The organism is Streptomyces sp. NBC_01445, assembly GCF_035918235.1.
Lineage (GTDB): Bacteria > Actinomycetota > Actinomycetes > Streptomycetales > Streptomycetaceae > Streptomyces.
On the sequence record NZ_CP109485.1, the window covers coordinates 5679179 to 5734042 of the forward strand.

The following is a 54864-nucleotide window of genomic DNA, read 5'->3' on the forward strand; positions in this document are numbered from 1 at the left end:
GCATGAATAATGCCGCGGTGCCCGCTGACCCTGATGGTGTCGCCGGGCGCTGCGGCATGTTCGTACCCGCACTCTGTGCCTACTCGTGGTGCCTACCCGCTTGACTCAGCTGGTGTGCCGGGCCCGGGCAGCCGGCTCGACCGGATGTCACGGAAGGGGTCCGGTCAAGGCGTCGCGCCCGGCACTGGTGTTGGCCATACCCACCTCGGTCGAGCACACAAACCTGAACGGAAGCGATGTCTGACGAAACGCGGCCCTCGCGCACCGCGGCCGTGATTCCGGCCGCCGGCCGGGGCGTACGCCTCGGCCCGGGCGCCCCCAAAGCACTCCGCGCGCTCAACGGCACCCCGATGCTCATCCACGCCGTCCGGGCGATGGCCGCCTCGCGGTCCGTCTCCCTCGTCGTCGTGGTCGCCCCGCCCGACGAGGCGTCCGCCGCCGAGGTGAAGACCCTCCTCGCCGACCACGCGCTGCCCGAGCGGACCGACTTCGTCGTCGTACCCGGCGGTGAGACCCGCCAGGAGTCCGTGAAGCTCGGCCTCGACGCCCTGCCGCCCGGCATCGACGTCGTCCTCGTTCACGACGCGGCCCGCCCCCTGGTGCCCGTCGACACGGTCGACGGCGTCATCGAAGCCGTACGCGAAGGCGCCCCCGCCGTCGTCCCCGCGCTGCCCCTCGCCGACACCGTCAAGCAGGTCGAGGCCCGCGCCGACGGCGGACCCGAGCTCGTCGTCGCGACGCCCGAGCGGGCCCGGCTGCGCGCCGTGCAGACCCCGCAGGGGTTCGACCGCGCCACGCTCGTGCGCGCCCACGAGACCGTCACGGACAACGTCACGGACGACGCCGGCATGGTCGAGCAGCTCGGCGAACCGGTCGTCGTCGTGCCCGGGCACGAGGAGGCCTTCAAGGTCACCCGCCCCCTCGACCTCGTGCTCGCCGAGGCCGTACTCGCCCGCAGGAGGGCCAACGATGGCTTCTGAGATGCCGGTCATCCCCCTCGTCGGCATCGGCACCGACATCCACGCCTTCGAAGAGGGCCGTGAACTGTGGTGCGCCGGACTGAAGTGGGAGGGCGAGGGCCCCGGCCTTGCCGGGCACTCCGACGCCGATGTCGTCGCGCACGCCGCGTGCAACGCGCTGTTCTCCGCCGCCGGGCTCGGTGACCTCGGCGCCCACTTCGGCACAGGCCGTCCCGAGTGGTCCGGTGCCTCCGGGCTCACCCTGCTCACCGAGGCCGCCCGCATCGTGCGCGAGGCGGGCTTCACCATCGGCAACGTCGCCGTACAGGTCATCGGCCCCAGGCCGAAGATCGGGAAGCGGCGTGAAGAGGCGCAGAAGGTGCTCTCCGACGCGGCAGGCGCGCCCGTCTCCGTCTCCGGCGCCACCACCGACGGCCTGGGCTTCCCCGGCCGGGGTGACGGCCTCGCGGCGATCGCCACGGCACTGGTCGTCAGGACGGGCTGAAATACCGCTCCGGGGGCGGATGTTGGCGCAGTATCGGGTACTCGTACAGGCATCCCCCCAAGGAGTGAGGCTCCATGTCTGCCCAGCTGTCCGACGAGCTCAAGGCGTTGCTCGACACCCCGGTCTTCATCACGGTCGCCACCATCCAGCCCGACGGGAGCCCGCAGGTGTCGCCTGTCTGGGTGAAGCGGGACGGGGACGACGTGCTGTTCTCCACGACGGTCGACCGGCGCAAGGAGAAGAACCTCCGCCGCGACCCCCGTGTCACCGTCGTCGTGCAGCCCACCGACAACCCCTATACCTACGCCGAGATCCGCGGCAGCGCCGACCTCACCACCGAGGGCGGCCAGGAACTCATCGACGAGCTGTCCCTCAAGTACACGGGCAAGAAGTACGCGGAGTTCAACCCCCGCTCCGGGGACGACGCCGAGCGCGTCGTCGTGCGGATCACCCCCCGCAAGGTCGTCGGCCGCGTCTGAACGGCGGCCTGACACACGTCACAACGTCACGGTTGTGCCCCGTGTCCCCAAAGGGGTCGCGGGGCACTGCCTTGGGCCCACTACCCTGGAGGAGTGACTATTCGCCTGCACGACACCAGCGCCCGGAAGATCCGTGACTTCGTCCCGCTGACACCGGGTTGTGTCTCGATCTACCTCTGTGGTGCGACCGTGCAGGCCGCTCCGCACATCGGGCACATCCGGTCCGGCCTCAACTTCGACATCATGCGCCGCTGGTTCACGTACCGCGGCTACGAAGTGACGTTCGTGCGGAACGTCACCGACATCGACGACAAGATCATCAAGAAGGCCGCCGAACAGGGCAGGCCCTGGTGGTCGATCGGGTACGAGAACGAGCGCGCGTTCAACGACGGCTACACCGCCCTCGGCTGCCTGCCGCCCACCTACGAGCCGCGCGCCACCGGTCATGTCACCGAGATGGTCGAGATGATGCGCGGCCTCATCGAGCGCGGCCACGCCTACGAGGCGGACGGGAACGTCTACTTCGACGTGCGCTCCTTCCCCGGCTACCTGGAGCTGTCGAACCAGGACCTCGACGAGCTGCGCCAGCCCTCCGGCGACGGCGAGACCGGCAAGCGCGACCCGCGCGACTTCGCCATGTGGAAGGCCGTCAAGCCCGGGGAGCCCAGCTGGGAGACCCCGTGGGGCCGCGGCCGGCCCGGCTGGCACCTGGAGTGCTCGGCGATGGCCCACAAGTACCTGGGCTCCGCCTTCGACATCCACGGCGGCGGCATCGACCTGATCTTCCCGCACCACGAGAACGAGATCGCCCAGGCCAAGGCCTTCGGTGACGAGTTCGCCAAGTACTGGGTGCACAACTCGTGGGTCACCATGAGCGGCGAGAAGATGTCGAAGTCCCTGGGCAACTCGGTCCTCGTGTCCGAGATGGTCAAGGACTGGCGCCCGATCGTGCTGCGCTACTACCTCGGCACCCCGCACTACCGCTCGACCATCGAGTACAGCGAGGAGGCCCTGCGCGACGCCGAGTCCGCGTTCGCGCGGATCGAGGGCTTCGTGCAGCGCGTCACCGAGCTGGCCGGGGGCGTCGTCGCCCCCGCCGACGAGGTGCCGCCCGCCTTCGCCGAGGCCATGGACGACGACCTGGGCGTGCCGCAGGCGCTCGCGATCATCCACACCACCGTCCGCCAGGGCAACAGCGCCCTCGCCGCCGACGACAAGGAAGCCGCCGTCGCCCGCCTCGCCGAGGTCCGCGCGATGCTCGGCGTCCTCGGCCTGGACCCGCTCGACCCGCACTGGGCCGGCGAGACCGAGCGCGGCGAGGACCTGCACGGGGCCGTCGACACCCTCGTACGGCTCGTCCTGGAGCAGCGCGAGTCCGCCCGTGCCCGCAAGGACTGGGCCACCGCCGACGCCATCCGCGACCAGCTCGGCCAGTCCGGGCTCGTCATCGAGGACAGCCCGACCGGGCCGCGCTGGACGCTCGGCCCGCGCTGACGACCTGCGCGAATGTGCCGCTCGGGCCTCCGGGCGGCACACTTCATATACGTACGCACATACGCATCACACAGACAGGTAGATCATGGCCGCGAACAACCGCCGCATGTCCGGCAAGAAGGGCGCGCAGGTCGGCAGTGGCGGCCAGCGACGCCGGGGACTCGAAGGCAAGGGTCCGACGCCGCCCGCCGAGGCGCGCAAGGGACACAAGAAGAACCGCATCGCGGGCGCCAAGGCCAAGCAGGCCACCCGCCGCCCCGCGACGCTGAAGAGCCGTGGCGGCAAGGGCACGTCCGAGATGGTCGTCGGACGCAACTCCGTCGTCGAGGCGCTGCGCGAGGGCGTGCCCGCCTCGATGCTCTACGTCCAGCAGTTCATCGACAACGACGAGCGGGTGCGCGAGGCGCTCCAGCTCGCCGGTGAGCGCGGCGGCATCCACCTGATGGAGGCCCCCCGCCCCGAGCTGGACCGCATGACGAACGGCCTCAACCACCAGGGCCTCGTCCTCCAGGTCCCGCCGTACGAGTACGCGCACTCGGAGGACCTCGCCGCCGCCGCGTACGACCAGGGTGAGGACCCGCTGATCGTCGCCCTGGACGGCGTCACCGACCCCAGGAACCTGGGCGCCGTCGTCCGCTCCGTCTCCGCGTTCGGCGGCCACGGCGTCGTCGTGCCCGAGCGGCGCGCGGCCGGCATGACCGCCGGTGCCTGGAAGACGTCCGCGGGCGCCGCAGCCCGCACGCCCGTCGCCCGCTGCACCAACCTGACGCGCGCCCTCGAGGCGTACAAGAAGGCGGGCATCGCCATCGTCGGTCTCGCGGCCGACGGCGAGCACACCGTCGGTGACCTCGAAGCCCTCGGCGGGCCCGTCGTCATCGTGGTCGGCAGCGAGGGCAAGGGCCTGTCCCGCCTCGTCGGCGAGACCTGCGACTACCGCGTGCGGATCCCGATGCCGGGCGGCACCGAATCCCTCAACGCCGGTGTCGCGGCGGGCGTCGTCCTGTACGAGGCGGCCCGCCGCCGTTCCTGACGGGGTGTCCGGGCCGCGATCTTGACGCGGTCCGGACATTTGCACGCGGTCAAGGCAGTGTCCTAAACACACATCACTCGGTTAGATGAGTGTGGACACCAGAACACCCCGCACACCTACGGGGGACCGCTCGCCCGGATTCGGCCCCGGATTCGATTCCGGATTCGACGACGGTCCCGCGCTGAGCATGGTGAAGGTGCCGTGCGATCCCGCGCAGGTCGTCGTCAATCACGCGAGTTTCCGCGTGCAGCTCCCCCGGGCGCAGGAGACGCAGTCTCCCCGTATCGCCCGGCACCTGGGCTCGCTGGACCAGACCGCTCGCACCCCCGTCGTCGGCGCCGCCGCCGCGCGCCGCCGCGCCCCCGTCGTCTGGAGCGGCCGGTCCGCGCCCGGCGACCCCGGCGCGACCGGTCTCCTCCAGGCGGCCCGCAGAGCAGGCGAGGGCGCGCTTCCCCAGCACGGCTACGGGGGAGGGGAGGGCGGCGCCACCCAGGTCATCCCGCGCATCGACTTCGACAGCGACCTCAGGGACGACGCCACCGGCGAACTGCCCACGGTCACCGCGCAGGGCACCCGCCTCCTCCCGCAGATGCGTCAGTCCGGCAGCGCCTTCGAAGAGCCGCCGCCGTACGAGGAACCCTCGTACGACGAAGGCGGGTTCGGCGACGACGAGTACGGCGACGGGGACGATCGGAACGCCTCCCGGCGGCACGGTGCCGACCCGGTGCGGCACGCGTACTACCCCGGCCGCCGGATGAACCTCGGCGTCGTCCTCCTCCCGCTGCGCGTCTTCCTCGGCTTCATCTCCATGTACGCCGGCATGGGCAAGCTCTGCGACCCCGTCTACTTCGACGGCGGCGATCGCGGCTCCATGGTCAAGTGGCTCAACTCGCTGCACCCGTGGGCCCTCGCCGAACCCCTGCGCGACTTCGCACTCCAGCACCCCGTCGGCGCCGGGCTGTGCATCGCCTTCCTCCAGGTCGTCGTCGGCGTGCTCACCGTGCTCGGCCTCTGGCAGCGCGTCGCGGCCGTCTTCGGCGTACTGCTCTCGGCCGCGCTCATCGTCACGGTCAGCTGGAAGACGGTGCCCGCCTACGACGCGCCCGACATCATCTACCTGGCCGCCTGGTCCCCGCTGATCATCGCGGGGGCGCCCGTCTACTCCATCGACGGACGCCTCGCGGGCGGCGCCTGGCGCCGGCTCGGCCCGCGCGCCGAACTGTGGGATCTGCGGCGGTACGTGCTGCGCCGCGGCACCGTCGTGACGACCGTGGTCGTCGGCCTGACCCTGCTCATCGGCTCGCTGCTCGGCGGCGCCGTGCGCGACGCGGGCCGCGTCACCGCCCCGGGACCCGGCGAGGCCCCGCGCAACGAACTGCCCGGCTCCCCGCTCCCGTCGGAGCCCGGCCGCAAGCAGCACCGCTCGCAGAGCCCGTCGGCGTCCAACACACCTACGCAGGGCGCCACTTCGGCGAACCCGTCCGGCGCGGCGAGCTCGCCGGGATCCGCCCCGGCCACGGGTACCGCCAGCGGCGCGGGCCAGCCCAGCCAGACGCAGGGCACCGGCCAGGCGCCCCCGCAGTCGGCCCCGCCGGCCCAGCAGCAGCCCCCGGCGTCCAGCAGCGGGCCCTCCTCCAGCGGCGGCACGGGCACGGGCGGCGGCACCGGTACCGGTGGCGGCACCGGCGGGTCGGGTGGTTCCGGCGGTGGCGGCGGCGGGGACAAACCGGGGGGTCTCCTCGGCGGAGTACTCGGCGGCTGACCACACCCCGTAGAAACCTGAAGGGGCCCGCACACGCTGTGTGTGCGGGCCCCTTCCCGTATCGGGAGATCGGGAGATCGGGAGATCGGGACATCCGGAGACCGGGAGACCGGGAACGGCGGGCTCAACGCCCCAGCGTGGCCAGCTCCTTGGCGGCCTCGGTGAGGTCCTTCGCCGTGTCGATGGCCCTCCAGTACGCGCCCTGCGGGATGGGGAAGCCGGCCAGGCGCTTCGCGCGGGCCAGGCGCGGGAACGTGGTGCGCTCGTGGTCACCGCGGTCCGGGAGCCGGTCCGTGAAGTCGGGGGAGAAGACGTAGACACCCGCGTTGATCAGATACGGGGACGGCGGGGCCTCGATGAAGTCCGTGATGTGGCCGAACGCGTCGGTCTCCACGGCGCCCCACGGGATACGGGGGCGGGCCAGGGCGAGGGTGGCGGTGGCGTCGCGCTCGGCGTGGAAGTCCGCCATCTCGCGCAGCGAGAACCGGGTCCAGATGTCGCCGTTCGTCGCGTACCAGGGGCGGTCGGGGTGCGGCAGGTGCGCGGCGGCGTACTTGAGGCCACCGCCACGGCCGAGGGGTTCCTTCTCGACCACCGTGGTGACACGCAGCGGGAGTTCGGCGCCGTCGAGCCACTCCTGGAGCACCTCGGCGAGGTGCCCGCAGGAGACGACCGCGTCCGTCACGCCCTCTTCGGCGAGCCAGGAAAGCTGATGGCCGATGATCGGGGTCCCGGTTCCGGGGATCTCGACCATCGGCTTGGGCCGGTCGTCGGTGTAGGGCCGCAGACGCGAGCCCTGGCCGCCGGCCAGGACGACGGCCTGTGTGGGGTGGTGCTGGCTGTGCGTGTGCGGGTCCTGGGCCTGGGCGCTCGTCATGCCCGCACTGTACGTCGGCCCCTTCCCGGCCGGCCGTGAGGGCGTCAGCCGCGCGCTGCCGTGGCGACGCCCGTCGCGAACGCGGTGTCGCAGACGGGGCGGGCGAAGGACTGGGCGCGGGAGGGACCGTAGGCCTGCACGGCGGCGCGGCCCAGGGCGCGGGCGATGGAGACGCAGTGCTTGGCGAGGGACGGCCGCTCGTGCATCTCCTGCTGGAGGTGGGTGAGGGCGATACCGGGGTCCTTGTCCTGGAGTTCGAGCAGCAGCTTGTCGCGCAGGACGTCCTGGGGGGCACGCGACTTGGCGCGCGCCGAGACGTTCTGCGAGGAAGCGGTGAGGATCGAGTCCGGTGAACTGCCGGACCAGTTCACTCGGGTGACCGCGAGTGTGCCGGAGAGCACCAGCATCACCGGCAGGACGAGAGCGAGGGTGCGGCCGATGCGGCGGGCGGGGCCCCGGCCTCGGCGCGGCTTCTGGGTGTAGTTGGCGGAGTGCGTCACGCGAGTGAGCGTAGCGGTCGGTGATGATTTGGCGACATTTAGTCACTCGGTCGAGGGATGGGTAATCCGGTTTTGATTCCTGCGTGTTGACGTACGGGGGCGAAATGGCCGGTGTGCCGGGGTATTTGTCGACAACGCGGCCTGCGTTTCGGGTGGGGAGCGGCCGGGAACGCAGGGAGCCCCGCACCGAAGTGCGGGGCTCCACAACGGAACGGGCGGGGTGTCAGTCGGTGAGGCGCTCACCGGTCGACGAGGAGAAGACGTGGGTCTCGCCCGGACGCGGCACGACGTGGAGCTGGGTGCCCTTTTCGGGGACCTGGCGGCCGTTGACCCGGACGACGAGGTCCTTGGCCTCGCCACCGACCTGTGCGGTGCCGTAGACGTAGCCGTCGGCGCCGAGTTCCTCGACGACGTTCACCGAGACGGCGAGACCGGCGGGGGCGTCCTCGGTGTCCTTGGAGAGGGACTTCGCGGCCTCGCCGCCGCCCGCCTCGACGATGTCGAAGTGCTCGGGGCGGACGCCGACCGTGACGGTGCGGTCACCGGCGTCGGAGGCGGCCTTCAGCGCCTCGCGGTTCACCGGCACGACCGAGTTGCCGAACTTCACGCCGCCGTCGGTGATCGGGACCTCGACCAGGTTCATGGCGGGGGAGCCGATGAAGCCGGCGACGAAGAGGTTGGCCGGGCGGTCGTACATGTTGCGCGGGGTGTCGACCTGCTGCAGCAGACCGTCCTTGAGGACCGCCACACGGTCACCCATCGTCATGGCCTCGACCTGGTCGTGGGTGACGTAGACGGTGGTGATGCCGAGGCGGCGCTGCAGCGAAGCGATCTGCGTACGCGTGGACACACGGAGCTTGGCGTCGAGGTTCGACAGCGGCTCGTCCATGAGGAACACCTGCGGCTCACGCACGATGGCGCGACCCATGGCGACACGCTGGCGCTGACCGCCGGAGAGGGCCTTCGGCTTGCGGTCCAGGTACTCGGACAGGTCGAGGATCTTCGCGGCCTCTTCGACCTTCTGGCGGATCTCGGCCTTGTTCACGCCGGCGATCTTGAGGGCGAAGCCCATGTTGTCGGCGACAGACATGTGCGGGTAGAGCGCGTAGTTCTGGAACACCATGGCGATGTCCCGGTCCTTGGGCGGCAGGTGGGTCACGTCGCGGTCGCCGATGCGGATCGCTCCGCCGTTCACGTCCTCGAGACCCGCGAGCATGCGCAGGGAGGTCGACTTGCCGCAGCCGGACGGGCCGACGAGGACGAGGAACTCGCCGTCCTCGATCTCGATCTCCAGGCCGTCGACGGCCGGCTTGGTGGAGCCCGGGTAGATCCGGGTCGCCTTGTCGAACGAAACAGTAGCCATGGCTGTTAAGCCCCCTTCACCGGCAGGAACGTGCCGGACGATCCGAGTAAAGGTGGTGATCCACCGCAGCCGTTGCCGCAGTGGTGTAGTCCACACGGGTGAACTGTTTCTGGACGGTACCTGTCCGGTGTGGGGTCTGTCAGTAGCCGGAGCGAAGTGACCTTCGACGAAATATTCGACGGGGTGCCGCCCGTCGTTGGTTACACTGCTCGGGCTGCTGCCTCCTTAGCTCAGTCCGGCCAGAGCAACGCACTTGTAATGCGTAGGTCGTCGGTTCGAATCCGACAGGGGGCTCCATCGAGGTGAAGGCCCAGGTCACGGGTGTGGCCTGGGCCTTCGTCGTTGGTTGGGCCCGGTGGGGGCCTGTCAGCTGCGGCCGGCCACCTTGTCCGCGGCTCGGGCCAGGCGGGAGGAGCCTGTCGTGTGGGTGGTGAGTTCGCGGTGGTCGGCCGCGTTGTAGGTGGCGTACATGCCGTGGACGCCCAGCCAGCGGAAGGGTTCCGGCTCCCACTTGCGGACCTTGTGGTTGACCCAGGGGAGGGTCGTGAGGTCGGTGGGGCCGGACTGGCCGGAGTCCTGCTGGACCAGGTCGCGCAGGGTGCGGGCGGCGAGGTTGGTGGTGGCGACGCCCGAGCCGACGTAGCCGCCCGCCCAGCCGAGGCCCGTCGCGCGGTCGAGGGTGACCGTGGCGCACCAGTCGCGGGGGACGCCGAGGACGCCGGACCAGGCGTGGGTCACGGCGACGCCCGCGAGCTGGGGGAAGAAGCGGGTCAGGAGCGCAGTGAGGGACTCGATGGTGGCGGGCTGGGTGCGGCCGTCGTTGTCGGTCCTCGAGCCGTAGCGGTACGGGACGCCCCGGCCGCCGAGCGCGATGCGGCCGTCGGCGGTGCGCTGGGCGTACATGTAGGCGTGCGCCATGTCGCCGAGGGTCTCGCGGCCCTCCCAGCCGATGGACTCCCACTGGGCGTCGGTCAGCGGCTCCGTGGCGATCATGGAGGAGTTCATGGGGAGCCAGGTGCGGCGCTGGCCCTTGAGGGACGCGGTGAAGCCCTCGGTGCAGCGCAGGATGTAGGGCGCGCGGACCGTGCCGTACGGGGTGACGGCGTGCTTCGGCTTGATCTCCGTGACGGGCGTCGACTCGTGGATCGTGACGCCGAGGGCCTCGACGGCCGCGGCCAGGCCCTTGAGGAGCTTGACGGGGTGCAGGCGGGCGCCGTGCGGGGTCCAGGTCGAGCCGACGGCCCCGAAGACGCGGACGCGCTCGGCGGTCTCGCGGGCGCCGTGCAGGGTGCGGTCCTTCTCGCCGTACGCGAGCTCCGCCGCGTGGAAGGCCTTGAGGCGGGCCAGCTGGGCCGGCGTGTAGGCGATTTCGAGTACGCCGCCCTGGTGGATGTCTGCGTCGATCTCCTCTTCGGCGGCCGCGCGGATCACCTCGGAGACCGTGTCGTTCATGGCCTCCTGGAGGCGGACGGCCGCGTCGTGGCCGTGCAGCTTCGCGTAGCGGTCGCGGCCGGCGATGCCGTTGTAGAGCCAGCCGCCGTTGCGCCCGGACGCGCCGTAGCCGCAGAACTTCTGCTCCAGGACGGTGATGCGGAGGAAGGGCGCGGCCTTCTTCAGGTAGTAGGCGGTCCACAGGCCCGTGTAGCCGCCGCCGACGATGACGACGTCGGCGGACGCGTCACCCGGCAGGGGTTCGCGGGCGGTGGGGATGCCGTCGTCCGCGTACCAGAACGATATGCCGCCATTGACGGTGGCCTGGGTGCCGTGGGTGCCGTTCTTGCTGCTCATGGCCCCGGACGTTAGCGCTCCGCAGGGGGGTTCGGGCAGGGGGGACGGCCGCCTTCCTGGGTTCGGGGGTGGTCGTTCCGCCTCGCTGGCCGGTCCCGCCGCAGGAGCGTCAGGGGGTTCAAGGGCTCGCTCCGGTCGCGTACCAGGGGGTGGCAGGCCAGGCCGATGAGGACCGAGACGAAGTGCCCCAGGTCGGTGAAGGTGCGGCCGGTGAGCAGCGGGCCGCCGTAGACGATCAGGACGACGACCAGGTAGACGTAGCGCCAGGGCGGGGCGAGCCGGTACGTGAGGACGCCGACGACGCCCGCCAGCGCGTAACTCACCCCCACATCAAGGGTGTCGACCGATGAGGCGGGCGCGTGGCCCTCACGGATCGCCCAGAGCAGCGCGCCCTCGCTGATCAGCGTCGCGAGGACGTGCGCCGCCCCCGCGACGGCCAGCCAGCGCCAGGTGTCGAGCCAGCGCTCGGCCTGGGCGTGGAACACCGTGTAGAGGACGGCGTACGGCCACCAGCTGCTGTCGTCGATCCAGAACAGGGAGGCGACGAACACGCGGACCGGGTTCGTCGACAGCTCGTGCAGGTTCGTGGAGCGCTGGAGCAGGAACTCGTGCTCGAAGTGCGGGTCCATGTGGTGCATGGCCACCGTGGTGAGGAACAGGGCGGCCAGCCAGAGATAGGTGCCGGGGGCGTGCCGTACGTACGACCACACGGCGAGGAGGAAACGACGCATGGACTGCATTCAGGCACGCACGTAGGGTCGTTCGGGTGATCGACATTCCGGACGGCCTGGTCGAGTCGCAGTACACCTACGCGGGTGACCCCGGTCGCGCCTTCATCGCCGGGCTCCCCGCGCGCGTGGAGGAGTTCGTCGAACGCTGGGATCTGCGCGTCGACGGGCCCGCGATGCACGGCATGGCCGCCCTCGTCCTGCCCGTGGTGCGGGGCGACGGGACGCCCGCCGCGGTCAAGTTCCAGATCCTCGACGAGGAGACCGAGGGCGAGCCGGTCGCGCTGCGCGTCTGGGACGGCGACGGCGCCGTCCGGCTGCTCGACCACGACGACGCCACCGGCACGATGCTCCTCGAACGGCTCGACTCCGGGCGGATGCTGGACTCCGTGGAGGACTCCCGCAAGGCCGTCCTCGTCATCGCCGAACTGCTCGCCCGGCTCACGTCCGGGCCCGCCCCGGAAGGGATGCGGCGGCTGGCCGACATCGCGGCGGACATGCTCGCCCAGGTGCCTTCGGCGCTCGCGGCCGTGGCCGACCCGGCCGACCGCGCGCTGCTCGCGGACTGCGCGGCGGCCGTGCGCGAGGTCGCCGGCGAGGCCGGGAACCGGCTGCTGCACTGGGATCTGCACTTCGAGAACGTGCTGGCCGCTGCGCGGGAGCCGTGGCTCGCCATCGACCCGAAGCCGCTCGCGGGCGATCCGGGCTTCGACCTGAAGCCCGCCATCGACAACCGCTTCGACGCGGACGAGGTGGTGTGGCGGTTCGACGCGATGAGCGGGGTGCTCGGGCTCGACCGGGAGCGGGCGCGCGCCTGGACGCTCGGGCGGGTGCTTCAGGACTCCCTGTGGGAGATCGAGGACGGGCGGCCCCTGGCGCCGGACCACATGGAGACGGCTCGGAGGCTGCTCGGGCGGTGAGCCGGCCCGTGCGGGGCGGGACGCGGTGACGGGTCGGCCCGCGTGCGGGGCGCGCCACGGTGACTGGTGAACCGGGCCGTCCGGCCGTCCCGCGGTGACTGGTGAACCGGGCCGTCCGGCCGTCCCGCGGTGACTGGTTAGCCTGCCGTCATGATTCGTACCGCCACGTCCGCCGATGTCCCCGTCATCCACGCCCTGGTCCGTGAACTCGCCGACTACGAGGAGGCGCTGCACGAGGCGCGGGCCACCGAGGAGCAGCTGCGCGAGGCGCTGTTCGGGGAGCGGCCCGCCGCGTTCGCCCACATCGCCGAGGACGACACGACGGGCGAGCCCGTCGGCTTCTGCCTCTGGTTCCTGAACTTCTCCACGTGGCGCGGCGTGCACGGGATCTACCTGGAGGACCTGTACGTACGGCCCGAGGCGCGCGGCGGCGGCCACGGCAAGGCGCTGCTGACCGAACTTGCGCGGATCTGCGTCGAGCGCGGGTACGCGCGCCTGGAGTGGTCGGTCCTCAACTGGAACGAGCCGTCGATCGACTTCTACAAGGCGCTCGGCGCGGCGCCGCAGGACGAGTGGACGGTGTACCGGCTGACGGACGGGGCGCTGGCGCGGCTCGGGTCGTAGCGCGCCCAGCCGGCCCGGCGCGCCCTTGGACCCGGGCTGCGGGTCACGGGATCAGGACCACCTTGCCGATCGTGCCGCGGTTCTCCAGGGCGCGGTGGGCCGCGGCCGCCTCGGCGAGCGGGAAGCGGGTCACCGCGGGACGCAGGCGGCCGGCCTCGGCCTCCTTCAGGGCGGCCAGTTCCAGCGTGCGGACGGGGTTGTCGCCGCCCGCACGCCGCATCATCGGCGGGCCGAGCACCTGTTCCTGGGTGATGCCGCGCCGGGTGAGTTCGTCCTCGGAGAAGGTGAGGGGCTCGCCGTCGTGCAGGCCCTTGCCGGACCAGCCGAAGACGACGTGGACGCCGCCGGGGCCGAGCAGGTCGACGGCGGCCAGGCCCGCGTCGCCGCCCACCCCGTCGAAGACGACGGTCGCGGTGCGGCCGCTGAGGAACCAGCGGACCTGTTCGGGCCAGTCGGGGGCGGTGTAGTCGACGGCCAGATCGGCGCCGTTCGCGCGGACGCGGGCCACCTTCTCGGGGCCGCCCGCGAGGCCGACGACGGTGGCGCCCGCGTGCTTCGCGTACTGGACGAGCAGGGTGCCGACGCCGCCGGCCGCGGCCGGGATCACGGCCACCGACGCGGGGCCGAGCGGCGCGAACTGGAGGATCCCCATCGTCGTACGGCCCGTGCCGATCAGGGCGACGGCCTCGGCGAAGTCCAGGCCCGGCGGGAGTTCGTGCAGGCGGGCCGCGTCGATGACGGCGAGCTCGGCGTAGCCGCCCGGGGCGAATCCGAGGTGGCCCACGACGTGCTTGCCGAGCCAGGACGCGTCGGTGCCCTCGCCGAGCGACTCGACGGTGCCGGCGACCTCGCGGCCGGGGACGGTGGGCAGTGCGGGCGGCTCGGGCGCGGGGCCCTTCATACCCTCGCGCAGGGCGGTGTCCAGGAGGTGCACGCCGGCCGCGGCCACGGCGATCCGGACCTGGCCGGGGCCGGGCAGGGGGTCGTCGGTCTTCTCGTAGGTGAGGTTCTCGGCGGGGCCGAAGGCGTGCAGTCGTACGGCGTGCATGGTGGGCTCCCTCGGGCGTACGGCCCCTTGCTGGGCCAGGTGTGCACCACCTTTCAGCCTCAAGCTCACTTGAGGTCAAGCGCAGGGGTCAGGCCGCGCGGAGACCCGGGCGGGAGGCGGTGAGCGCGAGCGTGGTCGCCTCGATGGCGCTGTTGAACGACACCTCGGAGAGCACGCCGGGCGCCGCGACCTGGTCACCCGCCAGATAGACGCCGTCCCCGCGGTCGATCGCGGGCCGGTCCCGCCAGGTCGTGCCGGGCAGGTCGACCGCCCCCGTACGCCCGTTCGCGAGCGCGTCCCTGCGCCACATCGCACGGTCGCGCCAGCCGGGGAATCCCAGGTCGAGCAGGCGTTCGGCGCGTGCCGTGCCGTCGGCCTTCGACTCGTGCGGCGCTACGGGGACCTGGCCCTGGACGAGCTGCTGCCCGTGCGGCGCCAGGCTCCGGTCCTGGGCCGTGAACCGCTCGAGCCAGGCCGGGAAGTCGAGCCCGGACACGGCGAAGGCGTCGCCGCGGCGGGTGCGCACGGCCAGGTCGATCAGCGTCGTACGGCCGCTGTCCCACGTCAGCGACGAGTCCCCGAGGAGGCGGCGCGCCGAGTCGAGGGACGTCGCCACGATCACCGGGCCACCGCCCGTCGGAAGGGTGTCGACGCGGGACAGCGTCTCCACGCGCACGCCCAGATTCCAGGCGCGGGCCGCCATCCGGTCGATCACACAGGCCCAGCCGCCGCGCGGATAGTGCGCCTCTGGCGGCACCTTCGCGGCGCGGCGCAGGCGCTCCTGGACGAAGGCGGCGGACAAGGAGCCCGGGTCGTGGTGGAAGAGCGCGACGGACGTGTAGTGGGCGGCCGCGCGGGCCCCCTCCTCGCCGACGTGCCGCGTCGCCCACGTCATGAAGTCCAGGTCCACGGGCGCGTGTTCGGACCGGTGGCGAAGGAGGCGCAGGAGGGCCAGAGGTGGGGTGCGGCGCAGGGCTCCGCGGTGGTGGAAGCGCAGACGGGAGCCCTCGACGGGCGGGATCGGGGCGAGCGGGCCGAGCAGGTCGCGCTGCTTGAGCCAGGTCCAGTGCGGGCCGCCGTTGTAGAGGGCGTGCGGTCCGTCGTGCGTGCGGTACGGGCCTTCGGCGGTGCGGGCGCGGCCGCCGAGGGTGTGGTGCGACTCGTGGACGGTGACGCGCGCTCCGGCCTCGGCGGCGGTGACGGCCGCGGTGAGGCCGGCGAATCCGCCGCCGATGACGGTGAGGTCGGGCTTGGTCGTTGCCATACCGCTCTTCCCTTCGGGCTGCCTTTGTCTGTACGACGGCTGCGAGTGGCGGAATGTGACATGGGCGGGGGAGAGGCGGCGGTCACCGATTGTCAGTGGGGGCGGGCAGCATGGGGGCATGGCGGAGAAACGAGTGGTGCGGTCGGCGAAGTCGTCGTCGGCGAAACCGGCGGCGGTGAAGAAGGCGCGGCGGCCCGAGGTGCGGCTGCCCCCGCTGGCGCCCTGGACCGGCGGCGAGCTCGAGCCGGACGGGGACTACGACGGGGTGGAGTTCACGGCGGCCGACTTCACCGGGCAGGACGGCGGAGGCGCCCGCTTCATGGACTGCGCGCTCGAAGGGTGCGCGCTCGACGAGACGCGGCTGACCCGCGCCCGGATCCTCGATTCCACGCTGACAGGGATACGGGGTGTGGGCACGGACCTCGCGGAGGCGACGCTGCGGGACGTCGAGGTGGTGGACGCGCGCCTCGGCGGGGTCCAGCTGCACGGGAGCGTGCTGGAGCGGGTCGTGGTGCGCGGCGGGAAGATCGAGTACCTGAATCTGCGCAAGGCGCGCCTGAAGGACGTCGTCTTCGACGGGTGCGTGCTGGTGGAGCCGGACTTCGGGGGCGCGCGGCTGGACCGGGTCGAGTTCCAGGGCTGTGTCGTGCGGGGTGCGGACTTCACGGGCGCTGTGATGGCTGACGTGGATCTGCGGGGCGTGGCGGAGCTGGGGATCGCCCGGGGGGTGGACCGGCTGGCGGGGGCGGTCATCAGCCCGGCCCAGCTCTTCGACCTGGCACCGGCGTTCGCGGCGCAGATCGGGGTGCGGGTGGAGTAGCCGGGGGGCTTGTGTGCGTTTTTTGGGGCTAGCGCTCGTCCGGGATGCGGGGGAAGCGGGCCTGCAGGTCCCAGATCGCCGGGTTGTCCGCCAGGTCCTCGTGCATGTCGGTGAGGTCGGCGATCAGGTCGTGCAGGAAGTCGCGGGCCTCGCGGCGCAGCGCGGTGTGGGAGAACGTCAGGGGCGGCTCGTCGGCCTCCATCCAGTCGGCCTCGATGTCGACCCACCCGAAGCGGCGCTCGAAGAGCATCCGGTCCGTCGACTCGGTGAAGTCGAGTTCGGCGTACTGCGGCCTCGACGCGCGGCTGCCGCGCGGGTCGCGGTCCAGCTGCTCGACGATGTCGCACAGCGCCCACGCGAAGTCCAGTACCGGCACCCATCCCCAGGCTGTGGACAGCTCCCGGTCGGCCTTGGTGTCGGCGAGGTAGACGTCGCCGCAGAAGAGGTCGTGGCGCAGCGTGCGGACGTCCGCGCGGCGGTAGTCCAGCTGGATCGGGTCCGGGAAGCGGCGGGAGAGGGCGTAGCCGATGTCGAGCACGTAGCTGATGGTGTCACGGGCGGGAGGTCGTGCCGTCCATGGGCGGGAGGGGTGCCCGCACGGCTGTCGCGGTCACCACGGTCGCCGTCGCAGCAGTCGCCGCAATCAGCCCAGCAGCCGCTGCTCCTTCGCCACCGCCACCGCGCCCGCCCTCGTGTCCACGCCGAGCTTGTCGTAGATCCGGCCGAGGTGGGTCTTCACCGTCGCCTCGCTGATGAACAGGGCGCGGGCGATGTCCCGGTTGCCCAGGCCCTGGGCGAGCTGGGCGAGGATGTCGCGCTCGCGGTCCGTGAGGGACGGGCGCGGGCTGCGCATGCGGGCCATGACGCGGCTCGCGACCGGCGGGGACAGCGTCGTACGGCCCTCGGCGGCGGCCTGGATCGCGGCGAACAGCTCCTCGGGACGCTCCGCCTTGAGGAGGTAGCCCGTCGCGCCCGCCTCGATGGCCCGGGTGATGTCCGCGTCCGTGTCGTACGTGGTCAGCACGAGGACGTGCGGGTGCGGGCCCGCCTCGGGCGGCGCGGTCGTGATGCGCCGCGTGGCCTCCACGCCGTCGATGCCCTCGCCCAGCTGGAGGTCCATCAGGACGACGTCCGGCGTCAGCTTCGCGGCGAGCGCCACCGCCTCGTCGCCCGTGCCCGCCTCGCCGACCACCTCGATGCCGGGCGTGCTGCCGAGCAGGGCGAGCAGTCCCGCGCGCACCACCACGTGGTCGTCGCAGACGAGCAGCCGTACGGGGTCACTCACGAGGCCTCCAGCGGAATCGCCACCGACAGCACCGTGCCCTCGCCCGGCGCCGACTCGATCGTCAGGGTGCCACCCAGCTGCCGCGTGCGCGCCCGGATCGCCGGGAGGCCGTGCCCGCGCACGCCGCCCTCCCGCGGGGGTTCGGGCGTGAAGCCGCGGCCGTTGTCCGCGATGTCGAGGACGACCTGGTCGCCGAGGTGCGTCAGCGTGATCGCGGAGGCCGTCGCGTCCGCGTGCTCCCGTACGTTCGCGAGGGCGCCCTGCGCGATTCTCAGCAGCGCGGACTCGACCCGGTCGGGCAGCGGCGCCGGGGTGCCCTCCGCGTGGAAGCGGACCGCGAGCCCCGCCTCCGACTCCCGCGCCGCCAGCGTCCGCAGCGCCTCGTCCAGGCCGCCGCCCGCAAGGTCCGCCGGCGCCAGGTCATGCACGAACCGGCGCGCTTCCACGAGGCCCCGCTCGGTCACCGATTCCGCTGTCCGCACATGGGCGCGGGCCCGCTCGGGGTCGGCGTCCCACAGCCGGTCCGCCGCCTGGAGCAGCATCTGCTGGCTGGAGAGGGACTGGGCGAGCGTGTCGTGGATCTCCATCGACAGGCGCTGCCGTTCGGCGAGCGTGCCCTCGCGGCGCTCCGTCGCGGCGAGTTCCCTGCGGGTGCGCCGGAGGTCGTCGATCAGGGCGCGCTGGCGTTCCGCCTGGCGCTCCATGTGGACGAAGACGGCGGTCGCCAGGGCCGCGACGGCCGGCGGTGCGAGCAGCAGGTTCGGGTCGAAGTTCCCCGCGAGGCGCAGCTGAGCCGCGACGACGAACACCGTGAGCACGCCGATCAGGACGAGCGCGGCGCGGGCGGGCAGGGTGCGCAGGCCCGTGTAGAACAGCGGGACCGCGCACCAGGCGAAGCTCGGCGCGAGGACGACGAGGACCACCCACACGGCGACGACCAGGGCCAGCCAGGTGATGCGGCGCGGGGTGGGGCGGGCGCCGCGGCCCGGGCCGAGCGCGGGGCCGAGCACGTACAGGGCGGCCAGGACCACGGACAGCGCGATGATCCACGGGGTGCGGGCCTCGCCGGGGTGGCGCAGCAGGAACCGGGCGAGGGCTCCGCCGAGCAGCAGGAAGAACGCGGCGTGCATGACCGCGGCCAGCCAGCGGGCGTCCGGATCCCGCGTCTCGTGTTCCACGCCCGTGCCCCTCTCCGCTTCCGCCGCTGCCCGGCCGTCGCGCCGCGGAAGCTTCCGCCGCTGTGCCGTCACCGCACCGCTCTCGCGCTGCTGAACTGGTCAAACACCCCCATTGTGGCCCCCTCGGGCGGTACGCGGGTCAACCGATCGGCTGACCCTGACGTCAGCCGAGCCGCGCTCCGGTCGCAGCCGGTACGTCGACGGTGCGGGCCGGTTTCCGGCCGGAGGATCGATGGCAGAGCGACTCACCGACCGCCTCTGACCGACCCGACCGCCTCCAAGGAGCACCCGTCATGAAGAAGATCTCGAAGCGCGCCCGTGTCCTGACCGGTGGCGCCGTCCTCGCCGGCGTCGTCGCCGGTACCTTCGGCGCGGTCTCGGCCAGCGCCGACGCCCCGGCCGCGGCCCCCGCCGCCGTGACCGCGGACGCCCCGGCCAAGAACCTCACCCAGTCCACGCACCTGACGACGGCCGCCGCCACGAAGGCCGCGCAGGCCGCCCTCGACGCCGCGAAGAAGGAGAACCAGCGCGTCTCCGTCGCCGTCGTCGACCGCAACGGCAACACGATCGTCACCCTCCGCGGCGACGGCGCCGGCCCTCAGTCGTACGAGTCCGCCGTGAAGAAGGCGTACACCGCGGTGTCCTGGAACGCGCCGACGTCCGAGCTCGCCAAGCGCCTCGAGCAGGCCCCGAACCTGAAGGACATCCCGGGCACCCTGTTCCTCGCGGGCGGCGCGCCCGTCGCGGCGAAGGGCGCCCCGGTCGCGGGCATCGGCGTCGCGGGTGCGCCGTCGGGCGACCTGGACGAGAAGTTCGCCCAGGCCGGCGTCGCCGCGCTGAACCGCTAGAGCCAGTCGTTCGGATCAGGCCGGGCTCGCGAGGTCGGGCACGCACGCCCCGAGCTCTCGACTGCGCTCGAGCAGGGGAGACCCCCGTGACCCCGCTCCCTGATCCAGCCCGATCCGAACGAAGGACCCCGGTGACGCCATGACCCCCGTGGAGGCGCCCGCCCGTTGGCAGGCGCCTCCACGGCGTTCGCCCCTACGATCGCTCTGTGCCCCGTAGCCCACGAAGTGTCCCCGCCCCCGCGCTCGCTCTCGTCCTGGCCCTCGGCGCCTGTTCCGCCGCCGGTGTGCACGGCACGCCCGGTGCCGCGGGCGTCCGGGACCCGTACTTTCCGAAGCTGGGCAACGGCGGCTACGACGCCACGCACTACGACCTCACCCTCGATGCCGACCGGCACCGGCTGACCGGCACCGCCGGCATCACCGCGAAGGCCACCCAGGACCTCAGCGCGTTCAATCTCGACCTCAAGGGCCTGACGGTCGACGGCGTCACCGTCGACGGTCAGAAGGCCCGGTTCGAGCGGGCCGGGCACGAGCTGACGATCCGTCCGGCCGAGACGCTGCGGAAGGGCTCCGCGTTCCGCACGGTCGTGCGGTACTCCGGGAAACCCGTGACCATCACCGACCCGGACGGCTCCGAGGAGGGCTGGCTCCCCACGCAGGACGGGGTCCTCGCGCTCGGCGAGCCGACGGGGTCCATGGCCTGGTTCCCCGGGAACAACCACCCCTCCGACAAGGCGTCGTACGACCTCCATATCACCGTCCCCAAGGGCCTGAAGGCCGTATCCAACGGGGAGTTGACGAAGGAGCGGACGGCCGGCGGGCGGACGACGTTCGACTGGCACGTCCCGCAGCCCATGGCCGGCTACCTGGCGATGCTGGCGATCGGGAAGTTCGAGACCAAGGCCTACAAGACGCCCGACGGGCTGCCCGTGTACACCGCCGTGGACCCGGTCGAGGCGGCCGCGAGCGCCAAGGTCCTGGCCAAGATCCCGGCCGTCATGGCGTGGGAGTCCAAGACCTTCGGTCCCTATCCCTTCTCCTCCACCGGCGCCGTCGTCGACCGGCACGGCGACGCCGGGTACGCGCTCGAGACCCAGAACCGGCCCGTCTTCCCCGGCGCCCCTCCGCTGTCCACGCTCGTCCACGAGATGGCCCACGAGTGGTACGGGGACTCCGTCACGCCGGAGTCGTGGCGCGACATGTGGCTCAACGAGGGCTTCGCGACCTACGCCGAATGGCTCTGGGCGGAGCAGCACGGCGGCGACAGCGCGCAGAAGACGTTCGACTCCTACTACGCGAAGGGCAGCGGCGACCCGATCTGGGCCTTCCCGCCCGCCAGGCCGTCGAGCGCCGCGCACATCTCGGATCCGCCCGTCTACGAGCGCGGCGCGATGGTGCTGCACAAGATCCGCGAGACGGTCGGGGACGCCAAGTTCTTCGAGCTGCTCAAGAGCTGGCCCGCCGCGCACCGTTACGGCAACGCGGACACGGCCGACTTCACCGGGTACGTGGAGAAGCAGAACCCGGGCAAGGATCTGCAGCCGGTGTGGGACGACTGGCTGTACGGAAAGGGAAAGCCGGACCACCCGTAGTCCCGGATGGCCCGGCCGGACTTCCCTGCGGTGAGGGCTACTTCACGTTCACCGCGGTCCAGGTCGCCGCGACGGCCTGCTGTTCGGCGCTGTTCGCGCCGTACAGGTCGCTCGCCGCCTGGAGCGTGGCGGTGCGGGCGGCCGCGTAGTTCGTCGTCGATGTCATGTACGTGGAGAGGGCCTTGTACCAGATCTGCTCGGCCTTGGCCCGGCCGATGCCGGTGAGCGTGGAGTTGTCGGAGGTCGGGGAGTTGTACGAGACCCCGTTGATGGTCTTCGCGCCGCTGCCCTCGCTCAGGAGGTAGAAGAAGTGGTTGGCGACGCCCGACGAGTAGTGCACGTCGAGGCGGCCGACCGTCTTGGACCAGTAGTCGGCGGAGCCGCCGTCCTTGCTGGGCTTGTCCATGTAACGCAGCGGGGTGCCGTTGCCGTTGATGTTGATCTTCTCGCCGATGAGGTAGTCGCCGACGTCGCTGCTGTTGTTCGCGAAGAACTCCACCGACGTGCCGAAGATGTCGGACGTCGCCTCGTTCAGGCCGCCCGACTCACGGCTGTAGTTGAGGCCCGCGGTGGACGCGGTCAGGCCATGGCTCATCTCGTGGCCGGCCACGTCGAGCGCCGTGAGCGGGTGCTGGTTGCTCTGCCCGTCGCCGTACGTCATGCAGAAGCAGGCGTCCGACCAGAAGGCGTTGACGTAGGCGTTGCCGTAGTGGACGCGGGAGTACGCGGCCTTGCCGTCGCCCGCGATGCCGTTCCGGTTGAACGCGCTCTTGTAGTAGTCCCACGTCTCCGCGGCGCCGTACGCGGCGTCGACCGCGGCGGTCTGCCGGTTCGTCACCGTCCCGTCGCCCCACTGGTCGTCGGCGTCGTGGAAGAGCGTGCCCGTGCCGGACGTCCCGCCGTTCAGGTCGTACGTCTTGTGGCCGCCGCGCCCGCCGTCGGTGAGGTCGAACCCGCCGCCGGCCGATGCGGTGCTGCCGACCGAGACGGTGCCGCTGTACTCGCTGGTGCCGGTGCCGTTCTCGATGCCCTCGTACGAGTACAGCTTCTTGCCGGTGGCGGCGTCGGTGACGACGTGCAGCTCGCTCGGCGTCCCGTCGGCCTGAGTGCCGGTCACGACCGTCTCGTAGGCGAGGACCGGCTTGCCGGAGGCGGCCCAGACGACCTTGCGGACGTTCTTGGCGGCGGCGCTCTTGGCGTCCGAGACAGCGAGGGCCGACTTCTTGGCGGCGGTGGGGGCGAGGGAGGCGTCCGTCGACGCCACGGATATCGCGCCCTTGTGCGCCTTGGAGACGCCCTTGAGGTCGCCGTTCTTCGCGGTGTGCGTGACGAGGTCGCCGCCGAGCACGGGCAGACCGTCGTAGGTGCGCTCGTAGCGGGTGTGTGTCGTGCCGTCGGCGTCCTTGACGACATCGCGGGCGACGAGCTTCTCCCCGCTGCCGAGCCCGAGTCGGCGGGCGGCCGCCGGGGCTTCGGTCTGTGCGTCCTTGAGGGCCGTGGCCCGCTGGGAGGCGCTGAGCGGAACGGCGGTGGCGCCGGCGGTGCGGTCGGCGGCGGTCGCCGCGGTGCCGCTCTGCAGAGCCAGGACGACCATCGCGGCCGACGCGGCGAGCGCGGTGGCTCGTGCGGCAGTCCTGCGGCCGGCGGTGCGGGGAGCGGGGGAGTGGCGTGTCACTCGGAACTCCTTCTGTGTCCAACGACCCGTGGGTGGTGACCCGTCGGGGGTGGGGGGCGCGGAGGAGAGAGTGACACCAGGTGCGCTGTGTTTGACAGGGCGCCGTCAAAGATTTAACAGTTCGTGTCCGAATGCAGGTGGCGGCTGTCCGTTATTTGCCGCTTGACAGGGAAGCGTCGGTCGGGAGAGTGCTCGCCGAGCGCACGCAGAAGGGCCCCGGCCGGATATGCCCGGCCGGGGCCCTTCAACTGCTGTGCTGCGGCGGTGACTCCGCTCAGGTCAGACGTTCACGCCGAAGTCCTGCGCGATGCCGACGAGGCCCGACGCGTAACCCTGGCCCACCGCGCGGAACTTCCACTCCGCGCCGTTGCGGTACAGCTCGCCGAAGACCATGGCGGTCTCGGTGGCGGCGTCCTCGGAGAGGTCGTAGCGGGCGATCTCGGTGCCGCCGGCCTGGTTGACGATGCGGATGAACGCGTTGCGCACCTGGCCGAAGTTCTGCGAGCGGTTCTCGGCGTCGTAGATCGAGACCGGGAAGACGATCTTGTCGATGTCGGCCGGGAGGCCCGCCAGGTTGACGTTGATCTGCTCGTCGTCGCCCTCGCCCTGGCCCGTGACGTTGTCACCGGTGTGGACGATGGTCTGGTCCGGCGTCGCCTTGTTGTTGAAGAAGACGAAGTGGCCGTCCGAGTAGACCTTGCCCTGCGGGTTCACCGCGATCGCGGAGGCGTCGAGGTCGAAGTCGGTGCCGGTGGTGGTGCGGACGTCCCAGCCGAGGCCCACGGTGACGGCGGTCAGGCCCGGAGCCTCCTTGGTGAGCGAGACGTTGCCACCCTTGGACAGGCTTACTGCCATTGTTGGGAGTCCTTCCCTCGTTAGCGATGCGTGCGCTTCGTAGACGAAGCTACTCGTACCCCTATGAACGCCAAGGGGGGATCCAGGGTTCCAGGTGTCTTTACTTTCTTTACCCGCTTTACCCGGGATGGGTGTGCCGCCGGGAAAAGGGGGTGACGCGGTGCGTGTCCAGGCGCGACCATGGAACCCATGTCCGGTCCTTACTTCATCCGCGGCTCGGTGGTCCTTCCGGAGGCCGAGCTCCTCTGGCGATTCTCGCGGTCGTCCGGGCCGGGCGGCCAGCATGTGAACACCAGCGACTCCCAGGTCGAGCTCCGCTTCGACCTCGCCAGGACCGAGGCGCTGCCCGAGGTGTGGAAGGCGCGGGCCCTGGAGCGGCTCGCCTCCCGACTCGTCGACGGCGTCATCTCCGTACGGTCCTCGGAGCACCGCTCCCAGTGGCGCAACCGCGAGACCGCCGCCGTGCGCCTCGCGTCCCTCCTCGCGGAGGCCACCGCCCCGCCGCCCAAGCCGCGCCGCGCGACCCGTATCCCCCGGGGGATCAACGAGCGCCGCCTGCGCAACAAGAAGGCACGGTCGGACACGAAACGGGGCCGGTCGGGGCGCGGCTGGGACTGAACAGCCTCAGGGGGGCCGGGCGTCGGGCCTCAGCCCAACTGCCGGTACTTCCCCTTGAAGTAGGCCAGGGGTCCGCCCTCGCCGCCGGGCAGCGACGCCGTGAGCACCCGGCCGATCACCAGCGTGTGGTCCCCGGCCGGCACCCGCTGCTCCGTACGGCACTCGAGCGTCGCGAGCGCGCCGCCCACCAGGGGCGCGCCGGACACCTCGCCGCGTACGTACGGGATGTCCTCGAAGAGCAGACGGTCGCTGATGCGGCCCTTCATCGCGAAGCGGCCCGCGATGTGGCGCTGGTTCTCGGAGAGCACGGACACCGCCCACAGGGGCTGTTCGTCGAGCAGGTCGTCCATGCGGGAGCCGTTGCGCAGGCTGACAAGGACGAGCGGCGGGTCGAGGGAGACCGACAGGAACGCCGTGGCCGTCATGCCGACGTCCTCGCCCAGGGGAGCCGACGGGTCGTCCGGGTCGAGCGGCACCTCGCGCGCGGTCACCAGGACCACGCCCGCGGCCAGTCGGGACATGGCGGCGCGGAACTCGTCGTTGCTCACTCCCTCAGCATGCCCGGCCAGGGCGGGTGCGGGGACGAAAGCGCCAGGGGGGTATGTGGGGGTCGTGCGGGCGGTGGGGGAGAGCGGGGGATTCTTCAGCGGCGGGGGAGTCTTCAGCACGTCTCGACGCTAGCTTCGGTGCCGTGCCCGCCACATCGGGCCTTGGGCCGAGGCCGGTCCTAGGACCTGTGGTGGATCTCGTCCGGATATGGAGGTGTTCGGGGGTGTTTTTCGTTCAGGAAGTGCAGGGGGCGTGCGCCGGAGCGCTCCTCAACCCTTCATCTCCTCCTGTGACTTGAGTCACAGGAGCCATATTTTGTTGACCCTGTGTACCGGGTGGACAGCTCGCTGTGATTCAGTGGCGGAGACACTGCAACAAGAGCGTGCATACGCGCGTGCGGAATCGGCGATCAGAATTCTGGAGTGCTGTCGAGGTCTCGGGGAGAGCTGAGCATGGAGACCGAGTCGGAGCCGTACGTCCGTCTTGCGACCCTGCGGCAGCTTCACCAGGTGATGGCGGACATGAACACCGCCCGCAGCCTGGCAGACACCCTGCAGACGGTCTCCGACGGAGTCGTGAACGGCCTCGGATTCGAGCTGGCCTGCGTCAATCTCGTGCGCCCCGACGGTGACCTCGTCGTCGCCGCCTTCTCCGGCGACTCCTCCGCCGAAGCCCTCATCACCGGCCGGGTCGGCTCCCGTGCCTCCTGGGACCGTCGCCTGTCCATGGGCGAGGCCTGGGGCGACCTGCGGTTCATCCCGCACACCGAGGGCTGGGTCCTCGACGAGGACGACGTACCGCAGTGGTTCACCGACGGGCCGCCGCCCCGCTTCGAGGACGAGTGGCACCCGTCGGACCGCCTCTTCGCCCCGATGTACGCCACCGGCGGCTCCGGCGGCGAACTCCTCGGCGTGATCTCCGCCGACCGCCCGCGCAACGGCAGGCGCCCCGGCGCCTGGGGCCGCGAGGCCCTGCAGATGTACGCCTTCCAGGCCGCCATCGCCATCAGCAACGCACGGCTGCGCGCCAACATGCAGCGCGCCCTGGTCCGGCTCGAACGCGAGCAGCAGGCCCTGCGCGCCAGCGAGGAGTCCTTCCGCCAGGCCTTCGAGTACGCGCCCAGCGGCATGGCCATCGCCGAGATGGGCGGCGACCAGCACGGGCGGCTCCTGCGCACGAACGACGCCCTGTGCCGGTTGCTCAGCCGCCCGGCGTCCGCCATGCGCCGCTACTCGTTCTCCGACCTCGTCCACCCCGAGGACATCGGCACGCTGCTGCGCACCTCCGCCGAGGGCGGCCGCGCCGAGCTGCGCCTCGGACGGCGCGACGGCACCTATGTGTGGGTGTCCCTGCGGAACTCGGTGGTGGCCGACGCCGCCGACGGGCCGCGCTTCCTGCTCACCCACGTCGAGGACATCGAGGAGCGCAAGCGCCGCGAACTGCATCTCGCGCACCGCGCGTCCCACGACTCCCTCACCGGCCTGCCGAACTCGGCGGAGCTGCGCTCCCGCCTCTCGGCCCGCTTGTGCCGCCGCCCCCAGCTGCCCGAGCCGAGCGCCGTGGACTCCCTGGACGCGGCGTACGGGGACCGCACCGGCGGCTCGTACGACACGAACGGGCACGGATTCGACTTCGCGGGGGCCGCTGCCGCCGTGGCCGGACAGCAGAACGGCGGGTCCGGGCCCTCCGGCGGGATCTACGACGACTATGGCTTCGATCACCACGTCCATATCGACGCGCCCGAGGGGGACACCGACGACGGCACGAAGGGCCTGGCGGTCCTCTTCTGCGACCTGGACGGCTTCAAGTCGATCAACGACCGGTTCGGGCACCACACCGGAGACGTCGTCCTGATCGAGGTCGCACGGCGGCTGACCAGCGGTGTCCGTGACGGGGACACCGTCGCGAGGCTCGGTGGCGACGAGTTCGTCGTGCTCGCCGACGGGCTCGGCCGGGCCGATGCAGAGGACCTCGCCGTCCGTCTGCGGAACGCGATCATTCCACCCATCCGGGTCGACGGAAGAGCGGTTCGTGTGGGCGCCAGTTTCGGCATCGGCTGGGCGCACTGCGGGATGACGGCCGACGAGGTGTTGAAATCCGCTGACCAGCGGATGTACATCGAGAAAAGGTCGCGTGCCAAGCAGCACCGACGGGCCGGATGATCTCCTTCCGCGGGTATCGGTGAGGTCAACGCCACCCCTTCGGACCACTCCCACCGGGTACGCTCGCCGGGTAAGCGATACGTAGGGAGTGATCAGGGATGGCGCCCGCTGACAACGGCGAGGGCACGCCCGCGGACGACGATCCGTTCGGCTATCTGTACGCCGACGGGCAGGCGGCCGGGGCGACACCGCCCAGCGGGGGCGGCGGCTACGGCTACCCGGGTCCCCGGTCCTACCACCAGGTCCGGCCGGTCGGTGAGCGCCAGTACGGGCAGCAGCCGCAGCAGGCGCCGACCGCCGCGTACGGGCAGGCGCCCCCGCAGCAGCAGCCCCAGGGCTACGGCCAGCCGAACGCGCACTACTCGGCCCCCGAGACGCTGCCCGGCGGCGCGCCGACCACGGTGACGCCCACGCAGCACGGCGGTGGCGGCGGCCGGGGCCGCGGGCCCAACACCAAGGGCCTGCTCATCGGCGCGCTCGCCGTCGTGGCGGCCGTGGTCATCGGCATCGGGGTCGCGGTCCTCGGCGGCGACTCGAACGACGACGCGAAGGGCGGCGACGCGGGCGGGCAGCCGTCCGGCGGCTCGCAGTCGGTCCAGCCGAGCGAGACGGCCTCCAAGAAGGCCGACGAGCCGGTCGACCTGCCGAAGACGGATGCCAAGGCGCTGAAGCTCGAGGGCGGCACGGCCACCGCGTCGGACGTCAAGGGCGCCAAGGCCGACGGCGGCACCTATGTGGCCGGCTTCAACCAGGTGGGCGCCAAGCTCACCTGGACGGTCAACGGCATCCCGAAGGACGGCGCGTACAGCCTGCGCGTCAACTACGGAGTGCCCGGCAAGAACGCCAACGCGACCATCACGGTCAACGGCAAGGTGCAGACCCGCCCGCTCAACATGGAGAACTTCTCCGACGCCAAGGAAGGCGACTGGGAGAAGGGGTGGACCAACACCTGGTCCGTCGTCCAGCTCAGCAAGGGCACGAACGCGATCTCGATCTCGTGCGAGCAGGGCAACCAGTGCGACGCCAACTTCGACCAGATGTGGCTGGTCAAGGGCGCCAACGGCTGATCGACAGAGGCTTGCCGACAGCGGCCTGGGGCGTGCCCTAGGCCGCTGTCGTCGTCTGTTGGGTCACCGCGACCCGGCCGAGCAGTTCCTCGTACGCCGCGCGGTCGAACTCCCCTGCCACCGGGGCCAGTACCGTCGCCGCGGACAGGGCGACCGCGCGGGCCAGGCGGTCCGGCCACGGCAGGTCTTCCACGTAACCCGAGAGCAGGCCCGCGACCGCCGAGTCGCCGGCGCCCGTCGGGTTGCCCTTCACGCGGTCCGGGGCCGGGGCGCGCCAGCTGCCGTCCGGGGTGACCGCGAGGAGGCCCTCCGGGCCGAGTGAGGCGACCACGGAGTGCGCGCCGCGGCGGCGGGCGTCGCGGGTGGCGCGCAGCGGCTCGTGGGAGCCGGTGAGCTCGGCGAGCTCGTCGGAGTTCGGCTTGATGACGTCGGGGCGGGCCGCGAGCCCCCGGCGCAGGGGTTCCCCGGACGAGTCGAGCAGCACGGGCACGGACGCGGCGCGGGCCGCGCGGACCAGCTGGGCGTACGCGCCGACGGGGACGCCCGGCGGGAGGCTGCCGCACAGGGCCACCGCGGACGCGGACGTGAGCAGCTCCTCGTAGGCCTCGGTGAACGCGGACCACTCGGTGGGGGCGACGAGCGGGCCCGGCTCGTTGAGCTGGGTCGTGTCGCCTGACGCGCCGTCGACGACGGCGATGGTGCGGCGGGTGGCGCCCGAGACCGGGACGAGCGCGTCCCGGATGCCGGGGGAGTCCAGGAGCTGCTCCCTGAGGGCGCGGCCCGTGCCGCCGCCCGCGAAGCCGGTGACGGTCACGTCGTGGCCGAGCGCGGCGAGCACGCGCGCGACGTTGAGGCCCTTGCCGCCGGGGCGTTCAGTGACCTTGGTGACGCGGTGCGACGCGTGCGGGTGCAGCGCCGGCACGTCGTACGTGATGTCGAGCGCGGCGTTCAGTGTGACCGTGAGGATCACGAGACCCCAGCCCACCCCTCAGTTCGGGACTACCTTCAGTAACGCGGCCTGATCATGCCAAAGACCGGGCGGTAGGCCCAGACCTCACGCGAGCTGGGGTTCCACGATCCACCGGCCCTTGCGCATGACGCCCTTGAGGCCGAAGTCCTCGTCCAGGACGACGAGGTCGGCGTCCTTGCCGGGCTCCAGCGAGCCCACCCTGTCGTCCACGCCGAGCAGGCGGGCCGGGTTGGCGGAGATCGCGCGGACGATGTCCTCGACGGGCAGCTTGTCGATGGTGGCGGCGCGCTTGAACGCGCGGTCCAGGGTGAGCGTCGAACCGGCGATGGAGTTGCCCTCGACGAGCCGCGCGACGCTGTCCTTCACCTCGACCTCCAGGGTGCCGAGCATGTAGCGGCCGTCGCCGAAGCCCGCCGCGTCCATGGCGTCGGTGATGAACGCGACGCGCCCGCTGCCCACATGATGGAACGCCAGCTCCAGGGCGGCCGGGTGCAGATGCGTGCCGTCGTTGATGAGCTCGACGGTGATCCGCTCGTCCTCCAGGAGCGCCGAGATCGGGCCCGGGGCGCGGTGGCCCATGGCCGGCATCGCGTTGTAGAGGTGCGTGGCGACGGTGGCGCCCGCGTCGATGGCCTCGACGGTCTGCTCGTACGTGGCGTCGGTGTGGCCGATCGCGGCGATCACGCCGTGCTCGGCGAGGAGGCGTACGGAGTCGATGCCGCCGGGGAGTTCGGGGGCGAGGGTGAGCATCTTGGCCTGGCCGCGCGCCGCGTCGAGCAGCTTGCGGACCTCGGCGGGGTCGGGGTCGCGCAGGAGCGTTTCGTCATGGGCGCCCTTGCGGCACGGGGAGATGAACGGGCCCTCGAAGTGGATGCCCGCGATCTCGCCCTGCTCGGCCAGCTCGGACAGCAGGCCCGCGCGCTGGGTGAGGAAGTCCGCCGCGCCGGTGACGAAGGACGCGACGACCGTCGTGGTGCCGTGCAGGCGGTGCGTGCGGACGCCCTTGAGGATGTCGTCGATCGATCCCGAGGTGAAGGAGGCCCCGCCGCCGCCGTGGTTGTGCATGTCGACGAAGCCGGGCACGACCCAGTGGCCGGTCAGATCGGTGGAGGGGGCGCCGGCCGGCGCGCTGCCGGCGATCCTCGCGCCGTCCACGATCACGCGTCCGTTCTCGACGACGCCGGCCGGCAGGACGACGCGGGCGCCGGAGAGAACATTCAGAGCGGCCATCAGGCGACTACCTCCGTGGAATCGGTGGACTGGGCGAGCAGGTCCCAGGCGAGCAGGCCCGCGCCCAGGCAGCCGGCGGTGTCCCCGAGGGCCGCCGGGACGATCGTGGGCAGCTTCTGGAACGTCACGCGTTCCTCGACGGCGGCCCGCAGTGGTGTGAACAAGGTTTCCCCCGCCTCGGCCAGACCGCCACCGATGATCAGGGTGCGCGGGTCCAGCAGAGTGAGCGCCGTGACGAGCCCGTCGGCGAGCGCGTCCACGGCCTCCAGCCAGACCTGCCGCGCCCTGGGGTCCCCGGACTCGACGGCCTTGGCGCAGTCCGCGGCGTCCGCCTCCGGGTCGCCGGTGGCCTCGGCCCAGGCCAGCGAGACCGCCGACGCGGAGGCGTAGCGCTCCAGGCAGCCGCGCTGCCCGCAGCTGCAGTCCGTGCCGCCGGGGCGTACGACGATGTGGCCGATCTCCCCGGCCGAGCCGTGCGCGCCGGGTTCGATGCGGCCACCGATGCCGATGGCGCCCGCGATGCCCGTACCCAGCGGCACGAACAGGAAGCGGTCCGCGCCCTTGCCCGCGCCGAGCCGCCCCTCACCGAGGCCGCCGGTGCGCACGTCGTGGCCGAGGGCGACGGGGATGCCTTCCAGCCGCTCGCTCAGCAGCCTGCGCATCGGCACGTCGCGCCAGCCGAGGTTCGACGCGTACAGGGCGATGCCGTGCTCGTCGTCGACGATGCCGGGCACCGCGACGCCGGCCGCGGCGGCCGGCTCCCCGAGGTGCTCCTCGCCGTACGCGCGCAGGTCGGCGGCGAAGCCGAGTATGGTCTCGACGATCGCGTCGGGCCCCCGCTCGCGGCCGGTGGCGCGCCGCGCCTGGTGGAGCAGGGTGCCGTCGGCCCCGACCAGGGCGGCCTTCATTCCGGTGCCGCCCACATCGAGGGCGATGACGTGTCTCACGGGTACAGTCTCGCGCCTCGACCCGCGAGAGGTCTAGTCCACTTGCATGGATCTTGCGTCGATGTGTACGGATGACGCGTTTCTGCTTTCCCGGCGAAGGCCCGTTGCGGGTGCGAAACCCGTGTGGTGTAGACCTTATGACCGGGCCTCGTGAACTTTCCGGGTCCGAAATCTGGATGAGAGACTTCAAGAGGGTGGGAAACCGGCTGTGCAGCGGCGCATGACAGGTCTGACGGCGGCGGTGGCCGCGCTCGGCATGGCGGCGACGCTGGCCGCCTGCGGAGGCCCCGGCTCCGAGGACGTGACCCTGAAGCTGGTGGCCGCCGACTACGGCGACTCCCCGGCGAACAGCTCCCAGAAGTACTGGGACAAGCTGGCCGCCGCCTTCGAGAAGAAGAACCCCGGCATCAAGGTCGACGTCAGCGTCTACTCCTGGAGCGACGTCGACGCCAAGGTCAAGAAGATGGTCGCGGACGGCCACGCGCCCGACATGGCGCAGATCGGCGCGTACTCCGACTACGCCGCGAGCGGCAAGCTCTACAGTGCGAACGACCTGCTCTCCATCCCCGTGCAGTCCGACTTCCTGCCGCAGCTCGCCGCCGCCGGCGAGGTCTCCCGCGTCCAGTACGGCATGCCCTTCGCGTCCTCCACGCGGCTGCTGTTCTACAACAAGACCCTCTTCGACAAGGCCGGCCTGACCCCGCCGCAGACCTGGGCCCAGCTCCAGGCCGACGCCAAGGCCCTCAAGGCGCGCGGCGTGAAGATCCCCTACGCGCTGCCGCTGGGCCCCGAAGAGGCGCAGGCCGAGACCATGATGTGGATGCTGAGCGGCGGCTCCGGTTACACCGACGACGTCGGCACCTACAGCCTCGACTCCCCGCAGAACGTCAAGACCTTCGAGTGGCTGAAGAACGACCTGGTCGGCCAGGGCCTCACCGGTCCGACGCCGCCCGCCAAGCTCGACCGCGCGCAGGCCTTCGCGGCCTTCACGCGCGGTGACGTCGGCATGCTCAACGGGCACCCGACGCTGATGCAGATGGCCGCCAAGAAGGGCGTGAAGTTCGGCATGGTGCCGATGCCCGGCATCAACGGCAGGGCCGGGTCGACCATGGGCGTCGCAGACTGGATGATGGCGTTCCGGCAGAACGGCCACAAGGACCAGGTCGGCAAGTTCCTCGACTACGTCTACAGCGAGAAGAACGTCCTCGACTTCTCCCGCGAGTACGACCTCCTGCCGGTCACCAACTCCGCGTCGGACACGATGGCCGACGACAAGCGCGACCAGAAGCTCTGGAAGTTCCTCGGCGAACTGCAGAACTCGGAGCTCTACCCCGTCGGCAAGACGTCCTGGGCCCAGGTCAGCGCCGGCGTCAAGCGCGAGATCGGCTCGACCGTCGGCCCCAACGGCAACCCGGGTGCCACCCTCGGCCGGCTGGAGCGGGCGGCCGACGCGGCGGAGAACGCGGAGTAGCGTCGCTGCCGTGAGCGAACCGCCGTACGCAGAGCCCGAACCGCCCGCTGAGGACGCGGAGGATGCGCCGCCCGTCGGCCTGTCCCCCCGTGAGCAGGGCGTTCTCGCCCTGGAGCGGCGCGGGTGGGCGTCGGCCGGGGCCAAGGAGCGCGCCGTGCGCGAGGAGCTGGGCCTCGCCCCGGTGCGCTACTACCAGCTCCTCAACGCGCTCCTCGACGACCCGAGGGCCCTCGCCCACGACCCGGTCACGGTCAACCGGCTGCGCCGCATACGGGAGGCCCGCCGCGAGGAGCGCTGACCCGCACCCGCGCATCGGAGTACGGTCCGCCTCCCGCGGATAGGCTCGGCCCATGGGCAGCCCACAGCACGACCTGCCGTCGCCTGTGACCTCCGCCGGGCGTGACGGCCTCGACGCACTCCTCTCGGACCCCGCGCGGGCCGTGATCGCGCTCGACTTCGACGGCACGCTCGCGCCGATCGTGCCCGACCCCGAACAGGCCCGGGCGCACCCGGACGCCGTCCGCGCGCTCGCCGCGCTGGCCCCCCAGGTCGCCTCCGTCGCCGTGATCACCGGCCGCCCCGCGGGCGTCGCCGTGCGCCACGGCGGTTTCGCGGGCGTCCCCGGACTCGAACACCTCGTGGTTCTCGGCCACTACGGCGCCGAGCGCTGGGACGCCGTCACCGGCACCGTCCACGCCCCCGCCCCGCACCCCGGCGTCGCGGCCGTCCGCGCCGAACTGCCCGGAGTCCTGGAGTCCGTGGGGGCCTGGCGCGGCACCTGGGTGGAGGAGAAGGGCCGTGCCGTCGCCGTCCACACGCGCCGCGCGGGCGACCCGCAGGCGGCGTTCGAGGCGCTGCGGGCGCCCTTGTCCGACCTCGCGGCCCGCCACGGCCTGATCGTCGAGCCCGGCCGCCTCGTCCTGGAACTGCGCCCGCCCGGCATGGACAAGGGCGCGGCGCTCACGGCGTACGTACGCGAGGTGGGCGCGACGTCGGTGCTCTACGCGGGCGACGACCTCGGCGACCTGCCCGCGTTCGCCGCCGTCGACAAGCTCCGCAAGGACGGGGTGCCGGGCCTTCTGGTGTGCAGCGGCAGCTCGGAGGTCACGGAACTGGCCGAACGGGCGGACGTCGTGGTGGACGGGTCGCAGGGAGTTGTGGAACTCATGGCGGACCTGGCCCGCGCGATCAGCGGGCCCTAGGGCCCGCAGCGCGTTCAGCAGGCCCTAGCCCCCCAGCCCCCGCAGCGCGTTCAGCTGGTCGAGGAACCACTGGGCGGGCGGCAGTGCGGTCGCGGCGGCGGCGAGCCGCTTCGCGCGCTCGCCGCGCTCCCCGCTGCCCATGACCAGCCCCGCGTGCAGTGCCTCGGCCGTCGCCGACACGTCGTACGGGTTCACCACGAGCGCGTCCTCGCCCAGTTCCTCGTACGCCCCCGCCTCCCGCGACAGGACCAGCGCGCACCCCTCGTCGGAGACGACCGGGACCTCCTTGGCGACGAGGTTCATGCCGTCCCTGATCGGGTTGACCAGCGCCACGTCGGCCAGCCGGTACGCGGCCAGGGAGCGCGCGAAGTCGTCCTTCACATGGAGTACGACCGGGGTCCAACTCTCCGTACCGAAGCGGGAGTTGATCTCCTCGGCGACCCGGGACACCTCGTCGGTGTACTCCCGGTAGACCGCCAGGTCCTGCCGTGACGGGTAGGCGAAGGCGACGTGCACGACCCGCTCGCGCCACTCGGGGTGCTCATCGAGGAGGAGCCGGTACGCGCGCAGGCCGCGCACGATGTTCTTCGACAGCTCCGTGCGGTCCACGCGGACGATCACCTTGCGGTCCGGGTCGCCGATCTGCTCCCGCAGCGCGGCCAGCCGCTCCTCGACGTCGGGGCGCCGCGACCGCTCCCGCAGGAAGTCCGCGTCCGCGCCGAGCCCGTGCACCCCGATCTCCGTACCGAACGTGCCGCCCACCACGGCCTCGCAGCACGCCGTGAACGTGTCCGCCCAGCGCCGCGTCAGGAACCCCAGCCGGTCCGCGCCCAGCATCCCCCGCAGCAGCTGCCCCGCGATGTCGTCCGGCAGCATCCGGAAGTAGTCGACCGGCGCCCACGGGGTGTGCGAGAAGTGCCCGATGCGCAGGTCGTCGCGCAGCTCGCGCAGCATCCCCGGCACGAGCGCCAGGTGGTAGTCCTGCACGATGACCGCCGCGCCCGGCCCGGCCTCCGCGGCCAGCGCCTCGGCGAACGCCCGGTTGTAGGCCTCGTACGACGCCCACCGCGCACGGAACTCGGGCCCGAAGACCGGCTCAAGAGGCGTCTGGTACAGCATGTGGTGGACGAACCAGAGGACCGAGTTCGCGATGCCGTTGTACGCGTCGGCGTACACCTCGGGGTCGATGTCGAGCATCCGCACCCCCGGCTCTCCGACGCCGCGCCGTACCGCCTCGCGGTCACCCGCGCCGAGGGCCGCGCACACCCACACCGCGCTCGCGCCGTCCGGGTCCTGCCCGATCGCGGAGAGCCCGGAGACGAGCCCGCCCCCGCCGCGCCGCGCGTCGAGCGTCCCGTCGGCCCCGAGCTCGTACGAGACAGGACCGCGGTTGGACGCGACGAGGATCTGTGCACCCTGCGTGGAAGCCATACGGGCAAACGTAGCCCGGCCCGTAAACGCTCAAACGTACGGCCGGACTCCGTGGGAGCCCGGCCGTATACGATCCGCCGTTCGTCTGTCCTGACACCTACCCCTGCGCGTCAGTCACGCCGGCTGCGCGCCGCTGCCACCGCGAGGACGCCGAGCCCCCACAGGGCCGCCGCGAGACCGCCGTACAGGAGCGTGTGCGAGTCGCCCGTCGTGGCCAGCTCCGAGCCGTCCACAGGCCGGTGCGGCCCGTGCGACTCCCCGGGCGGGCCCGGGCGGCCCTGCTGTCGCCTGGCCGTGATGACCGACGTGCACGGGTCGCCCTCGCCGCGCGGGCCCTTCGGGCAGTTGGTGCGCGGCACGTCCGACGTCACGGTGATCACGGTGGTCCCGCCCGTCGTGCAGGACGCCTTCACACGTTGCGAGATGACTACCTTGCCGTGGGTGGCGACGTCACCCTTCCAGACGTAGACGGACCCCCGCTTCGTGATGGTCCCGGTGGACGCGACCGGGGCCGAGCCCGCCGTCACGGGCCACTCGACGGCGGCGCCGGTGCGGTTCCTGGCCGAGAAGTCGGCGATCGTGATGGTGTTCCCGGTCTCCTCGCAGGGCGGCACGACGGGCCGCTCCGGCACGTTCGTGATGAGCAGGGCGGGCGGCGCCGGGGGCTGCGGCTTCTCGATCTCGGGGGCGGTCCCGCAGCTCGGGTCGGTGCTGCCGGCCCCGCAGTTGGAGAGCGGTGACTGCACCTCGACGCCGCCCGGCAGCCTCCCGTCGCCACGGACCGGGTCGTGGACCTTCACCGAGTACGTGATGGTGGCGGTCTTCCCGGCCGGGATGTCGCCGGTGTAGCCGATCCTCGGCGCGGTGTACGAGACGTGGCCGAGGTCCGTGCGCACGTCGCCGTTGTACGTCGCGTCGTCGAGGTTGCCGGTCAGGTCGTCGCTGAACTCGGCGTTCGGGTAGTCGAGCGAGCTGATGTTCTTCGCCTTCACCGTGTAGGTGATGGTGTCGCCGGGGCGCACCGCCTTCGGGCTCGCCGTCCTGGTGACCTCCAGGTCGGGGACCGGGACGGACAGGGCGAGCGCCGAGGGGACGTAGGCGTCGCCCTTGGTGGTGAACGTCAGCTGGGTGGAGGTGGCGCCCGGCGGGACGGCCCCGTCGGGGAGCTCGAACTCCTTCGCGTCGATGCTCAGGTTGTTGACCGTCTTCGGAGAGACGGCGCCGTCGTCCTGGCTGATGAAGAAGTTGTTGGTGTTGCCGGTGTGAGCTTCGGTGACGTTCTTGCCGTCGACCAGGAACCGGTCGCCCGGCATGTTCCAGTCGCTCTCGTACGCGGTGACGCCCGCCCGCACCTTGCCGTCGCCCGCGCGGTGGAAGCCGCTCACGCCGATCGTGGTCGCGGGCGAGACGGGGCGCTGGAGGACATGCCCGCCGTAGACGTACACGGTGCGCCGGCCCGGGGCGTACATGGAGTTCGGCGCGTCGTACTTGTAGACGACGGTCATCGACCAGCCGGCCGCGCAGCCCTTGCCGTTGGGTGCCCAGATGCCGCCGACCGCGACGGGGACGGGCGCGCCGGTGCCGGTGACGCCGGCGAACAGGCTCGTGACGTCGGCCTCGCCCGTGTAGTAGTGCGGGCCGTCGGCGGCCGCCGGGTCCCGGACCAGGTACTCGGTGGAGACGCTCGCCGCGGCCCTGCCGTTCACGGCGACCACGGGCAGGGCGGCGAGCGGGGCGCTCGGCGAGGGCTCCACATCGGCGCCGGAGATGTCGCACCGCGCGAGCTCCGCGCCGCTCGGGCCCTTGTACGTGCCGTCGTTGCCGCCGTAGAACAGGCGGGCGTACGCCACTTTCGCCCCCGGTGGGATCGTCACCCGGCCGGTGCTCGAGCCGTAACCGCCCGTCGTACCGGCCGTGTTGACGCGCTGCATCACGAACGCGTTGTTGCTGTCGCTGCCCCGGCCGCCGGCGGCGACCGCGCAACGGGCCGCCAGGTCGGCCGGCGCGGCCGGACAGCCCATGACGGTGTTGCCGATGGTCACGAAGTCCCCGTACAGCGCTTCGTCGTAGCGCTTGGTGAACGGGGTGACCACGTCGGCCGAGGCGGGGGTCGCGGCGCCGAGCGCCGTCAGCGCGGTGGCCGTGGCGACGAGCGCCCCGGCGGTGCGGGTCGCGGCTGCGCGCAGCCGTCGCCCACCCGAAACTTGTCTGAGCCACATAAAGGGCAATGTAGGCAAAACATACGATTGCCCCCGGCTACGCCACGCGGCGCTCCGCGTACTCGGTGATTTCGGTCATCGGGGGGCGTTCCTCGGTGTCCACGTCGTGCGTGCGCGGCTCGAATCCCTGTTCCCCGCGCTCGAACTGGGTGAGCACGGGACGTACGAGGTGCCCGCGCGCGAGCCGCAGCTGTGCGGTGCGGTAGATCGCCGCCGCCATTCGCCCGAGCGCCTGCCCGTCCTGGTGCCGGTGCTTGCGCACGCCGACGTCGACCTGCCCGAGCGCGTCCAGGCCCACCGTGTGCAGCGCGTCGACGAGGAGGCCCAGCTCAACCCCGTAACCGACCGGGAACGGCAGGCGCTCGAGGAGCGACCGGCGGGCCGCGTACTCGCCGCCGAGCGGCTGCACGAACCCCGCAAGGAGCGGCCAGTGCAGATTCAGGAGCGGGCGCGCCACCAGCTCCGTGACCCGGCCGCCCTGACCCGCGGCGGACCCGAGCGGACGGTCGTACATCGCCTTCACGAAGTCCACGCCGGGATCCGTGAGCAGCGGGCCCACGATCCCCGAGACGAAGTCCGCGGAGAACTCCTTCAGGTCCGCGTCCACGAAACAGACGATGTCGCCGCTGGTGACGAGCAGCGAGCGCCACAGCACCTCGCCCTTGCCGGGCACGGCCGGGATCCTCGGCAGGATCGTGTCCCGGTGCACGACCCGCGCCCCGGCGGCCCGCGCGACCTCGGCCGTGCGGTCCGTCGAACCCGAGTCGATCACCACCAGCTCGTCGACCAGGGGCACCCGCTCCGTCATCAGGGCGCGCCGGATCTCGGCGACGATCTCGCCGACTGTCTCCTCCTCGTTCAGCGCGGGCAGCACCACGCTCACCGAGGTGCCCGCGGCGCGCTTCGCGGCGATCAGCTGAGGGAGCGGGCGGTCGGTCACCGACCAGGAACGCCTGCTCAGCCAGCGCTCTACTTCTTCCAGCACAGTGCGCGGCTCCTCACCTGTCGGATCACTGTCGGATCACTGTCGGATCTCTCGGTTCTATCGGTTCTGCCGAACCCGCTGGGTCACGCACTGTGATCCATCTCGCGGTTCGGACGACTATCTCAAGCGTCCAGGCCTTCGGTTACAGTCTTGAACAACGCCGGTGACCATCGCATGTCGGGGTCGCCGCCGCGCTTGAGTGATCAAGCGCCAGCTCAACAACCGAATAGCGCTCATCCAGAGGGACAGAGGGATACGGCCCGTTGAAGTCCCGGCAACCCTCCCGCCGACCTTGCCGAGGTCCAGGTGGGGAAGGTGCCAATTCCGTCTCGTGGCGAGATGCGCCGCGAGGAAGATGAGGAGAAAGGGCCTCGCCATCATGGCTGCGCAGACTGTCGCCACCACCACTTCCGTTGATCTCGGACCCGCCTCGGCGCTTTCCTGCCGCGAGTGCGGCACCAGCTTCCCGCTCGGACCGATCTTCGCCTGTGCCGAGTGTTTCGGGCCGCTCGAAGTCTCCTACGACCTGCCGACGGGCGACCCCGAGTCGCTGCGCAAGGAGATCGAGGCCGGACCCGCCAACATCTGGCGCTACGCCCCTCTCCTGCCCGTCCCGGCCGACGTCGCCGAGAAGCCGAACCTGAACCCCGGCTGGACCAAGCTCGTCAAGGCGGACAACCTCGCCCGTGAACTCGGCGTCGAGCAGGGCAAGTTGTTCGTCAAGGACGACTCCGGCAACCCCACGCACTCCTTCAAGGACCGCGTCGTCGCCCAGGCCATCGAGGCCGCCCGCGCCTTCGGCTTCACCACCCTGTCCTGCTCCTCCACCGGCAACCTCGCCGGCGCCGTCGGCGCCGCCGCGGCCCGCGCCGGCTTCCGCTCCTGCGTGTTCATCCCGCACGACCTGGAGCAGGGCAAGGTCGTCATGGCCGCGGTCTACGGCGGCGAACTCGTCGGCATCGAGGGCAACTACGACGACGTCAACCGCTTCTGCTCCGAGCTCATCGGCGACCCGCTCGGCGAGGGCTGGGGCTTCGTCAACGTCAACCTGCGCCCGTACTACGGCGAGGGTTCCAAGACCCTGGCGTACGAGATCTGCGAGCAGCTCGGCTGGCGGCTCCCGGACCAGCTGGTCATCCCGATCGCGTCCGGCTCCCAGTTCACGAAGATCGACAAGGGTCTCCAGGAGCTGATCAAGCTCGGCCTCGTCGAGGACAAGCCGTACAAGCTCTTCGGCGCCCAGGCCGAGGGCTGCTCGCCGGTCTCCGTCGCCTACAAGGGCGGTCACGACGTCGTGCGGCCCCAGAAGCCGAACACGATCGCCAAGTCGCTCGCCATCGGCAACCCGGCCGACGGCCCGTACGTCCTCGACATCGCCCGCCGCACCGGCGGCGCCGTGGAGGACGTCAACGACGAGCAGGTCGTCGAGGCGATCAAGCTCCTCGCACAGACCGAGGGCATCTTCGCGGAGACCGCGGGCGGTGTGACGGTCGGCGTGACGAAGAAGCTGATCGAGGCCGGCCTGATCGACCCGGCGCTCACCACCGTCGTCCTCAACACCGGCGACGGCCTCAAGACCCTCGACGCGGTCGCCGAGACGTCCCAGGCGACCGCCACCATCCGCCCGAGCCTGGACGCGTTCCGCGACGCGGGCCTCGCCCACTGAAGACCCCGCGAAGACCCGCGAACCCTCGCGACACCCGCACGGAAAGGCTGCAGCCCGACATGAGCGTCAACGTCCGCATCCCCACCATCCTGCGCACCTACACCGGCGGCAAGGCCGAGGTCGCCGCCGAGGGCGCCACCCTCTCCGAGGTCATCGCCGACCTGGAGAAGAACCACACGGGCATCGCGGCCCGCGTCCTGGACGACCAGGGCAAGCTGCGCCGCTTCGTCAACGTGTACGTCAACGACGACGACGTGCGCTTCGAGCAGGGCCTCGAGACGGCGACGCCGGCGGGCGCGGGCGTCTCGATCATCCCGGCCGTCGCCGGAGGCTGACCGTCGAGCACAGTGCCGGCGGCTGATCGCCCGGCCCGACGAGGCCACACAGAGTTACCTGAATTGCCCCCTCCGCGAGAGAAGCGGAGGGGGCAATTCTGCAGGGTTGAGCGCGGTAGAGTTGGGAACCGCGCTTCGCGCTTGTGCCGAGCGCATATACGAAGTCGGCCCCGGTCCGACAAGAAGCAGCCAAAGTGCCCAGCCCTTATCGGGTGTTCGTGGCATTTGTCGGGCCCGAGTTGCCCCGGAATCCAATGGCTCCGCCGCTTTTTACCGCTCTGCCGTGCCCAGATTTCTCGTCCGATTGACCTGTTGCAGACGGCAGTTGGGCAGATACATTCAGCCGCGGTCGACGCGTTCCGGCGCACACCCCCAACCAATGGGGGGTGAGGTCTGACCCGGGTCCGCGAAGTGCGGGCCTGTGCAAGGGCCAGTAATAGGGGAGTTAGTCATGGCTCAGGGCACCGTCAAGTGGTTCAACGCGGAGAAGGGGTACGGCTTCATCGCGGTCGACGGTGGTGCGGATGTATTCGTCCACTACAGCGCCATCCAGATGGACGGATACCGCACCCTTGAAGAGGGTCAGCGAGTCGAATTCGAGATCTCGCAGGGCCAGAAGGGTCCGCAGGCGGACATGGTCAAGCTCGCCGTCTGATCTCGGCGCGATCGGCCACCGACACACTCACGCCGAGAGGCCCGTATCCCGCGAGGGGTACGGGCCTCTCGTGCGTGTGCGGGCGGCCCGCGCGCGCCGCCCGCGGCGACCGCGCGTCTGCCGGAGGCGCTTGCACTCTCCTAGGTCGAGTGCTAATCATTGCGTTAGCACTCTGAAGGTGAGAGTGACAGAACTTGGATCGGGTCGGTGAGGCTCGCAGGCCGGGTGGGGCAAGGAACCACACGGCACGCAGGCCGTCCGTCGCGGGCACCAGCACGGTCCGTTTGCGTTTCCACCCCGTCCGGGAGGACCACTTCACATGGCCAAGATCATCGCGTTCGACGAGGAGGCACGGCGCGGCCTCGAGCGCGGCATGAACCAGCTCGCCGACGCCGTCAAGGTGACCCTGGGCCCCAAGGGTCGCAACGTCGTCCTCGAGAAGAAGTGGGGCGCCCCCACGATCACCAACGATGGTGTGTCCATCGCCAAGGAGATCGAGCTCGAGGACCCGTACGAGAAGATCGGCGCCGAGCTGGTCAAGGAGGTCGCGAAGAAGACGGACGACGTCGCCGGTGACGGCACGACGACCGCGACCGTCCTCGCCCAGGCGCTCGTCAAGGAAGGCCTGCGCAACGTCGCGGCCGGCGCCAACCCGATGGCCCTCAAGCGTGGCATCGAGAAGGCCGTCGAGGCCGTCTCCGCCGCCCTGCTCGAGCAGGCCAAGGATGTCGAGACCAAGGAGCAGATCGCTTCCACGGCCTCCATCTCCGCCGCCGACACCCAGATCGGCGAGCTCATCGCCGAGGCGATGGACAAGGTCGGCAAGGAAGGCGTCATCACCGTCGAGGAGTCGCAGACCTTCGGGCTCGAGCTTGAGCTCACCGAGGGCATGCGCTTCGACAAGGGCTACATCTCGGCGTACTTCGCCACCGACATGGAGCGCATGGAGTCGTCGCTCGACGACCCGTACATCCTGATCGTCAACTCGAAGATCGGCAACGTGAAGGACCTCCTTCCGCTGCTCGAGAAGGTCATGCAGTCCGGCAAGCCGCTGCTGATCATCGCCGAGGACGTCGAGGGCGAGGCCCTGTCGACCCTGGTCGTCAACAAGATCCGTGGCACCTTCAAGTCCGTCGCCGTCAAGGCCCCGGGCTTCGGTGACCGCCGCAAGGCCATGCTCGGCGACATCGCCATCCTCACCGGTGGCACCGTCATCTCCGAGGAGGTCGGCCTCAAGCTGGAGAACGCCGGTCTCGACCTGCTCGGCCGCGCCCGCAAGGTCGTCATCACCAAGGACGAGACGACGATCGTCGACGGCGCCGGTGACAGCGACCAGGTCCAGGGCCGCGTCAACCAGATCCGTGCCGAGATCGAGAACTCGGACAGCGACTACGACCGCGAGAAGCTGCAGGAGCGCCTGGCGAAGCTCGCCGGCGGTGTTGCGGTCATCAAGGCCGGTGCCGCGACCGAGGTCGAGCTCAAGGAGCGCAAGCACCGCATCGAGGACGCCGTTCGCAACGCGAAGGCGGCCGTCGAGGAGGGCATCGTCGCCGGTGGCGGCGTGGCCCTGCTCCAGGCCTCCGCGGTCTTCGAGAAGCTCGAGCTCGACGGTGACGAGGCGACCGGCGCCAACGCCGTGAAGCTCGCGCTGGAGGCCCCGCTCAAGCAGATCGCCGTCAACGGTGGTCTCGAGGGTGGCGTCGTCGTGGAGAAGGTCCGCAACCTTCCCATCGGCCACGGCCTGAACGCCGCGACCGGTGAGTACGTCGACATGATCGCCGAGGGCATCCTCGACCCGGCGAAGGTCACGCGCTCTGCCCTGCAGAACGCCGCGTCCATCGCCGCGCTGTTCCTCACCACCGAGGCCGTCATCGCCGACAAGCCGGAGAAGGCCGCCGCGGGCGGCGCTCCGGGCGGCATGCCGGGCGGTGACATGGACTTCTGAGCCTGACGGTTCAGCCTGTCCTTTCCGAGGGCGGCACTCCTCTTCACGAGGGGTGCCGCCCTCGGGCGTTCCCCGGTCGGTTTTCCTTGTCCGCCCGGTGATCACGGGTTAAGGTCCCCGGGCATATGTCAGGGGATCGGGGCGGGTGGGGGACATGACCGACAGTGACGACGTGCCCAAGAAGGGCATGAACGCGTGGGGACAGGCGATATCGGCCGTGGCGCTGGTGGCCGCGCTCGCCATCGGGTTCTGGGCGATCGCGAAGACGGACGCCGAGAGCAGCGCTGAGCCGAAGCCGGCGACCTGCTCGGGCGGGGAGGCCGAGAAGGGCGCGAAGGCCGGTGAGGCGGCGGGGCAGGTCTCCGGCGCCCAACTGTGCGGAGTACTCAACCGGCGGGACCTCGCCGAACTGCTCGGCACACCGACGGAGATCGCGAAGTCCGCGTCGGGCAGCGCGAGTTCGATCAAGACGGCCGGTGGACGCGAGATCTCCACGCCCTCGGCGCGGGTCGAGTTCGAGACGTACACCGTGACGCTGGAGGGCACCTACGACGGCCATCCGGTCGCCGACACCGCCGGCCTCTTCGGGGACACGCAGAAGCGGCGGACGTTCCTGGGCCACCGGGCGGTCCTCTACTCGGACCGCACCATCAGCATCAGGTTCCGCCTCGACGGCAGCGACTCGAGCAGCGCTCCCGGGGTCCCGGCCCGTGTTCTGTCCGTGGCGCAGGACGCGAAGGACAAGGGGGGCTCCTTCGAGCTGTCGCTGTGGCGCTCGGACGGCGCGGTGCCGGACGACACGATGCTGTTCCAGGTCGCCGAGAAGGTGCTGCCGAGGATCCCGGGGTGGGCGGCCGCCGAGTGACGGCCCGCGCACGGTGAGCTTCGGTCGGTGCAGGTCGGTGCAGGTCGGTGCAGGTCGGTGCAGGTCGGTGCAGGTCGGCGTGTGCGTGCCAGGCCCCGCGACCGGGACACGATCCGACTGACAGGCCCTAGAAGTGCGGGACCGGCGATTCCTCGTAGCTGGTCCAGGCTTCGCGGCCGGCCTGGACCGCGCTCTGGGCGGCGGTCTGCGCCTGGTGGAGGGTCCGGGAGGCCATCTCGCCGGGTGGCACCTCCCAGCTGCTGGTCCAGGTACGGCCCGCGCGGACCAGTTCGAACACGAGCAGGCCGACACCGGCCGCTCCGATCAGCATCCCGGCGCCGGTCAGCGCGGCGCCGGTGGTCAGCCGCCCCTGATCGGGACGGAACTCGGTCCAGGAGATCTTCGAGAACGTGCTCTCAGCCATGAATTCAGGATGCGGGACGGCGGGGCGGGTCGCATGCGGAGAGAGTGTCCGCAGGCCGATCAGCCCAGCATGGGGCCGTCGAACCCGGGCACGGGGGAGGTCTGCCCGGCATCGGGAACCGCCACCCGGACCGGCTTGCCGTGCTGCGACAGCGACAGCGTGACGGTCATGCGGACCCCGCCCAGGTTCAGGTCCGTCCGGGCGCGGACGATGCGGCCCTTGCCGTCGATCCAGGCGTCGGCGAACACCGGCAGGTCGCTGCCGAGGTAGTCCCTGGCCTCCTCGGCCTTGTCGCGGATCTTGGAGGTCGTGCGCAGGGTCAGGGTGGAGTGCCCGAGGGTGCCGCGGTAGTGCGTGGCGGGGGTCTTGTCGAGGGTCTCGGTGCCGCTCTCGGTGACCTGACGCATCGCGGAGATCTGCTCGAGGACGTACTCGGGGTCGTTGAGCGGGGCGCGCAGCATGGCGTGCGCCTTCGCCGCCGAGCGGGAGGTCGAGCCCCAGCCGTCCATGGCGAGATCGCCGGTGCCGCGTACGTAGACCGTGTCGTCGGCGAAGACCTCGTCGATCCTGCCCGTGGGGCCCCCGGGCATCCGAACCGAGAGTGCGCCGCGGTCGGCGTCCAGGTCGAAGCCGCCGGTGATGTCGATCCGGTAGGTCTGCCCCTGGCCGTCGGAGATCTTGACGTTCTGCCGGGTGTGCGCGGAGGTGGCACGGGTGGCCTTGACCGCGGCGCGCACGGCGTCGGCCGGGGCGGTCTTCGCGGCCGTGCTCTTCGCGGCGGAGCCGTCCCCGGCGTCGTCGTGCGAGGCGCAGCCCGCGCACAGGGCGGCGACGGTCACGAGGGCAGCGGTGAAGGGCAAGGGGGCGCGCATGGATGCTCCGGCGTCGGTCGTGCGGCCGAAGGATGTGTGCGGCCTGTGAAGGTGATTGCGGCTTGAACGATATCGCGGGGCATCGGGGCTCGCGGACGGTGCTCCGGGGTGACCTGACGCGGTGCCGTTCGTTGCGCCGGGCATGACGATGAACATGCCCGTGCGGGCTCTGGTGACAGGGGTGTTGGCGGCTTCGGCGGTGGCGGGGGTGTTCGCCCCGGGCGCGTACGCCGCCGATCCGGAGCCGCCGCACCAGACGGTGATCATGTCGAACGAGGAGGCGGAGGCGGCCGGCCTGGTGTCGCCCGGGTTCGCACCAGCCCCGTGCTACGAGCCCGGGGTCTACTACTTCGGGAGCCCTGCGCCGCCGGCACCGTCCGGATACGCACCCGGCTGGTGCGGCCTGCGGCTCTGACCCGCCCGTCGCGGGCGGGGTGTCAGCGGGCCAAGTCCCTTCCCGGGAGTGTCCGGCTTCGCCAACTCGCAGGGAGGGGAGCTGGGTTGAAACCTGCCTCCCCCTCCTTGAAAGCAGGGCTCGGGGCTGAGGCTTCGGGCGGGGTCCGGTCAGCGTCGGCGCAGGTCGTCGATGAACGCGGTCCAGGCCTCCGCCCGGAGCACGAGCTTCGGGCCGTCGGGGTTCTTGGAGTCGCGGACGGGGACCAGTCCGGGGTGGTCGTGGGTGACTTCGAGGCAGTCGCCGCCGCTGCCGCCGCTGTACGAGGACTTGTACCAGGTGGCCGAGGTGACGTCAGGCTCCGGATGCGTGATCTTCATGCGTGTAATCCTCCGCCACTGCTGCGATCAGGGCCACTGATTGTCTCGGAGTGAGTGCATCGGACCTGAGCAGATCGTAGGACAGCTGGTGGCGGGCGACTGTTGCCCGATCATCGGTCAACTGCCCCATGCTGGAAGCCTCGACGAAGGAGAGCGGCGGTGCGTCCCTGAAGTACATGAGCTTGAGCGAGCCCTCCAAAGCGGCATGCGCCCCCGCAGAGAACGACACCACCTGAACGATCACTCGGCGCCTACGGATCAGCGCGGCGATGTGCCGCAGGGCCTCGGCCATCACCGCAGGTCCGCCGACTTCCCGGCGCAGGGCGGCCTCATCCAGAACTGCCCACAACAAGGGCTTTGTTGGATCGTCGAGAAGGCGGGTCCGTTCCATCCGGGCCGCCACCAGCTTGTCGATCGCCTCCTCCGGGGCCGTGGGCTGGTAGGCCAGGAAGACCGCGCGGGCGTATGCCGGGGTCTGGAGCAGGCCAGGGATCAGCAGCGACTCGTACTGCCTGATCTCGATCGCGATGGCCTCCGCCTCGGCCGCCTCCGCGAAGTGCTCGGGGTGCTTCGACTCGTTCGCCTTCACACCGTGCCGGACGAAGAACCCCGCCGTCCCCAGCGCCGCGTCCAGCCGTTCCGCCATGTCCGGCAGGATCCTGCGCGTGCCCGCCTCCATCTGGCCGACGTACGACCCGCTGACGAACAGCAGCTCGCCCAGGGCCTGTTGGGTCAGGCCCGCCCGCTCTCTCGCGTGGCGGAGTTCCTCGCCGACCATGACGCGGCGGGAGGCGGGGTCGAGGTCCTTCGGTCCGGTCACGTGCATCGACTCCCCGAGCAACAAAGGGATTGTTGGGCCGGTGGCTCTGGAAAGCCTAGAGCCGATCCCGTCACGCTGGGTGGTGGAAGCGGAACTTGGCGTGAAGGAGCGGGCGATGGTGGTGCGGGACGCGGAGCGGCTGCGGGTGGTCGAGGAGACCGTCGCGCAACTGCGGGCCGAACTCGGGGTGTTGGGCGTGCTGCTGCCGTCCCTGCGGGTCGACCCCGTGTCGGCGGCGGGGGAGGTCGGCTATCCGCTGGTGGACCTGGGGTGCGTGAACCTCGATACGGCGATGCGGCTGGTCGCCGTACTGCACGACAGGCGCGGCGCGTGAAGATCGGCGCGTACGTGATCGACGTACGGGACGGACGCGTCGGGCAGGTCATGGGGCGCGAGGGCGGTTACGTGCAGTTGCGGCCGCCCGGCGGCGGGCGCGAGTGGGACTGTCCGCCGGAGGCGGTGGAGCCGGCGCCCGTCGCGGAGGAGCTGCGGGCGCGGGTGCGGCTGGTGAACCGGGAGGGGCGACTGCCCTGATCAGTTACGCGCCTCTCCGGGCGCGGGGATGAGGCTGTGCAGTGCCTCCTGCTGGGCGGCGCCGACGAACTGGGCGATGGCGTCGGTGACCGTGGCGGCCAGGGCGGCCGAGGCCTGTCGCAGGAGGGTGCGGGCCTTGTCGGTGAGGGCGACCTCGACGCCGCGCTTGTCGCCGCAGGCCGAGGCGCGGGTGACGAGTCCGGCCCGCTGGAGCAGGGCCACCTGGTAGGTGAGGCGGGTCTTGGGGCGGCCGAGCAGGTCGGCGATGCGGGTCATGCGGACGCCGCCTTCCGTGGACTCGCCCTTCTCCTCCGCGAGCAGGCACAGGATGAGGAACTCGTCGTGGGAGACACCGAGTTGCTCCTTGACGACGGAGCGCAGCCGCTGTTCCACGCCGCCCGTGGCCGCGAGCAGCAGCATCCACGCGCGCAGCTCGGGCGGCAGCAGGCCGGCGCCCGCGCTCGGACAGCCGGACGGGCTCTCGTCGGGTTCTGCCGCGTCGTCGCTCATGGGGTCAGAGTTTACCGGTTGTCCAAATTTGCCCTATCGGTTGTGCAAATTTGGATCAGTGGCTAACGTGAGGTGCACGAGTGATCCAAATTTGGATTACCCAAGCTCAGTGATCCGTGCTCAGTGATCAGCAGCCGAGTGATCAGCAACCGGGAGAAGTCATGACCGTCGCCGTGGAAACGGGGCAGTGGCAGCTCGACGCCGACGCCTCCACCGTCGCGCTCAAGCACCGCACCATGTGGGGGCTCGTCACCGTCAAGGGCGCCTTCGGTGTCGTCGGCGGGGGCGGTGAGGTCCGGCCCGACGGGGCCGTCACCGGGGCCGTGACCCTGGACGCCGCCTCGCTCGACACCAAGAACGCCAAGCGCGACACCCATCTGCGCTCTGCGGACTTCTTCGACGTCGAGAAGCACCCGGAGATCACCTTCGAGGTGCGGGGCGTCGAGACCGGTGCGGACGCCGCGGCGCAGGTGGACGGTCAGCTGACCGTGCGCGGTGTCAGCAGGCCGGTGTCCGTACCGGTGCGGCTGACCCGGGAGGGCGCGGACGCGGTCACGCTGGCGGCCGAGTTCACCGTGGACCGGGCGGACTTCGACATGGGGTGGAACCAGCTGGGGATGCTGCGCGGGCTGACCGCCGTCGCCGGGTCGCTCCGTTTCACGCGAGTGCCGGGCGGCGTACAGGAAAGCTGAGAGCCGGGGCCCGTGCGGGCCCCGGCTCTCAGGGAGTGAGTGGCCGGTCAGACCTTCGCGGGTTCCTTCGGTGCCGTCGGTTCCGTCGTGCCCGCGGGGGCCGGGGACTCGCCCGCGGCGGCCGGGGAGTCCACGTTCAGATCCACCAGCATCTGCTTGCTGAAGCCGAAGAAGTACGTGGCCACGAAGCCCACGATGTAGCCGACCAGCAGGCCCGCGCCGTAGATCGCGACCGTCGTGCCGAGGCCCTTGTTGCCGTCGAGGAGGGGGAACAGGGCCCAGCCCGAGGGGCCGATCGCCGTCGAGCCGACCTTGTCGCCGATCATCGAGAAGAAGCCTACGAACGCGCCGCCCGCCGCGCCGCCCACGCACGCCGTGATGAACGGGCGGCCGAGGGGGAGCGAGACGCCGTAGATCAGGGGTTCGCCGACGCCGAGGAAGCCTGCGGGGAGCGCGGACTTGATCGTCGTACGGATCGACTTGTTGTGCTTGAGGCGCTTGAACACCGCGATCGCACAGCCGACCTGGCCCGCGCCCGCCATGGCCAGGACGGGGAGGAGGACGGTGTAGCCCTGCTGCTCGATGAGCGTGGTGTGGATGGGGATGAGGGCCTGGTGCAGGCCCAGCATGACCAGGGGGAGGAACAGCCCGCCGAGGATGAGGCCCGCGAAGGCGCCCGTGTTGTCGAGGAGCCAGTTCGCCGCGGTGCCGATGCCCGTGGAGATCTCACCCGCCACGAACATCAGGCCGAAGATCGTGACCAGGCCGGAGACCAGGACCGTGAGGGTGGGCGTGACCAGCACGTCCACGGCCTCCGGGACCCACTTCCTGCACCACTTCTCGATGTACGTCGCGAGAACCGCGGCGCCCAGCGCGCCCAGCACGCCGCCCTGCCCGGGCGACAGTTTCTGGCCGAACGCCTCGATGTTCGCGACGCCCGCGTACACGATGATCGCCGCGACCGCGCCGCCCAGGATCGGTGTACCGCCGAACTCCTTCGCCGCGTTGTAGCCGACGAACACCGCGATCAGCGCCATGAATCCGGAGGCGATGGCGGCCAGGGCGGGGGTGACGCCCGGCAGCCAGTGCAGGTTGATCAGCAGGCCGTTGATGCCGGCGATGATGCCGCAGCCGATCAGCGCGGGGATCAGTGGCACGAAGATGTTCGCGATCCGGCGCAGGAACAGCTTGAACGGGGTGGCGTTCTTCGCCTTACGGGCCGCCTTCAACTCGGCGCCCTGGGCGGCGAGTTCGTCAGCGGTCACCGCGTGCGGCTCCGGTGCGGCCGTCTTGCCGTCCTGCATCAGATCCTCGAACTCCGGGGTGACCCGGGCGACCTTTCCCGGTCCGAGGACGATCTGGTACGTCTCGTCGTCGACCACGCCCATGACGTCGGGCAGCGCCTTCAGCGCGTCGTCGTCGACGAGAGCACGGTCGGCGAGGCCGAGACGGAGCCGGGTCATGCAGTGGGCTACGGACGTGACGTTCGATGCGCCGCCGACGAGAGGAAGGATCGCGGCGGCGATGGCGCGGTTCTTGGAGTCAGCCATGGTCGTGGTGCCTTGCTGTGCGTGGGGGGTGGAGCGATACGGGACTGCGGGATTACGGGGTCGTGGCCGAGGCCTGGAGCGCGGCGCGCAGATGACCCTTGCTGTCGGACAGGAGACGGGCGGCCGTCGGGCCGTCGACCGAGCCGAGGATCACGAGGATGGCGTTCTTCACCTCCCCGTCCGTCGCGGCGAGCGCGGCCTCGATGGCGGCGTCGTCCGCGCCGGTGGCCAGGGCGACGATCCGGCGGGAGCGGGCCCGCAGCTTCTCGTTCGAGGCGCGTACGTCGACCATCAGGTTCCCGTACGTCTTGCCGAGCCGGATCATGGTGATCGTCGACAGCATGTTGAGGACGAGCTTCTGGGCCGTGCCCGCCTTCAACCGGGTGGAACCGGTGAGGAGCTCGGGGCCGACGACGACCTCGATGCCGTGGTCGGCGGCCGCCGCGAGCGCGCTGTCCGCGTTGCAGGACAGGCCGATCGTGAGGGCGCCCCGGCCGCGCGCGTGCTCGACCGCGCCGATCGCGTAAGGGGTGCGGCCCGAGGCCGAGATGCCCACCACGACGTCGTCCGCCGTCAGACCCAGCGCGTCCAGGTCCTCGGCCGCGAGCTCCTTGGAGTCCTCGGCGCCCTCGACCGCCTTGACCATGGCGCTCGGGCCGCCCGCGATCAGACCGACGACCTCGCTCGGGTCGGTGTTGAAGGTGGGCGGGCACTCGGACGCGTCCAGGACGCCGAGCCGGCCCGCCGTGCCGGCGCCCGCGTAGACGAGGCGGCCGCCGCGGGCCATCCGCTCGGCCGTGCCGTCGATCGCCGCGGCGATCTGCGGGAGCCGCTCGGCGACGGCGGTGGGGACGCTCGCGTCCTCGCCGTTCATGATCTGCGCGATCTCCACCGTCGACAGCTGGTCGATCTCGGAGAGTTCCGGGCGGAACGCCTCGGTGGTGAGCGTGGCGAGCTGGGCGCGCAGTTCGCTGTAGTTGTCGGCGGCGTCGGTCGTGGAGGTCATGACGTGTGCGGCTCTTTCCGGTGCGGCGGTGGGGTCCGGTGCTGCAGTGGATTCAGGGGGAGTGCGGGCGCGTCGCCTAGCGGGAGCCGCGCGGCGTGTGACGGTGTGCGAGCGCCTCGTACGAAGCGGACAGGGCGGGGGCCGCGGTCTCGTACGTACGCTGCGCGACGCCCACGAACAGGCAGTCCACGACGAGCAGCTGGCTCGTGCGGGACGACATAGCGGCCGGCCGCAGCTCGCTCTCGCGGGCCGTGGACGTGGTCAGTATGTGGTCGGCGTACTGCGAGACCGGGCCGTCGGGGCGGCCGGTGATCGCGATCGTGGCGGCCCCGTGCTCGAAGGCGACGCGGAGCGGCTCGATCACGTCGCCGGTCGATCCCGAGTGCGTGATCGCGATGGCGACGTCCTTGGCGCGCAGCTGTACGGCGTTGGTGATCGCCAGGTGCGTGTCGCCGTGGGCGTGGGCGATCAGGCCGATGCGCAGGAGCTTCTGGGCGAGGTCCTGGCCGACGAGGCTGGACGCGCCGATGCCGTAGATGTCGATGCGGCGGGCGCCCGCCAGCGCGTTCACGGCCGCGCCGAGCTGCACGGTGTCGAGTCCGGCCGCGGTGTCGGCGAGGGTCTGCTGCTCGTCGTACGCGAGCTTCGCGACGACGTCGGCGATGGGGTCGTCGACCGCTATGTCCGCGGTGACGGCGGGGGCGCGGCCCGACTGCTGCTGGGCGGCGAGCCCGGCGAGGGCGAGGCGCAGGTCCCGGTATCCGGGGTAGCCGAGGAGGCGGGCGGTACGGACCACCGTCGCCTCGCTGGTGCCGGTGAGCTCGGCCAGGCCGGTGACCGTGAGGGCCGCGCAGCCGGCCGGGTCACCGGCGACGGCCTCGGCGACCCGCTGCATGGAGCGGGTCATCGACGGCGCGAGGGTCCGCACCTTGGCCGCGAGGGCGGCCGGGGCGGGCGGCGCGTCGCCTCCGAAAATTTCCTTCACGTTGCTGGTCACCTTTGAAAGATATTTTCAGGGGGGTGCGGCGTCAAGAGTCCCTCGGCTGTGCCGTACGGCACGTCTTCCCGGGTCCTTCGGCCGTGCTGAGGGGTAGGTGGGCGCGTACGCCGAGGGAGCACAATGGCTACATGGAGATCAGCCCCCTCGAACAGGCGCTGCACGCGGCCCGCGCCCTCGTACTCGCCGACCTCGGCTCCGGCGAGATCGCCCACGCCGACGTCGTGTCCCTCGTCGAGGACTCGATAGTGCACCGTCGCTGGTGGGTCGAGCAGTGGCCGGAAGGGATCGAATACGTCGCCGGGCTCGTCGCGCAGGACGTCCAGGACGGACTCCTCGAACGCGCCGGCCGCTGGCCCCTGTGCCCGGTGTGCGGCTCAGGCGAACCCCACGCCCTCGATGTGGAACCGGAGTTGGGCCCCGACCCGCACTGGGTGTGCAGCGAGGCGGGCGTGGTCGTGGCGCCCGTGGGGTCCCTCGGCACCGTCGCGCGATGACCGTCTACATCGATCCGCCGACCTGGCCCGGGCACGGGCGCATGTGGTCCCACCTGGTCAGCGACGTCTCCTTCGGCGAGCTCCATCTCTTCGCCGAGCTGCTCGGCGTCCCGCCCCGCGCCTTCGAGCGCGACCACTACGACCTGCTGTCGCACCGCTACGAGGACGCGGTGCGGGCCGGGGCCGTGCAGATCGGCTCGAAGGAGCTGGTGCGCAGGCTCACCGAGGCGGGGCTGCGGAGGCCGAAGGGGCGTCCCGCGGTGGAGAGTTGAGGCCCGACTTGGGGGACGTGGCGATCACCTTCGTGGTCGACCGGTGCATGCGCAGTGACACCGCCGTCGCGCCGATCGCCGTCACCGTCATCGCGGCGCCCGCCCACGCCGTCGCCGGGTAGCCGAGCCCCGCGTCGATCACCGTGCCGCCGAGCCACGGCCCGCCCGTGTTGCCCAGGTTGAACGCCGCCGTCGTCGTCGCCCCCGCGAGCGTGGGGGCCGCGCCCGCCACGTTGAACATGCGGGCGTTCAGCGCCGGCGCCGTATAGAACGCCGAGAAGCCCATCAGGAACGACAGCGCCACCGCCGCCACCGCGAACCCGCCGAGCAGCGCCAGCGCCACCAGGAACACCGTGGATGCCGCGATCCCGCTCAGCAGCACCCCGAAGAGGTGGGCGTCCGCGACCCGGCCACCGACCGTCGTACCCACCAGCGCGCCGACGCCGAAGAGCGCGAGGACCGTCGGGACCCAGCCCTCGTCGAGGCCCGCCACATCCGTGAGCAGCGGTGACAGATAGCTGAACGCGCAGAACACGCCGCCCGCCGCCAGCGCCGTCACGGTGATCGAGAGCCAGACCTGGCTGTCCCGGTAGATCGCCAGCTCGCGCCGCGGCTGCGGCCTCTGCGCGGGGAGCGGGATCCGCGGGATCAGCGTCACCACCCCCACCAGCGCGATCGCCGAGGCCGCGCCCACCGCCCAGAACGCCGCCCGCCAGCCCAGACCGTCACCGAGGAACGCGCCCGCCGGGACGCCCAGCACGTTCGCGATCGACAGACCGCCGATCATCACCGCCATGGCCCTCGCCCGCTGCGTCACCGGCACCAGGCCGATGGCCACCGCCGCGCCCACGGCCCAGAACCCCGCGCAGGCCAGCGCGCTCACGACCCGCGACGCGAACAGGACCGCGTACGTCGGCGCCAGCGCCCCCGCGACCTGGCCCAGGCCGAACACCGAGATCAGCGCGATGAGCGCGGTGCGGCGCGGCAGGCGCAGCGTCGCCACGGCGAGCAGCGGCGCGCCCACCACCATGCCGAGCGCGAAGGCCGATATCAGCAGGCCCGCCTGCGGGATCGTGACGTCCATGTCGTCGGCGATCGCGGGCAGGATGCCTGACAGCATGAACTCGGACGTGCCCAGCGCGAATACCGCCAGGCCCAGGATGTAGACGGCCAGCGGCATGCGGGTGGGGGCGTCCACGGGGGCGTCCACAGGGGCAGTCGCGACGGCGTCCGCGGGGGCTTCGGCGGCGTCTTCGGGAGCTTTTCGAGCAGAGTCAGGCATGACGTGACACAACGCGACGCAGCGGTGCTTAAATTCCCAACAGTTCGTACGCGCAGAGGTCCTCTGTCGTCGGAATCCGTACGAAACCGGCCCGCTCCAGTACCCGTTGGGACGGGCCGTTGTCCAGGTCAGTGTTCGCCGTCACCGCGGTGACGGCCGACTGCGACAGCGCCCATGCCGCTATCGCCCGCACCGCCTCCGTCGCGTAGCCCCGGCCGCGCGCCCCCTCCGTCACGTCGTAGCCGATCTCGACGCGGCCCTCCTCGTCCGGAGCGCTGTGGAAGCCGATCCCGCCGACCGCGCGTCCGTCCTCGATCCGCACGATCGCGTACGTTCCCCAGCCCTCGCGGTACGTGCCCGCCGCGTGCGCCTTCACCGTGATCCCGGAGCCGGTCCGGGTGCCGTCCGGTGCGTCCCCGTCCAGCCAGGCGAACCCGCCCGACCCGCTGTCCGCGTTCAGGTCCCTGGCCGACTCCAGGGACAGTTCGTGCAGGCGTACGCGGGCGGCCGCGATGGTGAGGAGTGTCATGGGGCGAGGATGCGGCAGCCGCTCGCGCCGATCAACCGGTTTGGGGAGTCAGCAGGTCAAGCTCCGCCGTGAGGTTCTCGCGGGCCCGCTCCTCCCAGTGCGCAGCGCCGTACGGGGTGCGGAACAGGCGGGGCAGGGCGAGGAGTTGCCGCAGGACGGCGGCGCGGCCCTCGCGGAACGGTTCGTCCGGTACG

58 protein-coding genes, 1 tRNA gene and 1 riboswitch (1 of these 60 running past the window's edge) are annotated in these 54864 nt (G+C 71.4%); of the genes, 29 read left to right on the forward strand and 30 right to left on the reverse strand.

Annotated elements, in window-relative coordinates:
- Window positions 1-236 precede the first annotated feature (236 nt).
- The 6 genes from ispD to OG574_RS25980 all read left to right on the forward strand — a co-directional run bounded on the left by ispD (window position 237) and on the right by OG574_RS25980 (window position 6229).
- Window positions 237-980, forward strand: coding sequence for a 2-C-methyl-D-erythritol 4-phosphate cytidylyltransferase (gene ispD, locus OG574_RS25955; RefSeq protein WP_326775156.1), 744 nt, complete (start codon window positions 237-239; stop codon window positions 978-980).
- Complete coding sequence (gene ispF, locus OG574_RS25960; RefSeq protein WP_100595666.1) at window positions 970-1464, forward strand: 2-C-methyl-D-erythritol 2,4-cyclodiphosphate synthase; 495 nt, start codon at window positions 970-972, stop codon at window positions 1462-1464. Before ispD ends, ispF begins: the two co-directional genes overlap by 11 nt.
- A 74-nt stretch (window positions 1465-1538) precedes the next feature.
- Entirely contained in the window at window positions 1539-1943 is a 405-nt protein-coding gene (locus OG574_RS25965; RefSeq protein WP_326775157.1) for a PPOX class F420-dependent oxidoreductase, read from the forward strand.
- A gap of 93 nt (window positions 1944-2036) precedes the next feature.
- Complete coding sequence (gene cysS, locus OG574_RS25970) at window positions 2037-3437, forward strand: cysteine--tRNA ligase (protein ID WP_326775158.1); 1401 nt, start codon at window positions 2037-2039, stop codon at window positions 3435-3437.
- An 85-nt stretch (window positions 3438-3522) separates the two neighbouring features.
- A complete protein-coding gene (gene rlmB, locus OG574_RS25975; protein WP_326775159.1) occupies window positions 3523-4467 on the forward strand; it encodes a 23S rRNA (guanosine(2251)-2'-O)-methyltransferase RlmB in 945 nt (314 codons plus the stop codon).
- A 91-nt stretch (window positions 4468-4558) separates the two neighbouring features.
- The gene (locus OG574_RS25980) at window positions 4559-6229 is read left to right on the forward strand and encodes a DoxX family membrane protein (protein WP_326778616.1); all 1671 of its coding nucleotides are present in this window, start codon (window positions 4559-4561) and stop codon (window positions 6227-6229) included.
- 124 nt (window positions 6230-6353) lie between these two features.
- On the opposite strand, the gene OG574_RS25985 is transcribed toward OG574_RS25980, so the two are convergent.
- The 3 genes from OG574_RS25985 to OG574_RS25995 form a co-directional block, all read right to left on the reverse strand.
- Entirely contained in the window at window positions 6354-7106 is a 753-nt protein-coding gene (locus OG574_RS25985) for a nucleotidyltransferase family protein (protein WP_326775160.1), read from the reverse strand.
- Window positions 7107-7150: 44 nt separating this feature from the next.
- On the reverse strand, window positions 7151-7606 hold the full coding sequence (locus OG574_RS25990) for a hypothetical protein (protein ID WP_100595672.1): 456 nt from the start codon (window positions 7604-7606) through the stop codon (window positions 7151-7153).
- A 223-nt stretch (window positions 7607-7829) separates the two neighbouring features.
- The gene (locus OG574_RS25995) at window positions 7830-8969 is read right to left on the reverse strand and encodes an ABC transporter ATP-binding protein (protein WP_100595673.1); all 1140 of its coding nucleotides are present in this window, start codon (window positions 8967-8969) and stop codon (window positions 7830-7832) included.
- Window positions 8970-9188: 219 nt separating this feature from the next.
- Here OG574_RS25995 and OG574_RS26000 point away from each other — a divergent pair.
- Window positions 9189-9266 (forward strand) — tRNA-Thr (locus tag OG574_RS26000).
- Window positions 9267-9335: 69 nt separating this feature from the next.
- On the opposite strand, the gene OG574_RS26005 is transcribed toward OG574_RS26000, so the two are convergent.
- A complete protein-coding gene (locus OG574_RS26005; RefSeq protein ID WP_100595688.1) occupies window positions 9336-10757 on the reverse strand; it encodes an NAD(P)/FAD-dependent oxidoreductase in 1422 nt (473 codons plus the stop codon).
- A gap of 11 nt (window positions 10758-10768) precedes the next feature.
- A complete protein-coding gene (locus OG574_RS26010) occupies window positions 10769-11497 on the reverse strand; it encodes a rhomboid-like protein (RefSeq protein ID WP_326775161.1) in 729 nt (242 codons plus the stop codon).
- Between the two features lie 26 nt (window positions 11498-11523).
- Here OG574_RS26010 and OG574_RS26015 point away from each other — a divergent pair, with 26 nt between their 5' ends.
- Window positions 11524-12405 (forward strand): aminoglycoside phosphotransferase family protein, encoded by an 882-nt coding sequence (locus OG574_RS26015; protein ID WP_100595689.1) that lies wholly within the window; start codon window positions 11524-11526, stop codon window positions 12403-12405.
- 150 nt (window positions 12406-12555) lie between these two features.
- A complete protein-coding gene (locus tag OG574_RS26020; protein ID WP_100595690.1) occupies window positions 12556-13029 on the forward strand; it encodes a GNAT family N-acetyltransferase in 474 nt (157 codons plus the stop codon).
- Window positions 13030-13072: 43 nt separating this feature from the next.
- On the opposite strand, the gene OG574_RS26025 is transcribed toward OG574_RS26020, so the two are convergent.
- Window positions 13073-14077: a zinc-binding dehydrogenase gene (locus OG574_RS26025; protein ID WP_326775162.1), complete on the reverse strand. Its 1005-nt coding sequence runs from the start codon at window positions 14075-14077 to the stop codon at window positions 13073-13075.
- A gap of 88 nt (window positions 14078-14165) precedes the next feature.
- Window positions 14166-15341 carry an FAD-dependent oxidoreductase gene (locus tag OG574_RS26030; RefSeq protein WP_326775163.1) on the reverse strand — a complete coding sequence of 392 codons (1176 nt, stop codon included), beginning with the start codon at window positions 15339-15341 and terminating at the stop codon, window positions 14166-14168.
- Between the two features lie 118 nt (window positions 15342-15459).
- On the opposite strand from OG574_RS26030, the gene OG574_RS26035 reads away from it, so the two are divergent.
- A complete protein-coding gene (locus OG574_RS26035; protein ID WP_326775164.1) occupies window positions 15460-16161 on the forward strand; it encodes a pentapeptide repeat-containing protein in 702 nt (233 codons plus the stop codon).
- Between the two features lie 28 nt (window positions 16162-16189).
- Here OG574_RS26035 and OG574_RS26040 read toward each other — a convergent pair whose 3' ends face one another.
- The 3 genes from OG574_RS26040 to OG574_RS26050 all read right to left on the reverse strand — a co-directional run bounded on the left by OG574_RS26040 (window position 16190) and on the right by OG574_RS26050 (window position 18576).
- Window positions 16190-16699 (reverse strand): hypothetical protein, encoded by a 510-nt coding sequence (locus tag OG574_RS26040; protein WP_100595694.1) that lies wholly within the window; start codon window positions 16697-16699, stop codon window positions 16190-16192.
- Between the two features lie 105 nt (window positions 16700-16804).
- Window positions 16805-17446, reverse strand: coding sequence for a response regulator (locus OG574_RS26045; protein ID WP_100595695.1), 642 nt, complete (start codon window positions 17444-17446; stop codon window positions 16805-16807).
- On the reverse strand, window positions 17443-18576 hold the full coding sequence (locus OG574_RS26050; RefSeq protein ID WP_326778617.1) for a sensor histidine kinase: 1134 nt from the start codon (window positions 18574-18576) through the stop codon (window positions 17443-17445). The genes OG574_RS26045 and OG574_RS26050 overlap by 4 nt, the downstream gene beginning before the upstream one ends.
- A gap of 341 nt (window positions 18577-18917) precedes the next feature.
- Here OG574_RS26050 and OG574_RS26055 point away from each other — a divergent pair, with 341 nt between their 5' ends.
- Together OG574_RS26055 and OG574_RS26060 are read left to right on the forward strand one after the other, a co-directional pair.
- Window positions 18918-19472, forward strand: a complete 555-nt coding sequence (locus OG574_RS26055; RefSeq protein WP_326775165.1) for a GlcG/HbpS family heme-binding protein — start codon at window positions 18918-18920, stop codon at window positions 19470-19472.
- Between the two features lie 206 nt (window positions 19473-19678).
- On the forward strand, window positions 19679-21064 hold the full coding sequence (locus OG574_RS26060) for a M1 family metallopeptidase (protein WP_326775166.1): 1386 nt from the start codon (window positions 19679-19681) through the stop codon (window positions 21062-21064).
- Between the two features lie 37 nt (window positions 21065-21101).
- Here the strand turns inward: OG574_RS26060 and OG574_RS26065 are convergent, their stop codons facing one another.
- Window positions 21102-22739, reverse strand: a complete 1638-nt coding sequence (locus tag OG574_RS26065) for a M4 family metallopeptidase (RefSeq protein ID WP_398376728.1) — start codon at window positions 22737-22739, stop codon at window positions 21102-21104.
- A 279-nt stretch (window positions 22740-23018) separates the two neighbouring features.
- Window positions 23019-23594: a TerD family protein gene (locus OG574_RS26070; protein ID WP_100595698.1), complete on the reverse strand. Its 576-nt coding sequence runs from the start codon at window positions 23592-23594 to the stop codon at window positions 23019-23021.
- A 180-nt stretch (window positions 23595-23774) separates the two neighbouring features.
- On the opposite strand from OG574_RS26070, the gene arfB reads away from it, so the two are divergent.
- Complete coding sequence (gene arfB / locus OG574_RS26075) at window positions 23775-24212, forward strand: alternative ribosome rescue aminoacyl-tRNA hydrolase ArfB (RefSeq protein WP_100595699.1); 438 nt, start codon at window positions 23775-23777, stop codon at window positions 24210-24212.
- 29 nt (window positions 24213-24241) lie between these two features.
- Here arfB and OG574_RS26080 read toward each other — a convergent pair whose 3' ends face one another.
- Window positions 24242-24733, reverse strand: coding sequence for a flavin reductase family protein (locus OG574_RS26080; RefSeq protein ID WP_398376759.1), 492 nt, complete (start codon window positions 24731-24733; stop codon window positions 24242-24244).
- 480 nt (window positions 24734-25213) lie between these two features.
- Between OG574_RS26080 and cdgB the strand changes: the two genes are divergently transcribed.
- Both cdgB and OG574_RS26090 read left to right on the forward strand, forming a co-directional pair.
- A complete protein-coding gene (cdgB, locus tag OG574_RS26085) occupies window positions 25214-26923 on the forward strand; it encodes a diguanylate cyclase CdgB (RefSeq protein ID WP_326775167.1) in 1710 nt (569 codons plus the stop codon).
- A 98-nt stretch (window positions 26924-27021) separates the two neighbouring features.
- Window positions 27022-27990, forward strand: a complete 969-nt coding sequence (locus tag OG574_RS26090; protein ID WP_326775168.1) for a carbohydrate-binding protein — start codon at window positions 27022-27024, stop codon at window positions 27988-27990.
- Between the two features lie 37 nt (window positions 27991-28027).
- Here the strand turns inward: OG574_RS26090 and OG574_RS26095 are convergent, their stop codons facing one another.
- The 3 genes from OG574_RS26095 to OG574_RS26105 form a co-directional block, all read right to left on the reverse strand.
- Window positions 28028-28960: a 1-phosphofructokinase family hexose kinase gene (locus OG574_RS26095; RefSeq protein ID WP_326775169.1), complete on the reverse strand. Its 933-nt coding sequence runs from the start codon at window positions 28958-28960 to the stop codon at window positions 28028-28030.
- 84 nt (window positions 28961-29044) lie between these two features.
- On the reverse strand, window positions 29045-30190 hold the full coding sequence (gene nagA / locus OG574_RS26100; RefSeq protein WP_326775170.1) for an N-acetylglucosamine-6-phosphate deacetylase: 1146 nt from the start codon (window positions 30188-30190) through the stop codon (window positions 29045-29047).
- Window positions 30190-31137 (reverse strand): ROK family protein, encoded by a 948-nt coding sequence (locus OG574_RS26105; RefSeq protein WP_100595703.1) that lies wholly within the window; start codon window positions 31135-31137, stop codon window positions 30190-30192. The genes nagA and OG574_RS26105 overlap by 1 nt, the downstream gene beginning before the upstream one ends.
- A gap of 208 nt (window positions 31138-31345) precedes the next feature.
- Here OG574_RS26105 and OG574_RS26110 point away from each other — a divergent pair, with 208 nt between their 5' ends.
- The 3 genes from OG574_RS26110 (at window position 31346) to otsB (ending at window position 33810) form a co-directional block, all read left to right on the forward strand.
- A complete protein-coding gene (locus OG574_RS26110; RefSeq protein ID WP_442816852.1) occupies window positions 31346-32608 on the forward strand; it encodes an ABC transporter substrate-binding protein in 1263 nt (420 codons plus the stop codon).
- A gap of 79 nt (window positions 32609-32687) precedes the next feature.
- Window positions 32688-32906: a DUF3263 domain-containing protein gene (locus OG574_RS26115; protein ID WP_326778620.1), complete on the forward strand. Its 219-nt coding sequence runs from the start codon at window positions 32688-32690 to the stop codon at window positions 32904-32906.
- 52 nt (window positions 32907-32958) lie between these two features.
- Entirely contained in the window at window positions 32959-33810 is an 852-nt protein-coding gene (otsB, locus tag OG574_RS26120; protein WP_326775172.1) for a trehalose-phosphatase, read from the forward strand.
- A gap of 24 nt (window positions 33811-33834) precedes the next feature.
- On the opposite strand, the gene OG574_RS26125 is transcribed toward otsB, so the two are convergent.
- The 3 genes from OG574_RS26125 to OG574_RS26135 all read right to left on the reverse strand — a co-directional run bounded on the left by OG574_RS26125 (window position 33835) and on the right by OG574_RS26135 (window position 38445).
- The gene (locus tag OG574_RS26125; protein WP_326775173.1) at window positions 33835-35241 is read right to left on the reverse strand and encodes an alpha,alpha-trehalose-phosphate synthase (UDP-forming); all 1407 of its coding nucleotides are present in this window, start codon (window positions 35239-35241) and stop codon (window positions 33835-33837) included.
- Between the two features lie 110 nt (window positions 35242-35351).
- Window positions 35352-37460, reverse strand: a complete 2109-nt coding sequence (locus tag OG574_RS26130) for a DUF7927 domain-containing protein (protein WP_326775174.1) — start codon at window positions 37458-37460, stop codon at window positions 35352-35354.
- 37 nt (window positions 37461-37497) lie between these two features.
- Complete coding sequence (locus OG574_RS26135; RefSeq protein ID WP_326775175.1) at window positions 37498-38445, reverse strand: glucosyl-3-phosphoglycerate synthase; 948 nt, start codon at window positions 38443-38445, stop codon at window positions 37498-37500.
- A gap of 230 nt (window positions 38446-38675) precedes the next feature.
- Window positions 38676-38807: riboswitch (SAM riboswitch) on the forward strand.
- Between OG574_RS26135 and thrC the strand changes: the two genes are divergently transcribed.
- The 5 genes from thrC to OG574_RS26160 all read left to right on the forward strand — a co-directional run bounded on the left by thrC (window position 38801) and on the right by OG574_RS26160 (window position 43911).
- Window positions 38801-40111, forward strand: coding sequence for a threonine synthase (gene thrC / locus OG574_RS26140; protein ID WP_100595709.1), 1311 nt, complete (start codon window positions 38801-38803; stop codon window positions 40109-40111). Its footprint overlaps the riboswitch before it by 7 nt.
- A 59-nt stretch (window positions 40112-40170) precedes the next feature.
- The gene (locus OG574_RS26145) at window positions 40171-40446 is read left to right on the forward strand and encodes a MoaD/ThiS family protein (protein ID WP_100595710.1); all 276 of its coding nucleotides are present in this window, start codon (window positions 40171-40173) and stop codon (window positions 40444-40446) included.
- A gap of 451 nt (window positions 40447-40897) precedes the next feature.
- Window positions 40898-41101: a cold-shock protein gene (locus OG574_RS26150; RefSeq protein ID WP_005315736.1), complete on the forward strand. Its 204-nt coding sequence runs from the start codon at window positions 40898-40900 to the stop codon at window positions 41099-41101.
- 319 nt (window positions 41102-41420) lie between these two features.
- Entirely contained in the window at window positions 41421-43046 is a 1626-nt protein-coding gene (groL, locus tag OG574_RS26155; RefSeq protein ID WP_100595711.1) for a chaperonin GroEL, read from the forward strand.
- A 154-nt stretch (window positions 43047-43200) separates the two neighbouring features.
- Window positions 43201-43911 (forward strand): DUF6215 domain-containing protein, encoded by a 711-nt coding sequence (locus tag OG574_RS26160; RefSeq protein WP_326775176.1) that lies wholly within the window; start codon window positions 43201-43203, stop codon window positions 43909-43911.
- A 127-nt stretch (window positions 43912-44038) separates the two neighbouring features.
- On the opposite strand, the gene OG574_RS26165 is transcribed toward OG574_RS26160, so the two are convergent.
- Both OG574_RS26165 and OG574_RS26170 read right to left on the reverse strand, forming a co-directional pair.
- Window positions 44039-44335: a hypothetical protein gene (locus tag OG574_RS26165; RefSeq protein ID WP_326775177.1), complete on the reverse strand. Its 297-nt coding sequence runs from the start codon at window positions 44333-44335 to the stop codon at window positions 44039-44041.
- Between the two features lie 59 nt (window positions 44336-44394).
- Window positions 44395-45207 (reverse strand): hypothetical protein, encoded by an 813-nt coding sequence (locus tag OG574_RS26170; protein WP_326775178.1) that lies wholly within the window; start codon window positions 45205-45207, stop codon window positions 44395-44397.
- 121 nt (window positions 45208-45328) lie between these two features.
- Between OG574_RS26170 and OG574_RS26175 the strand changes: the two genes are divergently transcribed.
- Window positions 45329-45622, forward strand: a complete 294-nt coding sequence (locus tag OG574_RS26175; protein WP_326775179.1) for a hypothetical protein — start codon at window positions 45329-45331, stop codon at window positions 45620-45622.
- A 149-nt stretch (window positions 45623-45771) separates the two neighbouring features.
- On the opposite strand, the gene OG574_RS26180 is transcribed toward OG574_RS26175, so the two are convergent.
- Window positions 45772-45981, reverse strand: a complete 210-nt coding sequence (locus OG574_RS26180) for a DUF397 domain-containing protein (protein ID WP_326775180.1) — start codon at window positions 45979-45981, stop codon at window positions 45772-45774.
- Window positions 45956-46801, reverse strand: coding sequence for a helix-turn-helix domain-containing protein (locus OG574_RS26185; protein WP_326775181.1), 846 nt, complete (start codon window positions 46799-46801; stop codon window positions 45956-45958). Before OG574_RS26185 ends, OG574_RS26180 begins: the two co-directional genes overlap by 26 nt.
- 82 nt (window positions 46802-46883) lie before the next feature.
- On the opposite strand from OG574_RS26185, the gene OG574_RS26190 reads away from it, so the two are divergent.
- Window positions 46884-47135 carry a hypothetical protein gene (locus tag OG574_RS26190; protein WP_326775182.1) on the forward strand — a complete coding sequence of 84 codons (252 nt, stop codon included), beginning with the start codon at window positions 46884-46886 and terminating at the stop codon, window positions 47133-47135.
- On the forward strand, window positions 47132-47335 hold the full coding sequence (locus OG574_RS26195; protein ID WP_326778852.1) for a hypothetical protein: 204 nt from the start codon (window positions 47132-47134) through the stop codon (window positions 47333-47335). Before OG574_RS26190 ends, OG574_RS26195 begins: the two co-directional genes overlap by 4 nt.
- On the opposite strand, the gene OG574_RS26200 is transcribed toward OG574_RS26195, so the two are convergent.
- Window positions 47336-47845 carry a MarR family winged helix-turn-helix transcriptional regulator gene (locus OG574_RS26200; protein ID WP_326775183.1) on the reverse strand — a complete coding sequence of 170 codons (510 nt, stop codon included), beginning with the start codon at window positions 47843-47845 and terminating at the stop codon, window positions 47336-47338. It lies immediately after the preceding gene.
- Window positions 47846-48006: 161 nt separating this feature from the next.
- Here OG574_RS26200 and OG574_RS26205 point away from each other — a divergent pair, with 161 nt between their 5' ends.
- Window positions 48007-48537: a YceI family protein gene (locus tag OG574_RS26205; RefSeq protein ID WP_326775184.1), complete on the forward strand. Its 531-nt coding sequence runs from the start codon at window positions 48007-48009 to the stop codon at window positions 48535-48537.
- Window positions 48538-48584: 47 nt separating this feature from the next.
- Here the strand turns inward: OG574_RS26205 and OG574_RS26210 are convergent, their stop codons facing one another.
- The 3 genes from OG574_RS26210 to OG574_RS26220 all read right to left on the reverse strand — a co-directional run bounded on the left by OG574_RS26210 (window position 48585) and on the right by OG574_RS26220 (window position 52090).
- Complete coding sequence (locus OG574_RS26210) at window positions 48585-50087, reverse strand: PTS transporter subunit EIIC (RefSeq protein ID WP_326775185.1); 1503 nt, start codon at window positions 50085-50087, stop codon at window positions 48585-48587.
- Between the two features lie 52 nt (window positions 50088-50139).
- Window positions 50140-51093 carry an N-acetylmuramic acid 6-phosphate etherase gene (gene murQ, locus OG574_RS26215; RefSeq protein WP_326775186.1) on the reverse strand — a complete coding sequence of 318 codons (954 nt, stop codon included), beginning with the start codon at window positions 51091-51093 and terminating at the stop codon, window positions 50140-50142.
- 76 nt (window positions 51094-51169) lie between these two features.
- Window positions 51170-52090 carry a MurR/RpiR family transcriptional regulator gene (locus tag OG574_RS26220; RefSeq protein ID WP_326775187.1) on the reverse strand — a complete coding sequence of 307 codons (921 nt, stop codon included), beginning with the start codon at window positions 52088-52090 and terminating at the stop codon, window positions 51170-51172.
- Window positions 52091-52221: 131 nt separating this feature from the next.
- Between OG574_RS26220 and OG574_RS26225 the strand changes: the two genes are divergently transcribed.
- Both OG574_RS26225 and OG574_RS26230 read left to right on the forward strand, forming a co-directional pair.
- Complete coding sequence (locus tag OG574_RS26225) at window positions 52222-52587, forward strand: hypothetical protein (RefSeq protein WP_326775188.1); 366 nt, start codon at window positions 52222-52224, stop codon at window positions 52585-52587.
- Complete coding sequence (locus tag OG574_RS26230; RefSeq protein ID WP_326775189.1) at window positions 52584-52859, forward strand: DUF4031 domain-containing protein; 276 nt, start codon at window positions 52584-52586, stop codon at window positions 52857-52859. The genes OG574_RS26225 and OG574_RS26230 overlap by 4 nt, the downstream gene beginning before the upstream one ends.
- On the opposite strand, the gene OG574_RS26235 is transcribed toward OG574_RS26230, so the two are convergent.
- From OG574_RS26235 to OG574_RS26245, 3 genes are all read right to left on the reverse strand, one after another.
- The gene (locus OG574_RS26235; RefSeq protein WP_326778621.1) at window positions 52807-54039 is read right to left on the reverse strand and encodes a Cmx/CmrA family chloramphenicol efflux MFS transporter; all 1233 of its coding nucleotides are present in this window, start codon (window positions 54037-54039) and stop codon (window positions 52807-52809) included. The genes OG574_RS26230 and OG574_RS26235 overlap by 53 nt on opposite strands.
- Before the next feature lie 130 nt (window positions 54040-54169).
- Entirely contained in the window at window positions 54170-54670 is a 501-nt protein-coding gene (locus OG574_RS26240) for a GNAT family N-acetyltransferase (protein WP_326775190.1), read from the reverse strand.
- 31 nt (window positions 54671-54701) lie between these two features.
- A protein-coding gene (locus OG574_RS26245) for an HD domain-containing protein (RefSeq protein WP_326775191.1) crosses the window boundary here: on the reverse strand, window positions 54702-54864 show its final stretch. Its footprint extends 488 nt past the window's final position; only the last 163 of its 651 coding nucleotides appear in the window; its start codon lies off the right edge, out of view — the gene reads right to left on this strand; the stop codon is at window positions 54702-54704.

Bases quoted from the DNA above. Each gene is read 5' to 3' on its own strand.
- ispD (WP_326775156.1), top strand. From the start codon at position 237: ATGTCTGACGAAACGCGGCCCTCGCGCACCGCGGCCGTGATTCCGGCC.
- ispF (WP_100595666.1), top strand. From the start codon at position 970: ATGGCTTCTGAGATGCCGGTCATCCCCCTCGTCGGCATCGGCACCGAC.
- OG574_RS25965 (WP_326775157.1), top strand. From the start codon at position 1,539: ATGTCTGCCCAGCTGTCCGACGAGCTCAAGGCGTTGCTCGACACCCCG.
- rlmB (WP_326775159.1), top strand. From the start codon at position 3,523: ATGGCCGCGAACAACCGCCGCATGTCCGGCAAGAAGGGCGCGCAGGTC.
- OG574_RS25985 (WP_326775160.1), bottom strand. From the start codon at position 7,106: ATGACGAGCGCCCAGGCCCAGGACCCGCACACGCACAGCCAGCACCAC.
- OG574_RS25995 (WP_100595673.1), bottom strand. From the start codon at position 8,969: ATGGCTACTGTTTCGTTCGACAAGGCGACCCGGATCTACCCGGGCTCC.
- OG574_RS26005 (WP_100595688.1), bottom strand. From the start codon at position 10,757: ATGAGCAGCAAGAACGGCACCCACGGCACCCAGGCCACCGTCAATGGC.
- OG574_RS26010 (WP_326775161.1), bottom strand. From the start codon at position 11,497: ATGCAGTCCATGCGTCGTTTCCTCCTCGCCGTGTGGTCGTACGTACGG.
- OG574_RS26020 (WP_100595690.1), top strand. From the start codon at position 12,556: ATGATTCGTACCGCCACGTCCGCCGATGTCCCCGTCATCCACGCCCTG.
- OG574_RS26025 (WP_326775162.1), bottom strand. From the start codon at position 14,077: ATGCACGCCGTACGACTGCACGCCTTCGGCCCCGCCGAGAACCTCACC.
- OG574_RS26030 (WP_326775163.1), bottom strand. From the start codon at position 15,341: ATGGCAACGACCAAGCCCGACCTCACCGTCATCGGCGGCGGATTCGCC.
- OG574_RS26035 (WP_326775164.1), top strand. From the start codon at position 15,460: ATGGCGGAGAAACGAGTGGTGCGGTCGGCGAAGTCGTCGTCGGCGAAA.
- OG574_RS26050 (WP_326778617.1), bottom strand. From the start codon at position 18,576: ATGCACGCCGCGTTCTTCCTGCTGCTCGGCGGAGCCCTCGCCCGGTTC.
- OG574_RS26055 (WP_326775165.1), top strand. From the start codon at position 18,918: ATGAAGAAGATCTCGAAGCGCGCCCGTGTCCTGACCGGTGGCGCCGTC.
- OG574_RS26070 (WP_100595698.1), bottom strand. From the start codon at position 23,594: ATGGCAGTAAGCCTGTCCAAGGGTGGCAACGTCTCGCTCACCAAGGAG.
- arfB (WP_100595699.1), top strand. From the start codon at position 23,775: ATGGAACCCATGTCCGGTCCTTACTTCATCCGCGGCTCGGTGGTCCTT.
- OG574_RS26080 (WP_398376759.1), bottom strand. From the start codon at position 24,733: ATGTCCCGACTGGCCGCGGGCGTGGTCCTGGTGACCGCGCGCGAGGTG.
- cdgB (WP_326775167.1), top strand. From the start codon at position 25,214: ATGGAGACCGAGTCGGAGCCGTACGTCCGTCTTGCGACCCTGCGGCAG.
- OG574_RS26090 (WP_326775168.1), top strand. From the start codon at position 27,022: ATGGCGCCCGCTGACAACGGCGAGGGCACGCCCGCGGACGACGATCCG.
- nagA (WP_326775170.1), bottom strand. From the start codon at position 30,190: ATGGCCGCTCTGAATGTTCTCTCCGGCGCCCGCGTCGTCCTGCCGGCC.
- otsB (WP_326775172.1), top strand. From the start codon at position 32,959: ATGGGCAGCCCACAGCACGACCTGCCGTCGCCTGTGACCTCCGCCGGG.
- OG574_RS26125 (WP_326775173.1), bottom strand. From the start codon at position 35,241: ATGGCTTCCACGCAGGGTGCACAGATCCTCGTCGCGTCCAACCGCGGT.
- OG574_RS26130 (WP_326775174.1), bottom strand. From the start codon at position 37,460: ATGTGGCTCAGACAAGTTTCGGGTGGGCGACGGCTGCGCGCAGCCGCG.
- thrC (WP_100595709.1), top strand. From the start codon at position 38,801: ATGAGGAGAAAGGGCCTCGCCATCATGGCTGCGCAGACTGTCGCCACC.
- OG574_RS26145 (WP_100595710.1), top strand. From the start codon at position 40,171: ATGAGCGTCAACGTCCGCATCCCCACCATCCTGCGCACCTACACCGGC.
- OG574_RS26150 (WP_005315736.1), top strand. From the start codon at position 40,898: ATGGCTCAGGGCACCGTCAAGTGGTTCAACGCGGAGAAGGGGTACGGC.
- groL (WP_100595711.1), top strand. From the start codon at position 41,421: ATGGCCAAGATCATCGCGTTCGACGAGGAGGCACGGCGCGGCCTCGAG.
- OG574_RS26160 (WP_326775176.1), top strand. From the start codon at position 43,201: ATGACCGACAGTGACGACGTGCCCAAGAAGGGCATGAACGCGTGGGGA.
- OG574_RS26165 (WP_326775177.1), bottom strand. From the start codon at position 44,335: ATGGCTGAGAGCACGTTCTCGAAGATCTCCTGGACCGAGTTCCGTCCC.
- OG574_RS26170 (WP_326775178.1), bottom strand. From the start codon at position 45,207: ATGCGCGCCCCCTTGCCCTTCACCGCTGCCCTCGTGACCGTCGCCGCC.
- OG574_RS26180 (WP_326775180.1), bottom strand. From the start codon at position 45,981: ATGAAGATCACGCATCCGGAGCCTGACGTCACCTCGGCCACCTGGTAC.
- OG574_RS26200 (WP_326775183.1), bottom strand. From the start codon at position 47,845: ATGAGCGACGACGCGGCAGAACCCGACGAGAGCCCGTCCGGCTGTCCG.
- OG574_RS26205 (WP_326775184.1), top strand. From the start codon at position 48,007: ATGACCGTCGCCGTGGAAACGGGGCAGTGGCAGCTCGACGCCGACGCC.
- OG574_RS26210 (WP_326775185.1), bottom strand. From the start codon at position 50,087: ATGGCTGACTCCAAGAACCGCGCCATCGCCGCCGCGATCCTTCCTCTC.
- murQ (WP_326775186.1), bottom strand. From the start codon at position 51,093: ATGACCTCCACGACCGACGCCGCCGACAACTACAGCGAACTGCGCGCC.
- OG574_RS26225 (WP_326775188.1), top strand. From the start codon at position 52,222: ATGGAGATCAGCCCCCTCGAACAGGCGCTGCACGCGGCCCGCGCCCTC.
- OG574_RS26230 (WP_326775189.1), top strand. From the start codon at position 52,584: ATGACCGTCTACATCGATCCGCCGACCTGGCCCGGGCACGGGCGCATG.
- OG574_RS26235 (WP_326778621.1), bottom strand. From the start codon at position 54,039: ATGCCGCTGGCCGTCTACATCCTGGGCCTGGCGGTATTCGCGCTGGGC.
- OG574_RS26240 (WP_326775190.1), bottom strand. From the start codon at position 54,670: ATGACACTCCTCACCATCGCGGCCGCCCGCGTACGCCTGCACGAACTG.